General features: G+C 58.4%; 50 protein-coding genes (2 of these 50 running past the window's edge). 24 read left to right on the forward strand and 26 right to left on the reverse strand.

What is annotated here, in order from left to right; all coding sequences use genetic code 11:
• The 5 genes from IEN85_RS15470 to IEN85_RS15490 all read right to left on the reverse strand — a co-directional run.
• Positions 1 to 686, reverse strand: partial view of a TRAP transporter TatT component family protein gene (locus IEN85_RS15470; RefSeq protein WP_191618005.1) — the 5' portion only. The gene continues 190 nt to the left of window position 1, outside the view; the window shows 686 of its 876 coding nt (coding positions 1-686); its start codon is at positions 684 to 686; its stop codon lies beyond the left edge, outside the window.
• A gap of 150 nt (positions 687 to 836) precedes the next feature.
• On the reverse strand, positions 837 to 2138 hold the full coding sequence (locus IEN85_RS15475) for an ammonium transporter (protein ID WP_191618006.1): 1302 nt from the start codon (positions 2136 to 2138) through the stop codon (positions 837 to 839).
• A gap of 131 nt (positions 2139 to 2269) precedes the next feature.
• Positions 2270 to 3115: an anti-sigma factor domain-containing protein gene (locus IEN85_RS15480; protein ID WP_191618007.1), complete on the reverse strand. Its 846-nt coding sequence runs from the start codon at positions 3113 to 3115 to the stop codon at positions 2270 to 2272.
• Positions 3108 to 3698 carry an RNA polymerase sigma factor gene (locus IEN85_RS15485; RefSeq protein WP_191618008.1) on the reverse strand — a complete coding sequence of 197 codons (591 nt, stop codon included), beginning with the start codon at positions 3696 to 3698 and terminating at the stop codon, positions 3108 to 3110. The genes IEN85_RS15480 and IEN85_RS15485 overlap by 8 nt, the downstream gene beginning before the upstream one ends.
• Before the next feature lie 16 nt (positions 3699 to 3714).
• Positions 3715 to 4281, reverse strand: coding sequence for a hypothetical protein (locus IEN85_RS15490; RefSeq protein WP_191618009.1), 567 nt, complete (start codon positions 4279 to 4281; stop codon positions 3715 to 3717).
• A 196-nt stretch (positions 4282 to 4477) separates the two neighbouring features.
• Between IEN85_RS15490 and metX the strand changes: the two genes are divergently transcribed.
• Positions 4478 to 5617: a homoserine O-acetyltransferase MetX gene (metX, locus tag IEN85_RS15495; protein ID WP_191618010.1), complete on the forward strand. Its 1140-nt coding sequence runs from the start codon at positions 4478 to 4480 to the stop codon at positions 5615 to 5617.
• Positions 5618 to 5646: 29 nt separating this feature from the next.
• On the opposite strand, the gene IEN85_RS15500 is transcribed toward metX, so the two are convergent.
• From IEN85_RS15500 to IEN85_RS15510, 3 genes are all read right to left on the reverse strand, one after another.
• A complete protein-coding gene (locus IEN85_RS15500) occupies positions 5647 to 6159 on the reverse strand; it encodes a hypothetical protein (protein WP_191618011.1) in 513 nt (170 codons plus the stop codon).
• A gap of 138 nt (positions 6160 to 6297) precedes the next feature.
• On the reverse strand, positions 6298 to 6900 hold the full coding sequence (locus IEN85_RS15505; protein ID WP_224772666.1) for a methionine biosynthesis protein MetW: 603 nt from the start codon (positions 6898 to 6900) through the stop codon (positions 6298 to 6300).
• 86 nt (positions 6901 to 6986) lie between these two features.
• Positions 6987 to 7196 carry a hypothetical protein gene (locus tag IEN85_RS15510; protein WP_191618012.1) on the reverse strand — a complete coding sequence of 70 codons (210 nt, stop codon included), beginning with the start codon at positions 7194 to 7196 and terminating at the stop codon, positions 6987 to 6989.
• Positions 7197 to 7315: 119 nt separating this feature from the next.
• Between IEN85_RS15510 and IEN85_RS15515 the strand changes: the two genes are divergently transcribed.
• The 5 genes from IEN85_RS15515 to IEN85_RS15535 all read left to right on the forward strand — a co-directional run bounded on the left by IEN85_RS15515 (position 7316) and on the right by IEN85_RS15535 (position 13246).
• Positions 7316 to 8560, forward strand: a complete 1245-nt coding sequence (locus IEN85_RS15515) for a glycosyltransferase family 4 protein (RefSeq protein WP_191618013.1) — start codon at positions 7316 to 7318, stop codon at positions 8558 to 8560.
• Positions 8557 to 9678 (forward strand): glycosyltransferase family 4 protein, encoded by a 1122-nt coding sequence (locus IEN85_RS15520; RefSeq protein WP_191618014.1) that lies wholly within the window; start codon positions 8557 to 8559, stop codon positions 9676 to 9678. Before IEN85_RS15515 ends, IEN85_RS15520 begins: the two co-directional genes overlap by 4 nt.
• Positions 9679 to 9704: 26 nt before the next feature.
• On the forward strand, positions 9705 to 10532 hold the full coding sequence (locus IEN85_RS15525; RefSeq protein ID WP_191618015.1) for an ABC transporter permease: 828 nt from the start codon (positions 9705 to 9707) through the stop codon (positions 10530 to 10532).
• Positions 10533 to 10620: 88 nt separating this feature from the next.
• A complete protein-coding gene (locus IEN85_RS15530) occupies positions 10621 to 12285 on the forward strand; it encodes an ABC transporter ATP-binding protein (protein WP_191618016.1) in 1665 nt (554 codons plus the stop codon).
• A gap of 82 nt (positions 12286 to 12367) precedes the next feature.
• On the forward strand, positions 12368 to 13246 hold the full coding sequence (locus tag IEN85_RS15535) for a class I SAM-dependent methyltransferase (protein ID WP_191618017.1): 879 nt from the start codon (positions 12368 to 12370) through the stop codon (positions 13244 to 13246).
• An 80-nt stretch (positions 13247 to 13326) separates the two neighbouring features.
• Here IEN85_RS15535 and IEN85_RS15540 read toward each other — a convergent pair whose 3' ends face one another.
• The gene (locus IEN85_RS15540) at positions 13327 to 16776 is read right to left on the reverse strand and encodes a hypothetical protein (protein ID WP_191618018.1); all 3450 of its coding nucleotides are present in this window, start codon (positions 16774 to 16776) and stop codon (positions 13327 to 13329) included.
• A 184-nt stretch (positions 16777 to 16960) separates the two neighbouring features.
• On the opposite strand from IEN85_RS15540, the gene IEN85_RS15545 reads away from it, so the two are divergent.
• The 3 genes from IEN85_RS15545 to IEN85_RS15555 are packed head-to-tail and all read left to right on the forward strand — an operon-like array spanning position 16961 to position 19422.
• Positions 16961 to 18001, forward strand: coding sequence for a LacI family DNA-binding transcriptional regulator (locus IEN85_RS15545; protein ID WP_191618019.1), 1041 nt, complete (start codon positions 16961 to 16963; stop codon positions 17999 to 18001).
• Positions 18002 to 18029: 28 nt separating this feature from the next.
• Positions 18030 to 18299, forward strand: a complete 270-nt coding sequence (locus IEN85_RS15550; protein ID WP_191618020.1) for a MoaD/ThiS family protein — start codon at positions 18030 to 18032, stop codon at positions 18297 to 18299.
• A 7-nt stretch (positions 18300 to 18306) separates the two neighbouring features.
• The gene (locus IEN85_RS15555) at positions 18307 to 19422 is read left to right on the forward strand and encodes a WD40/YVTN/BNR-like repeat-containing protein (protein WP_191618021.1); all 1116 of its coding nucleotides are present in this window, start codon (positions 18307 to 18309) and stop codon (positions 19420 to 19422) included.
• 38 nt (positions 19423 to 19460) lie between these two features.
• On the opposite strand, the gene IEN85_RS15560 is transcribed toward IEN85_RS15555, so the two are convergent.
• The 4 genes from IEN85_RS15560 to IEN85_RS15575 all read right to left on the reverse strand — a co-directional run bounded on the left by IEN85_RS15560 (position 19461) and on the right by IEN85_RS15575 (position 22224).
• Positions 19461 to 20780, reverse strand: coding sequence for a TAXI family TRAP transporter solute-binding subunit (locus tag IEN85_RS15560; protein WP_191618022.1), 1320 nt, complete (start codon positions 20778 to 20780; stop codon positions 19461 to 19463).
• An 87-nt stretch (positions 20781 to 20867) separates the two neighbouring features.
• Positions 20868 to 21233, reverse strand: coding sequence for a hypothetical protein (locus IEN85_RS15565; RefSeq protein WP_191618023.1), 366 nt, complete (start codon positions 21231 to 21233; stop codon positions 20868 to 20870).
• The gene (locus IEN85_RS15570; RefSeq protein WP_191618024.1) at positions 21230 to 21637 is read right to left on the reverse strand and encodes a hypothetical protein; all 408 of its coding nucleotides are present in this window, start codon (positions 21635 to 21637) and stop codon (positions 21230 to 21232) included. Before IEN85_RS15570 ends, IEN85_RS15565 begins: the two co-directional genes overlap by 4 nt.
• The gene (locus IEN85_RS15575) at positions 21634 to 22224 is read right to left on the reverse strand and encodes an RNA polymerase sigma factor (RefSeq protein WP_191618025.1); all 591 of its coding nucleotides are present in this window, start codon (positions 22222 to 22224) and stop codon (positions 21634 to 21636) included. The genes IEN85_RS15570 and IEN85_RS15575 overlap by 4 nt, the downstream gene beginning before the upstream one ends.
• 276 nt (positions 22225 to 22500) lie before the next feature.
• Between IEN85_RS15575 and IEN85_RS15580 the strand changes: the two genes are divergently transcribed.
• The 6 genes from IEN85_RS15580 to IEN85_RS15605 all read left to right on the forward strand — a co-directional run bounded on the left by IEN85_RS15580 (position 22501) and on the right by IEN85_RS15605 (position 32770).
• A complete protein-coding gene (locus IEN85_RS15580; protein ID WP_191618026.1) occupies positions 22501 to 23874 on the forward strand; it encodes a TolC family protein in 1374 nt (457 codons plus the stop codon).
• Between the two features lie 21 nt (positions 23875 to 23895).
• Positions 23896 to 25212 (forward strand): efflux RND transporter periplasmic adaptor subunit, encoded by a 1317-nt coding sequence (locus IEN85_RS15585; RefSeq protein WP_191618027.1) that lies wholly within the window; start codon positions 23896 to 23898, stop codon positions 25210 to 25212.
• A gap of 13 nt (positions 25213 to 25225) precedes the next feature.
• The gene (locus IEN85_RS15590) at positions 25226 to 25966 is read left to right on the forward strand and encodes an ABC transporter ATP-binding protein (protein WP_191618028.1); all 741 of its coding nucleotides are present in this window, start codon (positions 25226 to 25228) and stop codon (positions 25964 to 25966) included.
• Between the two features lie 24 nt (positions 25967 to 25990).
• Complete coding sequence (locus IEN85_RS15595) at positions 25991 to 27211, forward strand: ABC transporter permease (protein ID WP_191618029.1); 1221 nt, start codon at positions 25991 to 25993, stop codon at positions 27209 to 27211.
• A gap of 707 nt (positions 27212 to 27918) precedes the next feature.
• Positions 27919 to 31524, forward strand: a complete 3606-nt coding sequence (locus tag IEN85_RS15600; protein ID WP_191618030.1) for a TonB-dependent receptor plug domain-containing protein — start codon at positions 27919 to 27921, stop codon at positions 31522 to 31524.
• Between the two features lie 211 nt (positions 31525 to 31735).
• Positions 31736 to 32770 (forward strand): LacI family DNA-binding transcriptional regulator, encoded by a 1035-nt coding sequence (locus IEN85_RS15605; RefSeq protein ID WP_191618031.1) that lies wholly within the window; start codon positions 31736 to 31738, stop codon positions 32768 to 32770.
• 18 nt (positions 32771 to 32788) lie between these two features.
• Here IEN85_RS15605 and IEN85_RS15610 read toward each other — a convergent pair whose 3' ends face one another.
• A complete protein-coding gene (locus IEN85_RS15610; protein WP_191618032.1) occupies positions 32789 to 34384 on the reverse strand; it encodes a pectate lyase in 1596 nt (531 codons plus the stop codon).
• A 342-nt stretch (positions 34385 to 34726) separates the two neighbouring features.
• Here IEN85_RS15610 and IEN85_RS15615 point away from each other — a divergent pair, with 342 nt between their 5' ends.
• Genes IEN85_RS15615 through IEN85_RS15630 form a run of 4 tightly spaced genes read left to right on the forward strand, consistent with a single transcriptional unit; the run spans position 34727 to position 40160 of the window.
• Positions 34727 to 36115: an MFS transporter gene (locus tag IEN85_RS15615; protein WP_191618033.1), complete on the forward strand. Its 1389-nt coding sequence runs from the start codon at positions 34727 to 34729 to the stop codon at positions 36113 to 36115.
• A gap of 10 nt (positions 36116 to 36125) precedes the next feature.
• Complete coding sequence (locus IEN85_RS15620; protein WP_191618034.1) at positions 36126 to 36992, forward strand: alpha/beta hydrolase; 867 nt, start codon at positions 36126 to 36128, stop codon at positions 36990 to 36992.
• 27 nt (positions 36993 to 37019) lie between these two features.
• The gene (locus tag IEN85_RS15625) at positions 37020 to 38582 is read left to right on the forward strand and encodes a glycoside hydrolase family 43 protein (RefSeq protein ID WP_191618035.1); all 1563 of its coding nucleotides are present in this window, start codon (positions 37020 to 37022) and stop codon (positions 38580 to 38582) included.
• Between the two features lie 6 nt (positions 38583 to 38588).
• On the forward strand, positions 38589 to 40160 hold the full coding sequence (locus IEN85_RS15630; protein ID WP_191618036.1) for a glycoside hydrolase family 28 protein: 1572 nt from the start codon (positions 38589 to 38591) through the stop codon (positions 40158 to 40160).
• A gap of 101 nt (positions 40161 to 40261) precedes the next feature.
• Here the strand turns inward: IEN85_RS15630 and IEN85_RS15635 are convergent, their stop codons facing one another.
• From IEN85_RS15635 to IEN85_RS15675, 9 genes are all read right to left on the reverse strand, one after another.
• Entirely contained in the window at positions 40262 to 41491 is a 1230-nt protein-coding gene (locus IEN85_RS15635; protein ID WP_191618037.1) for an argininosuccinate synthase, read from the reverse strand.
• Between the two features lie 123 nt (positions 41492 to 41614).
• Positions 41615 to 42559, reverse strand: a complete 945-nt coding sequence (argF, locus tag IEN85_RS15640; RefSeq protein ID WP_191618038.1) for an ornithine carbamoyltransferase — start codon at positions 42557 to 42559, stop codon at positions 41615 to 41617.
• A 34-nt stretch (positions 42560 to 42593) separates the two neighbouring features.
• On the reverse strand, positions 42594 to 43820 hold the full coding sequence (locus IEN85_RS15645; protein ID WP_191618039.1) for an aspartate aminotransferase family protein: 1227 nt from the start codon (positions 43818 to 43820) through the stop codon (positions 42594 to 42596).
• A gap of 131 nt (positions 43821 to 43951) precedes the next feature.
• A complete protein-coding gene (argB, locus tag IEN85_RS15650) occupies positions 43952 to 44830 on the reverse strand; it encodes an acetylglutamate kinase (protein WP_191618040.1) in 879 nt (292 codons plus the stop codon).
• Positions 44831 to 44958: 128 nt separating this feature from the next.
• Positions 44959 to 46179 carry a bifunctional glutamate N-acetyltransferase/amino-acid acetyltransferase ArgJ gene (gene argJ, locus IEN85_RS15655; protein WP_191618041.1) on the reverse strand — a complete coding sequence of 407 codons (1221 nt, stop codon included), beginning with the start codon at positions 46177 to 46179 and terminating at the stop codon, positions 44959 to 44961.
• Between the two features lie 20 nt (positions 46180 to 46199).
• Positions 46200 to 47225 (reverse strand): N-acetyl-gamma-glutamyl-phosphate reductase, encoded by a 1026-nt coding sequence (gene argC, locus IEN85_RS15660; protein ID WP_191618042.1) that lies wholly within the window; start codon positions 47223 to 47225, stop codon positions 46200 to 46202.
• Positions 47226 to 47389: 164 nt separating this feature from the next.
• Positions 47390 to 47788, reverse strand: coding sequence for a 30S ribosomal protein S9 (gene rpsI / locus IEN85_RS15665; protein ID WP_191618043.1), 399 nt, complete (start codon positions 47786 to 47788; stop codon positions 47390 to 47392).
• Positions 47789 to 47802: 14 nt separating this feature from the next.
• A complete protein-coding gene (rplM, locus tag IEN85_RS15670) occupies positions 47803 to 48231 on the reverse strand; it encodes a 50S ribosomal protein L13 (protein WP_191618044.1) in 429 nt (142 codons plus the stop codon).
• A gap of 87 nt (positions 48232 to 48318) precedes the next feature.
• On the reverse strand, positions 48319 to 48993 hold the full coding sequence (locus IEN85_RS15675) for a TorF family putative porin (protein WP_191618045.1): 675 nt from the start codon (positions 48991 to 48993) through the stop codon (positions 48319 to 48321).
• Positions 48994 to 49060: 67 nt separating this feature from the next.
• Here IEN85_RS15675 and IEN85_RS15680 point away from each other — a divergent pair, with 67 nt between their 5' ends.
• Both IEN85_RS15680 and IEN85_RS15685 read left to right on the forward strand, forming a co-directional pair.
• Positions 49061 to 49429: a DUF423 domain-containing protein gene (locus IEN85_RS15680; protein WP_191618046.1), complete on the forward strand. Its 369-nt coding sequence runs from the start codon at positions 49061 to 49063 to the stop codon at positions 49427 to 49429.
• Between the two features lie 86 nt (positions 49430 to 49515).
• Positions 49516 to 50943 (forward strand): CCA tRNA nucleotidyltransferase, encoded by a 1428-nt coding sequence (locus tag IEN85_RS15685; RefSeq protein WP_191618047.1) that lies wholly within the window; start codon positions 49516 to 49518, stop codon positions 50941 to 50943.
• Here IEN85_RS15685 and IEN85_RS15690 read toward each other — a convergent pair.
• Positions 50933 to 52204, reverse strand: coding sequence for a RidA family protein (locus IEN85_RS15690; protein WP_191618048.1), 1272 nt, complete (start codon positions 52202 to 52204; stop codon positions 50933 to 50935). The two genes, IEN85_RS15685 and IEN85_RS15690, sit on opposite strands and share 11 nt — an antisense overlap.
• Positions 52205 to 52307: 103 nt before the next feature.
• Between IEN85_RS15690 and IEN85_RS15695 the strand changes: the two genes are divergently transcribed.
• Positions 52308 to 53516: an FAD-dependent oxidoreductase gene (locus IEN85_RS15695; RefSeq protein ID WP_191618049.1), complete on the forward strand. Its 1209-nt coding sequence runs from the start codon at positions 52308 to 52310 to the stop codon at positions 53514 to 53516.
• 163 nt (positions 53517 to 53679) lie between these two features.
• On the opposite strand, the gene IEN85_RS15700 is transcribed toward IEN85_RS15695, so the two are convergent.
• Positions 53680 to 54570, reverse strand: a complete 891-nt coding sequence (locus tag IEN85_RS15700; RefSeq protein WP_191618050.1) for a DMT family transporter — start codon at positions 54568 to 54570, stop codon at positions 53680 to 53682.
• Entirely contained in the window at positions 54557 to 55396 is an 840-nt protein-coding gene (locus tag IEN85_RS15705; RefSeq protein WP_191618051.1) for a methylated-DNA--[protein]-cysteine S-methyltransferase, read from the reverse strand. Before IEN85_RS15705 ends, IEN85_RS15700 begins: the two co-directional genes overlap by 14 nt.
• A gap of 243 nt (positions 55397 to 55639) precedes the next feature.
• On the opposite strand from IEN85_RS15705, the gene IEN85_RS15710 reads away from it, so the two are divergent.
• Both IEN85_RS15710 and IEN85_RS15715 read left to right on the forward strand, forming a co-directional pair.
• Positions 55640 to 57352 carry a polyamine aminopropyltransferase gene (locus IEN85_RS15710; protein ID WP_191618052.1) on the forward strand — a complete coding sequence of 571 codons (1713 nt, stop codon included), beginning with the start codon at positions 55640 to 55642 and terminating at the stop codon, positions 57350 to 57352.
• 52 nt (positions 57353 to 57404) lie between these two features.
• Positions 57405 to 57671, forward strand: partial view of a hypothetical protein gene (locus tag IEN85_RS15715; RefSeq protein ID WP_191618053.1) — the 5' end (the start) only. 597 nt of this gene lie beyond the right edge of the window; only the first 267 of its 864 coding nucleotides appear in the window; its start codon is at positions 57405 to 57407; its stop codon lies beyond the right edge, outside the window.

Consider the following 57671-nt stretch of genomic DNA (forward strand, 5'->3'; position numbering starts at 1 on the left):
AGCTTGCCTTCCGACAGCTCCACCGCTCGCTTGAAGAAACGAGTGGCGTTCTCCACTGGATCGCCCTCCCCGTTCATGCGACTCATCTCGTAGGTGATGAAGAAGCTCTGGATGGAGCCCATCTCCCAATCGGGATCGAGCTCCAAGCAACGCGTCATCATGGCCTCCACGTAGGCGAGGTCGCCCACGAGGTCCATATTGTCCAAGGAGAGCGAAATGGCGCCTGCCCAAGAAAGGGCGGACCAGTAAAGCGTTTCCACGTCCTCCGCCTCGACGCGAGCAAGGGCGGACTTGCCGTCCTTTTTCAATGCTTCGCCAAATCCCGGATACTTGACCTCCAATGCTCGCATGCCGTAGCGGTTGGCCCGCTGGTAGAGCTTGATCGCCCGCTCCCGCAGCTCCTCCGCCCGGTCGTAGTCTTCGTCCTCGATTTCGTCGGCATCGAGCTGAACCCAGCCGTAGGCGTATTGAGTGAAGCCGGAGCAGAGCGAGGTGAGCAGTCCCTCGTGGTTGGGCGTTTCCGCCAGGACGCTCTCCATCAACTTCAAGCTGAACGGAAGCGCATCACCGACCAATTCCGGATCCTCGTCCGAGGAAAACACGTCGCCGCCGCCCGACAAAGCGTCTCCCAACTGGTTCATGGCGAGCTTCTTGACCGAGCAGCCGCTCAGCAAAAGGCTCGTCAAAGCTAGTGAGGTGCAAAGAAATCGGCCGGATATCATAGTCGACGCACCCTAGGCCGCCGCCCGGCTTTTTCAAGTCCGCACCCAGCAACAAAAAGCCCGGGCGCGCAATTGGCGCCCGGGCTGGAAAAGAGACCTGTACCTTTGACGAAACTAGAGCTCGTAAGCCTGCTCGTCGTGGTCGCTCAAGTCGAGACCGCGCAGCTCGTCGTCGGACTCGACGCGGAGGCCCATCAACTTGTTGATGAGGAAGAAAAGGATGAAGGAGACAACACCGCTCCAAACAATGGTGATTACTACGCTCACGAATTGGCCCCAAACCTGGGCTCCCATGCCGATGCCTTCGCCATAGCCAGTTCCGCCGAGCGACTCGGAAGCTACCACGCCGGTGAGGATCGCTCCTACGATACCACCGACACCATGGACGCCGAAGACGTCGAGCGAGTCATCGACCTTGAGCATGAACTTCAGCTTAACCGCTACGAAGTAACAGCAGATCGCCGAGCAGAATCCGATAAGGATCGCCCCCATCGGACCGGCGTTTCCGGAGGCGGGAGTGATCGCAACCAAACCAGCCACCGCGCCGGTGGCAACGCCCAGGGCAGACGCTTTGCCGTGCACGAAGAACTCGATCAGCATCCAAGTCACCGCGCAGGTGGCGCAAGCGATTTGGGTGACCAGCATTGCCATGCCCGCAGTGCCGTCCGCTGCGACCGCGCTCCCGGCGTTGAAGCCAAACCAGCCCACCCAGAGCATGGAGGCGCCGACTACTGTGAGTGGCAAGTTGTGCGGCTTAATGGGCTCTTCGAAGGCCTTCTTGCGCTTGCCCACCATCAAACAGCCTACGAGGCCAGCCATGGCAGCGTTGATGTGGACGACCGTGCCGCCCGCGAAATCCATAACGCTCCAGTTGTGGAAGAAGCCATTCGCGGACCACGCCATGTGCCAAACCGGAATGTAGGAGAGGACGAACCATAAGATGGAAAAGACGAGGACGGCGGAGAATTTCACCCGCTCCGCAAAGGCGCCGATGATCAGGGCCGGCGTGATGATGGCGAAAGTCATCTGGAAGGTGACGAAGACCGACTCAGGAATGGCACCCGCACCAGAGACCGTATCAGAAGTCATGTGCTTCAGGAACGCATAATCAAATCCACCGATAAAAGGGTTGGAACCCGTGTAAGCTAGGCTGTAGCCGAAAATAACCCACAGCACCGACATCACGGCGCAAATGGAGAAACACTGCATCAGGATGGAGAGCACGTTCTTGGCTCGCACCAAGCCGCCGTAGAACAGGGCGAGTCCAGGCAGCGTCATAAACAAAACGAGGGCCGTGGCCACAATCATCCAGGCGGTGTCACCCGAATCGGCAGTAGGAGTTCCTTCCTGCGCGTAGGCGAGGGTCGGAAGCGTTAAGAGGAGGGATGCGGGGAGGAAGCGGAGTAAACGTTTCATTTCAGGTATCGAAGGAAGATGACGCGAGGGACGTCACTCGATAGAGAAAAAAAAGCCGCCCCTCGGGCGGCAACGCTAAAATGTAAGCGAAACGTAAAGGCGCCCTGCGCCAAAGGTGTTGCTGGGCAGCCCTATACGTCGCTCAACACCACCATCTGGCTGGGTGAAACCGGATTCTCGCTCTCCTCTTCCGTCACGAAGAAGCTGAGGGTATCGAGGGAGGTTCCCGCAGGCAGGCTGGAGAGGTCGAAGAAGAACAAGCCGCGCGACTCGTCTCCGATCGGCAAGGTCCCCGCCCGCACTGGCGAAGCTGCCGGATCCGTCTTGGCCCAAACGTGGTAGCTCTTGTTGGGAGCTTCGCGAGGCAGGTTTTCCACTGCGATGAAGCCGATGTTGTAGCGGCGATCGTAAATGGTGAAACCTCCCGACAGCTCAGCCACTTCCGTATTGCCTTGGCCGTCGAGAATCTGGCCCTCCGGAATGCCTTCGCGCGAGAACCAGTAAGCTTCAGCCAGTCCGGCTAGCTCCAGCATGCGGTCTTCCACGGCAAAGTCCTCGGAAGGAGTCTGTACCGCCACGATGCGCGGATTCGCCAAGTTGTTGAGCACGATGTCCGAATGGGCAACCGCATCGCCCTTGCCTCCAAAAAGGCTCACTCCCAGAGCAACTGCCGCGCAAGCAGCCGCGGCCCACCCTCCCCAAGCCACGAACGATACGAGTTTGGAAGCGGAACCATTCACCTGCTGCGCCGCCGCGCTCGGGCCATCGATCTCTTCCATGATACGAGAGTACGCCTGAAAGGACGGAGCGGAGGTGACCGGCGTGGCGGAGAGCTCCCCGAGGCGCTGGTACTCGTGCACGAGGGACTGGAGTTCCCGATCCTCGCGGACCTGATTTTCGAATTCCTCCCTTTCGGACTCGGGCAAGATGCCGAGGGCGTAGAGTTGGGCTTTTTCTTCTATGAGTTCGTTATTCATAGCTTGCTGCCATCATGGTTTTGAGTCGTTGCATGCCGCGGCGCATGGCGGTCTTCACCGTGCCGAGCGGCATGTTTAGCTGATCTGAAATTTCTTGTTGGGTGAGTCCCTGACGCATGGCCAGCTGGAGGCTAAGCCTCTGAGACTCGGGAAGCCGTTCTACCATGTCTTCCAAGAGACTGAGCTGGTCGTCGGTCTCGACACGTTCAGAGGGATCCTTCTCGCTTTGCCGCTGCTCGTCGACCGGCTGCAAAGCCATCGGGTCGTCCGTCACGGTAACAGGTTTCATCGCTCGCATGCGGTCGATGCAAAGGCGCTTGGTGATAAGCACGCACCAACTGAACGGGCGGGAAAGGCTGCGATCGTACCTGGGAGCCGAACGCCAAATCTTAACGAAAGCATCCTGTAGCACCTCCTCGGCAAGGCCGCGATCGCGGAGAAACTTGGCGATGTAGGAGAAGAGCGGACGCGAGTAGCGGGCATACAATTCGTCGAAGGCATCGCGTTCCTGTCGGGCAATCCGCCGAATCAGTTCTGCCTCGATGCTAGCATCGTCCATGGACTGAGCTTTGTCTTCTCCCATACGAATCGAAGACTCTCTACTCGCTTTCTGAGACGTCATCTTCGCCTTCCGCTTCGACCTCTTTTTCCTCCTCGAGCAGACCGACGGACAGTCGCGTGTTAAGTTCCACCACCATCTCCGCAATGGCTTCTTCCATGACCTCGTTATGGGCGCGAATCACTCGGTCGTACCCTCCGAAGACGGAAGGCGAGCGGGTGAAGAAGATGCCCAGCTTGTTGCGGTTGTAGTCGCGCTTGATACTGGCGCTGAAACGGGCTTCCACTTCGCTCAACCCGTTGTCTCCCCACTTGAAAATGGTCAGGTCCAAACGCGGCTGGTTAGGAGGCGTCTGCTGGGCTCCGAAGCGCTCGATCTTGTAAGCGAGCGGGAAGTTGATGTCTTCAAACACGTCTTCCAAAGTCTTCTCGATACGATGGAAGCGGTCGGTTTCACCCATGGAGCTGTTCATGTACACGCTGTCCATCACTTGGATGTAGAGCGTGTCGGTCGGCCGCAAATAGATGTAGGGAACGTCCTTCTTGGGCTTGGCGGCGCAGAGGCAGGCCAGAGCGAGGAAGGACGATAGAAATGAGACGATTTTCATGGGTTCACACAACAGGAGGACGTGCGACGCTCGCAGTCCCTCGTCAGTGGGTTCGTCGAGGAGAGAAGGGTGGATTCAAATTCTGGACAATCTTGGCTTGATTCAAAGAAAAATCCCCTGCCACTCGCGCCCTCGAGCCCACAACTCGCATTCTTCGCTCTCGACACCTGCCCACGGCCCCACAAAAACTCCCTCAATGAACGCAAGCGAAGAGGATCACGGGCTGGAAGAGGCCGGCGAGGTTGGACTCGTCGAGCCGATCGACTTCCACTACCCGCACCCCTACCAATTCGAGAGCGGTCAAAGCATTCCGGAGTTCACCCTGCGCTACGAGACCTACGGCCGCCTCAACGCGGAAGGCACCAACGCCATCCTCGTAGCCCACGCCCTCACCGGCGACCACCATTGCGCCGGCATCCACAGCCTGCGCGACCGCAAGCCCGGCTGGTGGAATAACATGATCGGCCCCGGCAAGCCAATCGACACCAACCGCTTCTTCGTCCTTTGCTCCAACTGTATCGGCGGCTGCCAAGGCTCTACCGGCCCCAAGTCCATCAACCCCGAAACCGGAGCTCCCTACAACCTCACTTTTCCCTTCGTCAACATCGTGGACATGGTGAGGACCCAGAAGATCTTGCTCGACAGCCTCGGAGTGAAAAAGCTCTACGCCGCAGTCGGCGGCTCCATGGGCGGCATGCAGGTGCTGCAGTGGGCGATCGAGTATCCCGACTTCGTGGAACGCATTCTGCCCATGGCCACCACCTGGCGGCAAAAGTCCCAGGCAATCGCCTTCGACGAGGTCGGCCGCCAAGCCATCATGCAGGACCCGGAATGGCGCGAAGGGAACTATGATCCGGACAAAGGGCCCAACGTGGGCCTCGCCATCGCCCGCATGATGGCCCACATCACCTACCTTTCCGATACCAGCATGGACCGCAAGTTCGGCCGACGCCGCCAGGCTGGGTACGACAGCAAGTACAGCTTCGACATCGAATTCGAAGTCGAGAGCTACCTCAGGTACCAAGGCGAGAGCTTCACCAACCGCTTCGACGCCAACACCTATCTCTACTTCACGCGCGCCCTCGGCTACTTCGATCTAGCGGGCGACTACGGCAGCCTCGACAAAGCCGTGGCCAACATGAGGTGCCGCGCCTTGGTGGTCGGATTCACCTCCGACTGGCTCTTCCCGCCCGCCCAAAATCGGGAGGTGGTGCTGGCAATGCTGCGCCAAGGCAAGGAGGCCTCCTACATGCAGATCGACATGGACCTCGGCCACGACTCCTTCCTCGTCGACTCCGAGGAACTCTTCGACCTCACCCGCGCCTTCCTGGCCTAGGTGGCTCAAGGGAGGAGCGTCCGCGGCCCCTACCCCACCGCCATGCAGTTGAAGGTAATCATCACCTGCGTTGCCCGCTTGGGCTGGCGAATATAACGTAGCTGCAAGCCAAACGCCTCGCAGAGGGCTCGAGCCATCCCCTCCAAAAAGGAGCAGCAGCGGCGAGCTCCGCGGCAAGCGACCTTCACCCGATCGGCGTCCACCACCGCAACCTCCACGCAAAAGTCGCCGAGCCCCGGCAAGGGCGCGTCGCAGTCGTCTCCGAAACGTGAAATCAAGTCTCCCAAGGCGTGCCCGGCCCTTCCCGATTCACTCCCTTGCAGCACTTCCTTCAGCAAGCCGGACCGCTTCAACCAGCGCTCTCCCAATTGACGCAGCAGTTCCTCCGTGTCGACCGCCAGCCGCTGGGCCAAGCACCAGAAGGCGAGGTCGAACTCGACCTCGTCGCGGACAGCCGCAAGCCTCGGCAAGAATTCTCGAACGATCTCGTCGCGCGAGGCAGGTGAAATTTCGTAGGTGGCAAGATCGAGTAACGGGGTCATTTCGCTACGGTCAAACTGAGTAATAATCGCAGCAGATCCTAGTTTAAACCGCCTTCCGCGCCACCCGCTCTGGCTCTTTAGCCCAATTTTGAAAACTTGAGGCTCCAAACGCTCCCCGCAGGACGCGACCGCGCAGACTTAGGACTTCGCCGTCAGATCGAAAAGGGCGTAGCCGCTAAGCAAGTTGGGCAAGAACCGCTTTTCCGATTCCCAGTTGCCCCCCAAGCACAGCTTGCGCTCCACCCGGATGTTAGAGTTGCGGCAAAATACCTCGAACTGGCTGACAGACAATGGGTTGCTAGGTCGCGAGGTAGACCAGGGCGAGGGGTAGACCTCGTTGCGAATGGCTCGCCCTTTGAGCAACATGCTCAGGCGATTCCGCCAGTAGCCGTAGTTGACGAAGCCCACCAGCATGTGGTTGGAAACGCGCAAGGCTTCCTTGATCACCTTCGCCGGCTCGTTCAGCTCCTGCAGCGTGCGCGAACAAATCACGTAGTCGAAGTGCTTGTCCGGAAAGGACACCATGAAGTCCATCATGTCGCCTCGATAAACGCTCAATCCGCGCTTCACGCAGGAGCGCCCTTTCTCCGGATCGAGATCCACCCCAACCGCTTCCACCCCCAGCTTTTGCTTGAGGTACTCCAGCAGGACCCCTCGACCGCAGCCCAGGTCGAGCACCCGCGAGCCGGGTTCCACCCACTCGCTCATCACTCGCATGTCAACTGTTCGCTTGTCCTTCATCGATTCGCCCGCACGGCAAGAATCGCCTAGAAAAGCCCCGCCCCCCTCTCCGCACAAGGACGAAAAGCGGTCAAATCAAGATGAATTCAACGCCCCGGGCGTTTGAGGCGCATGAGGACCGCAAGCGCGAAAAAGACGGCTCCCATCAAGCCGAAGGAACCTTGCAGGCTACCGAACACGGAGACCTCGAATACCTCGAGATCCACATCGCTCGGGAGCATTTCCGAGACGATCGAATTCGCCAAAGCGAACGGACCGACTCCTACGAGAAGCAAAAGAGCAAATACGGTTTTCATGGGACAAGGGAAAAGGCGGCGTCCAAGGTTCCAAACCCCGAACAATCCGCATGCGTAGCGTGGCAATTATACGGATCAAGCTAAATATAAAAAAAATGTAATAAAACTGGCAAAGGAAAATGTTCCCCCGCGAGCAAATGGCTCGCCTTGCGGCGATTCGCCTGCAGCAAGGAGGGGAGATGACTGCCTCCTCCCGACCGCTCCAAGTCGCCTACGACATCGCCCGCCTTTCCGCGGGCGGAGCCAACGGCGGCATCAAGGTGCATCACTACGAGTTCCTCAGGCGCTTCGTGGAGAAGCACTCCCACGAAATCCGCCTCTTCGTATTCTGCCGCGAGGAGATCGTGCCAGAGCTCGGTTTCCTGGCGGCAGCCGGCCACCATCAAGTCCACGTGCTCGGCCCTCGCGAGGGCTACGATCCCCGCCGCAGCGAGGGTTCCCTCCCCCTCCTGCGATACTGGCCGGAGGTTCCAGAGGACCTGCTGAGCTTGCTCGGAATCGACGTTCTCTACGCAGGATTCGGCTTTTCCCAGCTCTACACTCCCAACGTCCCCCAAGTCAGCCTCATCGTGGACGTGCTGCACCGCAGCTATCCCAAATCCCTGCCGCCGGCCGAGGTCGATTTCCGCGACCGCTGGTACGCCGAGGCCATCGAAAAGTCCGCCCTCGTGCAGACCAACTCCGCGTTCTGCAAAGAGCAGCTGGTAGACGAATTCGGAGCCGACCCGCAAAAGACCTTCGTCATCTCCCTGCCCCTGCACGGACGATTCGACACGGTGAAAACGGGAAGCCTGCCCGCTGAAATCGCGACTCTCTCCCGCCCCTACTTTCTCTACCCCGCCAACTACTGGCCCCACAAGAACCACGAAATCCTTCTGGTGGCTTTCGCTCATTTCATCGCGAAAAACCGAGGCCAACCTTGGCAGCTCGTCCTCACCGGAACGCGAAACGAACGGACGCCCGAGCTCGAGGCACTGGCCCGTACTCTAGGAATCGATCAGCTCACAAGCTTCCTCGACCACCTCGAGTTGGGCGATTTCAAGCTGCTCTGGGAAAAGGCGCACGCCCTCGTCTTTCCCAGCTTGTACGAGGGATTCGGCCTACCGGTGTTGGAGGCGATGCACTTCAACAAACCGATAGCGTGCGGAGACTACTGTTCCTTCAAGACAGTCGACTCTCCTTTCTTGCTTCGATTCGACGCTAGGATACCAACCGAGGTTTCTCGCGCGATGGAGCAACTCGCCCACTTGCCATCCATCGTCGATTGGAGTGATCACCTCGGGACCTTCGATATCGATATCGAGTGCCGTGCCCTGCTGCGAACCCTCTCCTTTCAACAAACTCCTCCAGTCATCACCCCATGAAAGTCGCTATCGACGTAGCTCAAACCTGCAGGAACCGGGCAGGAGGCGGCTGGCACGCCGACTCGCTGGCAAGAGCCTTAGCCGAGGAACTCGGGAAAGAGAGCGTCATCCTCTATCACCACTTCGGAGATTGGCTGAACCCAGACACGCGGCCCGGAACCGAAATCGAGGGAGTCGCAGAGCCTTTCAGGGCGCAAACGCGAGAAGAGGCTCGCGAAGTTTGGCGAGAAATAGCAAATGGTTCCCCCCCTCCTCTGGCTCCCGACATCGTACACTCCAACTCGTTCATGGCCCCCTCCGTTCCGACAGCAAAGCTGGTCTACACGGTTCACGATTTGTGCTTCTGGACACACCCGCAATTCACATCCGAGACGAACCGGAGCGTTTGCCAAAAGCACCTGCTTCTCGCCCTGCAGCGAGCCTGCGCCTTCCACTTCATTTCCGAAACGACACGAAACGATTTCGAGAACCTCCTTCCGGGTTTTTTGGAACGGTCAAAGAAACCTCATGTGGTTGCCCAGTCGGGATGTAGGCTCGAGCCCCCTCCACCCACAGCCAGCGCCAATCCCCAGAAGTCTCCTCAGTCGCCATGGCTGTTCGTGGGTACCATCGAGCCACGAAAGAATGTGGAGGCGCTTCTGGACGCTTACGTCGAGTACGCAAAGCGTCAGGATCAGCCTCGCCCCTTGCACATCATCGGGGGACAGGGCTGGGAATCCCAAGCAACTCACAATCGCATTTCCAGCCTGTCACGAAACAACGACATACGCTACCACGGTTACGTAGCAGATGAGCGGCTCAAGGAACACTACCGCAGCGCCTACGCCCTGCTCTGCCCCAGCCATTACGAGGGATTCGGGCTTCCCGTGATCGAGGCGATGTCCTATGGGCTTCCCTGCATCGCCAACTCTATCCCTTCCATCCGGGAATTCGCAGAAGGCTCAATCGAGCTTGTAGACTTTTCAGACATTCGATCGGTGTGTAGCGCGATGCTTCAACTCGAGAGCGAACCCGAGCGTTACTCCGAACGAAGATGGCAAGGGCTGAAAACCTCCTCGCACTTCACCTGGCAGCGAACAGCATCCACCCTCATCGACTTCTACCACCAGCTGATCTAGGCCTCCGAGAACCAAAACTTGTCGCTATGGATTTTATCCGCCTAACACTCAACGCCCTCGGACTGAGAGCTGCCCTCGAAAACCAACAATTGCTGAAGCAATTGACGCGGAGGCGAATTTCGCAGCAGCACAAGAACACCTGGCTGGGAAAAGTCTGGGTCGTGATAAATCCACTGGCGATGCTCGCCCTCTACGTTTTCGTTTTCGGCTACATTTTTGGAGGGAAATTCAGAGAGACCGAGTCCGATTCCCCGGCAACCTACGCGTTCGGCGTTTTTCTCGGGCTAACCATCATTCATTTCGTCACCGAAGTTCTCGCTTTCGCTCCTCGCTCGATGGCCGACAACGAGGGACTGGTCAAACGGACCAAGATTCCCTTGGAGCTCATTCCCACCTCCATAACGATTGCTGCCGCTTTTCACTTCTCAATCGGTTTTCTCCTTTGCGTCTTAGGCCTTCTGGCAATCGGCCACCCAGTCGGCGTGCAAGCCCTCTGGGCTATCCCCGTTTGCCTATGCCTGGCAGTCATCGCTCAAGGAGTCTCGTACCTGATGGCTGTGCTCGGCACCTTCGTGAAAGACGTGAGCCAAATCGTACCTGTGCTCAGCCTCGGCATCCTGTTCTCGAGCGCCGTCTTTTATCCGGTCGAGAAGATCCCAGCCCAGGCTTGGGCCTTCTTGAAGTTCAATCCGATTCTCCACGTCGTCGATACCATGCGCGAGACCGTTCTGTGGGGACACCCTCCAAGGCTCGGTTTCTCCCTTCTGGCCCTGCCCATCGCCTCCCTCGCTATTTACTTCGGCAGCTACTTCCTATTCAAAAGCGTTCAGAGCAAACTCGCTGACCACATCTAAATCCCTTGCGATCCTCCGCTTTTGTGGAACAACCAGCGAGCAACGATTGCAGCAAAGCAACGGGCCAACAACCGAGCGAGCTCCATCCATGCTTTTCAAAAACAAGAAAAAGGATTCAGAAACCACTTCGCCTGACCACGAACTACCCCCGGGGCTCGCCCTCAAAGTCGAAAACGTCAGCAAGCGATTCAAGAACTTCGAAGCCTTGCGAAAGGTATCCTTCGAAGTCCCGCGGGGCCAGTGCCTCGGTATCGTCGGTTTTAACGGAGCCGGCAAGTCCACCTTGCTGCAGATCATAGCCGACACCTTGCAAGCCAGCGAGGGCCGCGTCCTCACGCGCGGCCGAGTGGTCGCGATGCTCGACCTGGGCGCCGGCTTCAATCCTGAGTACACCGGCTTGGAAAACCTTTACATGAACGCCGCCATTTTCGGCGTCCCTCAAACTGTGGTCGACGAGAGGCTGGACGAGATAGAAGCATTCGCAGAGATCGGAAACTTCCTCAGAAAACCAGTAAAAACCTATTCTTCCGGCATGAGGGTGCGCTTGGCCTTCTCCCTCCTCACCCAGATCGATCCGGATATCATGATCATCGACGAGGCTCTGGCAGTAGGCGATGCGTACTTCGCCCACAAATGTACCCACCTCATCAAGAAATACAGGGAGGAAGGTAAGACCTTTTTGTTCGTTTCACACTCTCCGACGATGGTCACCAGCCTCTGCGATCGCGCCATCCTCTTGGACCATGGCTCCGTTCTGCGCGACGGGACTCCCGCAAACATTCTCGAGTACTACGGGGCAATGATCGCGCAGCTCGAACGCGAGGCCGAAATCAAGCAGATCCAGAAGGAAAACGGCCGTACCGTCACGCGCTCTGGAAACGGAAAAGCCAAAATCGTTCGCTTCGAACTTACCGACGAGAAGGACCAGCCTAGGAGAAACTTCAAAATCAACGAAACCATCAAGGTTTCCTGCGTGATAGAAGCGGCAGAGACCCTGCAGGATCCCACCATCGGCTTCATGATAAGAGATCGCTTCGGGAACGATGTCTACGGAACCAACACCCTCAACCTGAAGAAAGCGACGGGTACGCTTTCGGAAAGCGAACAACTCGAAGCTCGTTTCCAAACGCAGCTTAACCTCGGCCTCGGAGAATACTCGCTTACCTTGGCTGTGCACAAAGGCTCCAACCATCTGGAAGGCTCCTACGATTGGTTCGACAGGTTGATCGTGTTTCAAGTTCTGCCCAACCACGAACCTGCGTTCAGCGGAGTCGCTTACCTTCCCACTACCGCTATCGTCACCAGAGAAATACAAGCGCTCAACAGGACCTACGAAATCGGTTCCACCATAGACTTTTCCGATTCCGGAAACTCCCACCGTTACCGATCCGCCGGCTGGCAGCTTCCCGAGTCTTACCAAACCTGGACCAACGGCAATCTCTCCGTGCTCGAGCTCACATCCGAGAGCTTCCCCAGCCAAGCAACCTTGGAGCTACACCTGACTCCTTTCGTTTGCGAAGCGCTTCCTTCACAAAATGTCGAGATTCGGGTGAACGGAACGACCAAAGCAAAGTTTCAAATTAGCGAAACGAAGCGATTGAGCATACCGCTCGAGGGCCTTCCGAAACAAGGTTCCTTAGTTATCGAATTCGTCACTCCAGACGCCAGCTCGCCGGCTGAGTTCAACCTTAGCTCGGACAAACGGGTAATCGCTCTCGCATTTCACCAAGCAAAACTGCTTCCAGTTTCCTAAAACCTGCACCGTTCAAAGCGTTAGGTATATTGATTATATTGGCATGAGTCTGAGAGATTTCGAAAGTAAGATTCTTACGCTCATGGAAGCGCTATCGAAGCCCCCAAGCCTTTGGACTCGGATCAGCGCAAGAAAAGACAAACAGTACAGGGAGAGCATAATAGCATGCCTGGAAGCGGCACTTGATACAGCCCGCTACTCCCAATCGATAGAGGAAAAAACAGCCGCTGAGATCCAATCGCTGCGAAACGAGTTGCTCGAGATTTACGGCAGAAAAAAAAGCGAATCTCCAGACAACGATCGTTTCTATCTAGAATTCGAGAATCGATATAGAGGTACGGCTGATGAAATTCGGAAAAAGCAAGAACCCTACCTCAACTATATAAAAGAGCTTTTCTCCGCTTCCTCCAACCCGACTATATTGGATTGCGGATGCGGTAGAGGCGAATGGCTGAAACTATTGCGAGACGATGGATTCACCCATTCAAACGGGGTCGATTGCAACGCCGCTATGGTATCACAATGCCAAGCAAACGGCTTGAACGTAGAGCGTTGCGACATCCTCTCCTATCTAGACAATACCGAGCCCGATGCCTTGGAAGTTATTACCGCGTTTCACCTCGTTGAGCACTTTCCATTTCAAGACCTGTTGCGATTCCTGACTGGATGCTACAGGTCTCTCCGGTCAAACGGTATCGCAATCTTGGAGACCCCCAATCCTCGAAATATCATCGTCGGCGCTACCACCTTTCACTTCGATCCCACCCATCAGAAACCTCTCCCCTCCGAGCTGCTCAGCTTCGCTTGCGAACACGTCGGCTTCCGCGTCCGAGACATATTGCAACTCAACGCTCATCCCGATCTCGAGGCTGCCGCCCGATTCCTTCCACAGGAATCAACGCTACTAAAGGTAGGGCTGGAATCAGGACTGGACTACGGAATCGTAATTCAGAAACCCTAGGAGAAGGCACCAAAAAGGAGGCCCAGCCGAAGCCGGACCTCCCCACAGAGTTCCCACGAACTCTCTCTTTTGATCCCCGATCAAAAATCGAAGGAGGTGGTAAGCGTATAGGTGCGTGGTTCGAAGGTTGCCCAAACGAGCTCGCGCCCCGAGGTGCTCACATCCGTCACATACAGGTCCGAGTTGTCGAACAGGTTGCGCACGTTTAGCTGGATACGGTAACGGAGCCTGTCGTAGTTGAAGCTGCCGCTGTAGGAAACCATTCCGTCCACGAAGACTTCGGAGTCGTTGTAGTACGGGTTGCTGATGTCGAGCACGTCGATCTCGTTGCCGCTGGCTTCGTCCACGAACTTGGTGCGCCCGTAGCCGACCACGCCCTTGTCGCGATAGCGAACCGAGCCGCCCACGCGGAAGTTCTTGAAACGGCCGTCCTGGAACTGGTAGCTGGTGCTGTAGTTGACGCGCCACTTGCGCACGTTGGGATTCGGACGCCCGTTGAGCTGCGAAATGCGGCCTTTCACGTCCACCAGGAATTCGCGGTCGAAGTACTCCTTCACGGTTTCGGGATTGCCGGAGTTCTCGTCGCGAGCGACATTCTCCCAGCCGGAGATCGGGGAATCTCCCGCGGAACCGAGCTTGGTCCAATAGGCCACCGGGTCTCCCGTGTCTGGATTGAGCTCGATCTCGCCCGTAGCTGGATCGATACGAGTGAATCCAGCGTCCACGCGAAGCTCGTAGGGCGTCTTGTATCCAAGACTTGGATCCGAGGGATCGCGAAGCTCGAGAATGTCGTTTCTCGGGTCATCGTTGTTCCACCAATCCACTACCGGCATCATGTCGCCATTGGGATCTTCGGCCATCCAGGAAATATCACGCCAAAGCGGAGTACGCTCGTCGCCCCATTTGATATAGCTGGTGGCAATATTATCGAGAACCGACGAAGTCTTGGCAGCGGTCAGGCGCATGTTCCAACCGCGCTTGGGCTGGTAGGACAAGGTGTACTCCGTGCCCTTGGCCGACTTGTCAGCGACCGGCAGAAAGAGGTCGGTCTGACCGAATATATCGAAGCCGTTGGTGGTGTATCCAGCTGGGTCCGTTTCTTCCAGACGTTCTTCCAAGGTGCGGAAAACGCCTCTCACGTCACCGTCTACACTGTCTCCACCCGTCTCCACGTTTTGGGAGTCAGTCTCGTACCAGTTCACTTTGAACTGCAGCTTGTTATTCAAAGTGTCGATACGGAAACCATAGTCTGTCCCCTCGCCCGTGATGGGGGCGTTGCGGCCACCGTAAGCGTCGTAACGGATGGTCCCGGCGCTGTTGTTGCTGCCTTCGTTGTGGAAGAAGCTGAGCCACTCGGCTACGCCCACGGGACGAAATACGGCACCTTTGGTTTCGTTGGAATTGATACCGGACTCGCCGTACTCATCCCAGTCTAGCTCGGTCCACCAAGGGAAGTAGCCACCAGGGATAACGTGGTCCGGCACGAGTCCGTTGTTCCAATCCTCTTCGGTGTAGTTGTCAGCGCGGTCGCCGGCTCCGTAGAGGTCGCGTTCCTTCAGCTCGTCCTCGCGCTTGCCGTAGGTAAGGATCAGGCGATCGTTCCAAAAGTAGCCTTGGTAGGTGAACATCTTGGATTCGACATTGCGATCGAAGCTGAAGAGGCGGTTGGAGCCGATCTCGGGATCGAAGAAGCCGGCCTGCAAGTTGCCCGTTCCACCTGGATCGGGGAAGCTTACGAGCTCTTGCCCGGGAGCCATACCTTCCACCACTTGCAGCTGGTAGTTGTTTTCCGGCAGCAAGTATTGTCTCATGGATACACGACGGTCGCCCGTACGCAGCCAATTGTGGTTCGGGTCGTCCACGCGAGTGGCGCCTCCCGTCAGGAACGAGGGCGTGGTGCCATCGTCGTTCTGCTTCCAGATCTGGAAGGAGTTCGCACGGATCTCCATGGAGTCGCGATCCGCGTACATGGCGCCGACATTGTGCTTGCCGAGGAAGCCAACCAGCTTGTCGCTGAGCCGTTGGTTGTCCTTGAAATCGTAGGAGTAGGAGGCCATCACGCGGAATTCCTTTTCCGACTTCGGAGTTTCCCAAGCCCATCCTTCGTCCTGCATGAAGAGCTGTCCAGCCATCGGATTCGGGCTGCCGTCCGGCAAGAACTTCTGAGTGTCGATGAAGACGCCGTAATTGAAGGAACGGTTGTATCCGTACTGGCGGCCGTTGTAGTTCTCGTCGTTGTAACCCACTTCGATGAAGAGATTCTCCAGCGGGTTGAACTCGGCAAAGGCCGTAAGGATCTCCGCTTCCCGAGAACGGCGCATGGTGTCGCCCCAAGGATTCACCGTGGCAAAAGGGAGCCCAAAATCGTCCAAGGTCTCCGGACTGAAGGAAACGCGTCGATCGTCCAAGGACGCGAAGAAATCGTCGTCGTAAAGCGGCGAACTGGTGATGCCATTGACGGAAACGTATTCGATATAGTCAAAGGCCTCGTCGCTGCGGGAACCGAAGGAATTGTTCCATTTGGTGATTCCGACCGTATCCACGTCTACCCTACCATCTGGCGTAATGAGAATCGCTTCACGGCCGCTGGCTCCGTTTTGGTTACGAGGGCGGGCGCCGTCGACCGGATCGTACAAGACGCCGCCTCCGTCGTAGAGCCAGGGGGAGATGTTGTCCTGGAACATGCGATATTGCGTGGGCGACTCGATTTCGTCTATATCCTCGAAATGGATACGGAAGTTCATCTTGTCGTTCACTCGATAGGTAAGGGCTCCGTACAGACGCTGCTGGTCGTCGTAGTTTCCGTCCATGAAGCTGTTGGTCTGGTTGTTCAGAATCGCAACGCGCAGGGCGAGATGATCTTGGATCAGCACCTTGTTGAAGTCCGCGTACCACTCGAAGGAGCCATGCTTGTCGAGCTTCACCGTCAGGCTTCCTGAATCTTCGTTGGTATGGGCCCGGGCTAAAGTGCTGTTGATCGTACCCCCCGCCTGTCCCAAGCCGAAGAGGATGGAGTTCGGACCACTGGAGATCGCTAGGCTCTCCATGTTGTAGTTGTGGGTGCGGAGCTGCGTCTCGAAGTAGTTGCGACCGCGCGTCGCGCCCGTCGTACGGGAATTGCCCAGGCCGCGAGCCGTGGCGGTCGGACCGTCGCGCTCGAAACGAGCCCGAGAGCCGTCTCCATAATCTGGATTCTCGGCTTCGCCTTCGATGTTCAGCGAATAGATAAAGGCTTCGTCCGGAGAGGAGGCGCCTATATCGTCCAAGAACTGGTTGGAAAAGACGTCGATCTGAGCGCCGAGGTCTTTCACGTCCGTTCGGATGCGGGTGCCAGCTGTTGTCGACTTCGAGAGGTAGCCGTCCTGGTCGTCCGCGCTGACCGAGAAGGGCGAAAGCTCGAAGATCGGCTCTTCCTCCTCCTGGGCGCTCAGGGAAGCGAGAGGGACGAGCAGCGCCAAGGGCGCGAGTTTGAAACAAGGCCAGGCGCTTCGAGACAGCATGGCCCTGCGACATAGGGGGGTGTCGTTCATATTTTTCGGGGGTCGGGGGTTAAGCAAGCGCGACGAGTCGGGGGCTCTCGTCAGCGAACCTTACAATAATGAAAGTGTGCCTCACTTGAGTTTGATTAACGAAACTAAATTAAGCTATTATTTCATGTTTAATCGACATCGAAGCTCCGTTAATCGTAACATTGAAGAAAAATCCCCCGTCTCCATGTCAGATTCGCCTAGCATGAAATCCATCGCCGCCCTCGCTGGCGTTTCTGTCATGACGGTCAGCCGGGCCCTGCGCAAGCACCCGGAGGTCAAAGCGGCCACTCGAGAGCGGATCCAAAAAATCGCGACGGAGCTGGGCTACCGGAAGAATCCCTTCATCTCAGCGCTGATGGAGCACCGCCGCAGCGGCAAGCCCATCGACATTCCGCCCGTCATCGCCCACGTGCACTGCTTCCCCCATGGCACGGTCGTTCGCCGCAATCTGATCAACATCAGAGAGGGCATCCTGCGACAAGCCCAGCAGCAGGGCTTCACGGTCGACGAATTTTTCCTCAACGAGCCCGGCATGACGCCCCACAGGCTGGTCGACATCTTGCGCAGCCGCAACATTCGCGGGGCCATCTTCGAGCACTTCTTCGATCACGACGTCACCCTCGACATCGACCTCTCGGGAATCGCCGCCGTCGCCCTCGCCCACACCTTGAAGCGCCCTGCCCTCAACCGCGTCGTGATCGGCGAGTACCTTTCCGTGGAAATCGCGGTCGCCGAACTGCGCAGCCGCGGCTATCGGCGGATCGGACTCGCCATCTACGGGAGGCAGGACGAGGATGCCCGCATTCGCCGCGAGTCCGCTTGGCTTCTCTATCAAACGAGCCTGCCCGACGACGAAAAAATTCCCCTCCTCAAGTCAGGCCGCTACAATCTGGAGGAGTACTTTCCCAGTTGGTACGAGAGCCACCGCCCAGAAGTTATCCTCTCCACCTACGGGCGCGTCCCCAAGCTTTTGGAAGGCATAAAAGAAGGCCTGAGCAAGAAAGTCGGCTACGTGCGGCTCGGTTGGAACGACGAGGACCGCGCTCACGGCATCGCCGGCATCGACCCCGATTGGCGGCAAGTCGGCGTATCCGCTGCCAACAACGTGATCGAGCAAATCTACCGCGGCGAGTTCGGCGTTCCCGAAAAGCCCATCGTCACTATGATCGAAGGGAGATGGGTGGACGGGAAAACCGTGCGTCCCGCTCTTCCGCATTGCCAATAGGGGCCCGGGTCTTCTAACTCGTGGCCCTGTGCCCAAGGTATCCTTCACCGCGAATCTGCGCCGCCACGTCGATTGCCCCGAGCAAGTCGTGACCGCCTCCACCGTTGCCGAAGCACTGGAAATCGTCTTCGCAGACCACCCCCGGCTCAAGACCTACGTGCTCGACGAGCAAGGCACCCTCCACCGCCACATGGCCATCCTCGTTAACGGCCAAGCCATCCGGGAACGCCAGCACTTCGCCCTGCCCGTAGCTGAGGATGACGAGATATTTATCATGCAAGCCCTATCCGGAGGATAATCCAACCATGCAGCAAAACCTACTCGTAAGCACCCGCAAAGGCCTTTTCACCTTCGACCAATCCGCACCCAACGAATGGACCGTGCGAAATACCGCCTTCCTCGGCGATGCCGTAACCCTCGCCATGGTCGATCCCCGCAGCGGACACAGCTTCGCCGCCCTCAACCACGGGCACTTCGGCGTAAAGCTCCATCGCAAAACCAAAGGCTTGGACGAGTGGAGCGAGATCACCTCCCCTGCGTATCCAGATTTTCCTGACGGACGCGAGCCGGACCGCTGCCCCATGCGCGACATCGAAATTCCCTGGAAGCTCGAACTGATTTGGGCGCTGGCGCCCGGAGGCGACGACCAACCCGGCCGCATCTGGTGCGGCACCCTGCCCGGAGGCCTCTTCAAGTCCGACGACCACGGCGACAGCTGGACCTTCATTCGCTCGCTCTGGGACGTCCCCGAACGCGCCCGCTGGATGGGCGGCGGATACGACTATCCCGGCATCCACTCCGTCTGCGTCGATCCGCGAGACTCGAACCACGTCACCGTCGCCATCTCCTGCGGAGGCATCTGGGAAACGTACGACGACGGCGACACTTGGTCACAGATCGGCCAAGGCCTCCGCAACGACTACCTGCCTCCCGACCAAGCCTTCGACCCGGTCGCCCAAGACCCCCATATCATGGTGCAATGCCCAAGCTCGCCCGACCACCTCTGGGTGCAGCACCACAACGGAATCTTCAAGTCTACCGACGGCGGAAAAACGTTCTCCGAAATCAAAGAAGCCGGACCTAGCGTCTTCGGCTTCGCCTCCGCCGTTCATCCCCAAAAACCGGATACAGCATGGTTCGTTCCGGCTATAAAAGACGAGCAACGCATTCCGGTAGACGGCAAGCTCGTCGTCACCCGCACCCGAGACGGCGGTGCAAGCTTCGAAACGCTCAAGGAAGGCCTTCCCCAAGCGCACGCCTACGACCTCGTGTACCGACACGCCTTGGCCATCGACAGCAGCGGATACCAACTCGCCCTCGGCAGCACCACCGGCAACCTATGGACCACGAAAAACCAAGGCGACTCCTGGACCCTGGCGTCCAGTACCCTTCCTCCCATCGCCAGCGTCTGCTTCTTCTAGATCATTTGTGGGAGCGACCTTGGTCGCGATCGTTTCGCTCATTCCTCCGCCTTCGGCCGCGCTGACTCGATCGCATTCAGACGTCGGGACACATACTCCACGTGCTGGCGAAGGTGATACAGCTCGTCCGAGTAGGAAAGCGGAACCTCCACCGAAGCGAGCTCGTCCTCCAGCTTTTCCAAGCGCTCCCGTTCCGCGTCCAAATCTTCCTGTATGGTGCCGCCCACGATCTTCTGGTCGGTCTCCCGCAAAAACTTGTACCACTTATAAATCCGATAGCGTATCCGCCACCTGTATACCGGACCGGCCAACTTCGCCATGGGGATCAAGATCACCAGCAGCGGAATGACCAAGATAACGAGCCGGTCCACCAGCGAAGCCGCCCAAAAAGGCATGAAGCGCAATAAGAACGGCGGCCCGTATTCAAAATAATGATCCGCCTCCTTGGTCAAAGGATAGCCCACGTTTTCGCCGGAGGGAAATTCGTCCCGCTGTTCCAATACGCCTCCCTCTGAAACGACGCGACGCATGGCCTCCAGAACGATGGGGGTGAGCGAGGGATGAAAGCTATCGTTCACTACCAAGGTCGCCACCGCAGCCAAAACCACCCGGTCTTCAGGCGGCAGGTTCTCCTTCAAGTCCAACAAACCCTCGGTGATCGCTACGCTGGAAAGCGAACGGTAGCGGGCTCGATAGGCCTCGTGCCTCCGCATGCTGAGAAAGTCGAAGCCCTCAATGCCGATCAAACGACGAATCATGTCGCTCTCCGCCGAAACCATGAAGAAGCCGGCGTCGATTTCACCCGACTCGAGAAGCGACGCCGCGGCCTCTCCTCCCACCTCTACCAGCTCCGCTTTTCCATCCCCCGATAGCAGGCCGTTCTCGTTCAGCAAAAATTCGGCGACCGCCTTGGTGCCGCTCCCCCGCTCGCCCACCGCAACCCTGCGATTTCGCAAATCCGACACGAATTCCACTTCCAAGGACTTGCGGTAGATCAACCAAATCGGTTCGTAGTACAAACTGGTCAAGCCATGCAACTGAGCCTCACCTGCCTCGAAAATCTCCTCCATGCCGCTTTGCACGAAGGCGATAGACACCGGGCGATCCGCCGCGGTGAGCAGCTCCAAGTTTTCTTGGGAGCCCGCCGTCTTGACGATGTTCAGCTCCACCCCTTCTTGCCGCAGCTCCTCCTTCAGGCGCTGGGCCAGCTCGTAGTAACGACCCGTTTCGCTCCCGCTCGCGATCGAGATCCGCTTCGGCGGGGCAGGATCCACAAACTGGAACAGGACAAACACCAGCACCGCCACCGCCGCGAAAACCCAAAGGTTCGCCTTGAGAAAAGTCTTTGAGAGAGTCACCCTCGGAAGCTGACAGATCCCCCTTTCCTGAGGAAGTCAAAACAAGCCCCCAAAACTGTATCCACAATTCGGAGTGCCTCGCTCTCTTTACCGCCGCTGCTGGTGGCGCTCACGGCGTTCTTGCAAGCGAGCCTGCTGCTCTTCGTCGAGTAGCGGACCCAACTGTTTCGCCATGGCTTCCATGCGGCGGCCGATCTCTTCCTTGTTGGCCTTGATGGAGGCAGAAACCTCGCTGGCCACCACCGTTACCACCTCCCGCACCGCTTGCTCCTGCTCGGGACTCGTCGGCTCGATGGTGCGGATATAGCTCTCAACAAACCCTTCCGGAGTGGAGAGGCGATGCATGCGCTTGACCCGCTTGTCGAAGAAGCGGGCGTGCACCAAGGCGCCGAGCAGCATCCCCACAAGCAGGGTCGTGCTGAGAATCAAAAGGGAACGTGACCGTGGCTTCATAGTTGGCTGACGATAGCGGTTTCAATCGTTTCGGAAGGCAACCCGAAGAGCGCTTCCCAGAGGTCACCCGACAGCGCGTCGAACTGCCACACGTTGAGCGCTCCCAATACCAATACCGCCGCCACGGCTCCTCCCATGAAAACGGGGAACAGCTTTCCGAGGCCAGCCTCGACCATCTGCGACTCCCGGTCTCGGTCCAGCTCAGAGAAGAGGCGTTCCCGCGCTTCCACCTCCGCGACCGGCGGCTCCATTTGAGCCCAGGCGTTCATCGCGCGAAAGGCTTGCAAGCGCTTCGCGAGCTTCGGGTTCTTCTCAATCTCAGCCTCCAGCTCGGCCCGCTCCCGCTCGCTAAGGTCAGGGGCAGCCAAGCGTTCGAATTGTTTCCAGGCTTGTTCGTCGTTCATTGGGATCGCGATAGTTGGTTTAGATCTTTCAGCAGCGGGGCCAGTTTGTCGAGCGCTCGAGACAAGCGAGACATCACCGTACCCTGAGGAATCCCCAGCACCCGGGCGCATTCCTCGGTCGAATATTCGTTTAAAAACCTCAGCACCACCACGCTGCGAAACTCGGGCTTGAGCTGCTGCACGGCGGCTCGGATTTGGCGGGCCCGTTCCTCGTCTTCCAATTGTCCGATGCGGGCCTCCTCGCTCCCCTCCGCCACCCCATGCTCCGGATCGTCGCTGCTCAGGAACCGCCGATACCAACGCTGGCGCTGCCGCAGTAGTTTCAAGGCTTGGTTCATGACGATGCGGGTAAGGTAGGTCCCCAGAGCGGAACGCCCCTCGAACTTCTCCAGGTTCCGATAAAAGCGCAGCAGCCCATCCTGCACCACCGCTTCCGCGTCCATGCCCGGCCCCAGCATCCCCGTCGCAGTGGCAAGCAAACGCCCATGATAACGTTCCACGACGCTGCGAAAAGCCCGCTCATCGCCCCGTCGGCAACGCGCGAGCAGGTCTTCGTCGCTTGGCAAAAGCGATTCGCTTTCAGACATGAGGCATTCGCATCTTCGTACTTCAATCTGTCCTTAGACCCCGCCTGCGCCAATCGCATTCCCAGATTTCCAAAAATTCCGATCTGCCGCACCCAGGTGGCGCGGCTTCTCCGAAGACGCAATTCGCCGTGGAGCACAAACGCGCGGTCGCCTTGTGCACAAGCCGCCCCCCGATAGCTGGATAAAAATACATTTCCAAAACTTTTTGGGAATGGAGCGCCCCAGAGCCGGTATCCAAGCAAGCAGACAAAGATGCGTCACCTCACACTTCCGAAATTGAAAAAGCCATCCCGCCCACGATTCGCAGCCTGCGCCGTCACCGCCTTGATGGCCCTGGCCAGCGCCGTCGCCGACGAGACCAGCCCACTAGCCCTCACGCTGCCGCAAGCTATCACCATCGCTCTCGACAGCAACATCGCCCTGCAGCGCTCAGGACTCGCCGTGGAGACCCGCAACGCCGGCGTCGAGCAGGCTCAAGCCGACTACTCCCCCGACCTCAACCTGCGCCTTTCCGAAAACGTCGGCCTCAGTTCAAGCACCGAAGGCGGCATCTTCGAGGGCGAAGGACGTTGGAGCGACTCGGCTTCCGCTTCCCTCAGCTCCTCGCTATCGCTCTACGACGGCGGAACCCGCAAGGCCTCCCTCGAACTCGCCAAAGCGGAACTGGAAGCAGCCTCCCTTGACTTCGATCGCGATCGCCAAGCACTCCTTTTCAACACCGTTTCCCAATACTTCCAGTCCGTGCTGCGCAGCAAGGAGATCGCCATCCAGGAAGAGGAGCTCGCCACCCGCATCGAGGAACTGGAGCGTATCCAGATCGACGTCGAGAACGGCATCCGCACCCAGTCCGAATACCTGCGCCAGCAAGCCCAAGTCTCCAACAGCGAACGCCTGTTGGCCCAAGCTCGCAACACCTACGCCAACAGCCTCTACGCCCTCAAGAACACCCTGCGCATTCCCGCCCCCCAAGCCATCGTCTGCGAAGATCCCTACCAAGGTATCGAGAATCCAGATACTCTGGCCGAGCCAAACCTCTCCACCTCGCTCGCTGCCCTGCAAACCAGAGCCGACCTGTCCGCCCAACGCGCCCGCCTCTACTCCGCGGAACAAGACCTGGAGATCGCTCGCTCCGGCAAGCGCCCGAGCGTCTCCGCCTCCGCCTCCCTCGGCACCGGCTACTCCAGCAACGCCGCCGGATCCTTTTCCGACCAAGCCTTGCGCGACAAGCCGCGAGCCAGCGCCGGCATCTCCGTGAGCATTCCCATCTTCGACAAGCGTCGCACCGAGCTTGCCACCGTACGGTCCCGCATCGCCCTCCAGCAAGAGGAGCTCTTCTTGGACAGCCTGCGGCTGGCCGCCGAAACCGCCCTCTACCAAGCCGAGCAAAACTATCAGACCGCCAAGCTGCAGCTGGCCGCCTCCCAAAACCAATTGGCCGCCACCGAGTCCGCTCTCGAAGCCGAACTCTCCCGCTACGAAGCCGGAGCCGCCACCCTGCTGGAAGTGAACAGCCTGCGCTCCTCCCGTCTCGACGCCGCCGTAGCGGTAGAAGAAGCCCGCTTCGCCCTCTTCACCAGCCGTCTCGGGATTTCCTACGAGGACGGCACTATCGAAACTTTCCTGCGCGACACCCTGCAACTTGCCAACTAATCACTTTCGCTACTCACATCCATGAAACGATTTGTCACCATCATCCTGATACTCGCCCTTGGCGGCGGAGCCTATTACTACTTCAACAAGAAGTCCGCAGCGGACAAGGACAGCCAAGAACCCAAATACCAGTTCGCCAAGATCGAGCGCCGCACCATTCAAAATCTGGTATCGGCCACCGGCACCCTCGCCGCTCGAGACGTAGTTGAAATCTCTACACAGGTTTCCGGAATCCTCGACGAGGTCCGAGCCGACTTCAACGACGAGGTCCAAGCCAACCAGCTCATCGCCGTGATCGACCCTTCCGTGCTCGACGCCCAGGTTTCCATCGCCAAAGCCGACCTGATGCGCACCCAGGCCCAGCTCCTCCAGGCCAAAAACAACTACGAGCGCTTCAAGCCCGTGCACGAAAAAGGCTTCCTCTCCGACAACGATTTCCAGCCCTATCAGATCGCCCTGCAAACCGCCGAAGCGAATCTGCTCAGCTCCCAAGCCAACCTCTCGCGGGCCGAGAAAAACCGCGGATACGCCGAAATCCGGTCCCCCATCTCCGGCATCGTCATCGACCGTACCGTCGAACCCGGCCAAACAGTGGCCGCCAGCCTCAGCGCACCTAAGCTCTTCACCATTGCCGCCGACTTGTCCGACATGGAAATCCTCGCCCAAGTCGACGAAAGCGACATCGGGCAAATCAAGGTCGGCCAGCCGGTCCGATTCACCGTGGCCGCTTACATCGACCGTACCTTCGACGGCGTCGTCGAGGAGATCCGCCTCCTTCCTTCCGTGGTGCAGAACGTGGTCAACTACACCGTGGTGGTCGGCGCTCCTAACAAGCGGGGACAGCTGATGCCCGGCATGACCGCCAGCTTGGACTTCGTGGTGGCCGAGGTGGACAACGTGCTTTCCGTACCCACTGCAGCCCTGAGCCTACGGGCCAACGACGAGATGCGAGCCGTACAGGAAGCGCGCCGCGCCCAAATGATGGAACGCCGCGCCCAAGGCGGTTTCGGCGGCGGACAAGGCGGCGGAGGCGAACGCGCGGAACGCCCCAACCGCGAAGGCGGAGGCTTTGGTGGCGGAGCAGGCGGCCCTGGAGGCGAAGGCGGGCAACGTCGTCGCAACATGCAGATGCTCTGGTATTTCCAAGACGGCGAGCTGACCATGTTGCCCGTGCGGGCCGGCGTGACGGACGGCGCCTTCACCGAAGTGCTCACGCTGCGCGACCAAGAGATTCCCGAAGACCTGGAATTCATCTCACGCGTCAACAATCCTTCGAACGCTCCCTCTTCTTCCTCCAGCAACGAACGTCCCACCGGACTCCGTCGCCTTGGATTCTAGCACAGCTGAGAAAATGCAACCGGTCATCCAAACTTCCAAGCTGCGCAAAACCTACCACCTAGCGGAACCCGTACACGCCCTGCGCAGCGTCGACATCACCATCGAGCCGGGCGAGTTCGTATCCATCATGGGCGCTTCCGGCTCCGGCAAGTCGACTCTCATGAATATCATAGGCTGCCTCGATCGACCCACCGAAGGCACCTACAAGCTGGACGGGATCGAGGTCAGCGGCATGGGACGCGACCAGCGGGCCGACATCCGCAACCAAAAGATCGGCTTCGTCTTCCAGGGCTTCAACCTGCTCGCCCGCACCACCGCCGTGGCCAACGTGGAGCTTCCTCTCGTCTACCACCGCGGCAAAGCCTTTCGCAATAGCACTGAGCGTGCCCGCAAGTGTCTCGAACGGGTCGGCCTTGCCGAACGCATGGACCACCACCCGTCCCAACTTTCCGGAGGCCAACAGCAGCGCGTCGCCATCGCCCGAGCCCTCGTAAACGAACCTACCCTCATCCTCGCCGACGAGCCGACAGGAAATTTGGATACACGCACCTCCCTCGACATTATGGGTCTCTTCCAAGAGCTCAACGAAGAGGGCGCCACCATCCTTATCGTCACCCACGAGCCCGAAATTGCCACCTACACCAAACGCTGCATCGAAATGCGAGACGGGCTAGTCGTGGCCGACAACCAAGTCGAAAAGCGCCGCAACGCCAAGACCGACCTCGCCAACTTCACCTCCGTCACCGGCATCTAATCCGTATCCATAAATAAAGCACAGATGAAAATTTGGAAACTCTTAGAAGCCGCCCGCCAGAGCCTGCTAAAAAACAAGACCCGCAGCGCTTTGACCATGTTCGGCATTATCATCGGCGTCGCAGCAGTCATCGTCATGATGGCCATGGGCACCGGTGCCCAGAAGAACATCGAAGAACGTATTTCTTCAATGGGTACAAACCTGCTCATGATCCGCAACGGCACAAACTCCCGAGGCGGCGTCAGTCGCGGCGCCGGATCCTCCCGCAGCCTCACCATGGAAGATGCCGACGCGATTCGCCGTGAAGCCACCCTCATCGAAGCCGTGTCGCCCACCGTATCCGTCAGCGGTCAGGTCATCGGCGGAGGAAAGAACTGGTACACCCAAGCCCAAGGCGTGCACATGGACTACTTGTTCAACCGCAGTTGGGATCTGACAGAAGGCTCCATGTTCACCGACGCCGAACTGCGCTCCCGAGCCAAAGTCGCCGTGCTCGGCTCCACCGTGGCGGAGAACCTCTTTCCCGACCAAAGCCCTATCGGCCAAAGTATCCGCATCCGCAACGTGCCCTTCAAAGTCATCGGGCAACTGGAAAAGAAAGGGCAAAATTCCTTCGGCCGCGACCAGGACGACCTCATCCTCATTCCCGTCACCACCGCTCTCTTCCGCCTCGTCGGCGATCGCCAATGGGTGAGCGATATCTACGCAAGCGCCCGCAACATCGAGGACACCGAAGCTGCGTCCCAACAGATCACCGAGATCCTCCGCCGCAACCACAAGCTGGTGGACGGACAGGAGGACGACTTCAACATCCGTACCCAAACGGAACTTACAGAAATGTTCACCTCCACCACCGCCGCCCTCACCCAGCTGCTCATGTGGATCGCCTTCGTCTCCCTCATCGTGGGCGGGGTGGGCGTCATGAACATAATGCTGGTCTCGGTGACCGAACGCACCCGCGAAATCGGGGTACGCGTTTCGGTTGGAGCCCGCGGATCGGATATCCTCTATCAATTCCTCATCGAGGCCATCGCCCTCAGTCTTACCGGAGGCATCGTGGGCGTATTGCTCTCATGGGGAGTCGCCTATTTCATGGAAAGCCAACAAGGCATGACCATGATAATCGAAACCTGGGTAGTAGCCGCCGCCCTCGGCGTATCTGTATCCATAGGATTGATATTCGGACTTTTCCCCGCCTACAAAGCCGCCCAGCTCGATCCCATTGACGCCCTCCGGCACGAGTAAAAATCATGGCGCACTTTCCTTTTGAACAGTAGCGCTTTCGCTCAACCATCTTTTGCGGGAAGCGGCCTTGTGCCGCGATTGGTCAGGATCGATCGTGCCACAAGGGCACTTCCCACCGAAGAATCACTATCCCCGCAATAGGGTGATGAACCTTTTTTTGATACATCACCTCACGCATTGAATACCCATCGGCCTGATGGTGGAACGACTTCTCCGTACCGAGGAGCGGATGCGACGACACATCTACGAGCGAAGCGAGAAAAACAGGCGTCTAAGTCCCGTGGATCAGTCTAAAACAGTCGTCTTCGGAGAAGCCGGCCCACCTTAGAGCGCATCTACATGATATCGTATCAAGTGGCATCCACTGCATTTGATGATGAACCTTTTTTGGGGCCTAGATCCCAGGGCAAACCTAACCAACCTTGTATTCAGGTTCCACATACCCAGGATATTTCCCTAGGTGGGTGACGATGGCAAAACGCCCTAAAACCGGCGTTATTTAGGTTAGTCAACGATGTGACTTGCGAACGATTTGTTCGGAGAACGACCTCGAATATATTTTGAGGACCTAATCCTGATGTTACCCCAGCCAGCCTCCGCTACTACCCCCAAATAGAGTCGTAAGGGCGCCGCCCCCAGCCGTCGTTTGTCCTGCCCTACCTCCGTCTCCCCAGTCTCTTTGTACCCAAATATAACGAAGTATAACCATGCCACTATCACACTGCAAATACCCCGCGCAATCGCGCTCTGCGAGGCAACTTGTCGCCTCTACGCCAGCTCTGGCGCTGCTGTTCCTTCCGCTGTTCTCTGAAGCCCAAGAATTGGGCGGCAGCGACGAGGAAGTCTTCGAGCTATCGCCCTTCGAGGTCGTTGCCGAGGCAACAGGCTACTTCCAATCGAACTCGATGTCGGGCACCCGCTTGAACTCGAAAGTCGAGGACTTGGCTCAATCGATCACGGTGATGACCACCGAGCAAATGCAAGACTTCGCCATGGTCGACATCAACGACGTGTTCGACCACATGGCCGGCACCGAAGGCACAAGCTCCTACTCGCTCTTCGAGACGGACCGTACCGGGGCCGTCGTCGACCAAGTCAGCCTCGACCCCAACAACGCCAACCGCGTCCGCGGCATCGGCAACGCCAACATCGCCTTCAACAATATCGGCATGACCGGCTACGTGCCCGTGGATCCGCTATGGCTGGACTCCCTCGAGCTCAGCCGCGGGCCCAACGCCAACATTTTCGGCTTGGGCAACGCCGCCGGCACCGTCAACCAAGTGCCCGCTACCGCTAACCTGAACCACGAATTCACCAAGGTCGACCTGCGAGTGGACAGCTACGACGGTCACCGCGCCTCGATCGACGTGAACCGCATGCTCTCCGACGAGCTCGCCGTTCGCTTCAGCGTGGCCAAGCAGCACACCGGCTTCGTCCGCAAGCCTTCCGGCGAGGACGCCCGCCGCCTCAGCCTGCAGGTCAAGGCCCGTCCCTGGGAAAACACCACCCTGGCCGCTTCCTGGTACAAGTACGACAACGAGTCGGTACGGCCCAACTACACCACCCCTCGCGACTACTACTCCAGCTGGGTCGCGGACGGAAAGCCCATGTGGAACACCGTCACCGGCCTCGTCACCATGGGCAACGGAGACGTATACGGTCGAGGCAACGTGCTCGGCTCCACCACTCCCTATACCAGCCGCCCCTCCTATTTCGACGGGGAAGAGAGCCGCTCGCCCTTCAAGATCTCTCCCAACCTCGATCCCTATTGGACCATGGGACGGCTCACCCGCGCAGATCGGCCCTTCTACAATACCGACCCATACGCAGCGGCCACTACCGGCGTCGGCATGCTGAGGACAAAGTCCACCCTCCAGTACAGCGCCAGCCAGCAGCCGCTCTACAACTCATTGGTTCCGCCCGTCTCGGACAAGTCGATTTACGACTGGGAAGAAGTTAACTTGATGGGTAACAGCAAGGCCTGGGACGACACCAACATCTATATGGCCCAGATCGACCAGCTCTTCCTCAACTCCACCAAGCACACCCTCGCGTTCCAAGGCACCTTCATGAGGGAGGACGTGGTCCGCAACGAGAACCAGCCCATGGGCCGCGCCAGCGTCAACAGCAACGTTGGCCAAATCCAGGTCGACGTGAACCAGGTAAACCTGGACGGCAGCCCAAATCCCTACGCCGGACTTCCCTACCTCAGAGCCGAGGCCCCCTACCGCCGCGACTACACCAAGCTCTGGGACACCACCCGAGCCCAAGGCGTCTATCGCGTCAACTTCGCCGACGACGACGGCTGGACCAAGTGGCTCGGCACCCAGCAAGTCTTGGGCTACTACGAGTACAAGGATCGCCAAAACCGCATCTACACCTACCGCAACTCCCCGCTGAACCAGAATGTGGATTGGATCAAGAAGTACTACGACCTCAACATTCCGTTGGCCAACCGTACCACTTCTAACGTAGACCCAATCTACGGAGACGCTCCGAGCAACTACCATATGCTCAACGAGTTCTACTACGTGGGAGACACTCCCGGCGGCGGCATCGAATACGCTCCCTCCTACTTTCCCACCGGAGTCAGCGCCGCCTATGTTTGGGGCCACGATCCCAACAACTTGCGCTACGACGTTTCCTCCATCGGCTTCACGCCGAGCCCCGACGGCACCGCAGGGCAACACAATGTACAAAACGTCATCAAGACCGACGGATTCGTGCTCCAGAGCACCCTCTTCGACGGCAAGCTGGTGGGAACTTTCGGCAAACGTAGCGATACCGTCTACGACCGCAACGCCCCCTTCGCGACCCTGACCCCCGACCTGCTCGAGTACGACTTCGCCCTGACCAACCGTTGGAACGAAGGCTGGCGCGAGGCCAGCGGCAAGAGCGAAAACCTCTCCATCGTAGCTCGCCCCTTCCGCGACCTCGACTTCCTCAAGTCCAAGGTCGACGGCGGCAGCGGCATCAGCAAGCTCTTCGCCGAAGCCCTCAGCGGCCTCAGCCTCACCTACAACGAGGCGGATAACTTCATCGCCCAAGGCCCCGCCTGGGACCTCGACCTCAACCCCTTGCCCAACCAAACCGGCACTACCACCGACAAGGGCTTTTGGATGAGCATGATGGAAGGCCGCCTCTCGCTCCGCTACGTGCACTACGAAACCAAGCAAAGCGACCTCCGCCAAGGCGACATCAGCACCATGGCCCAGCGCATCATGCGCATGGACGGATTCGTCTCCAACGACAGCCAAGCCCTCAACCGCTTGGTCAGAAACCTGCAAGGACGCGAAGGCGGCGACACCGCTGGCGACGATCCCGCCGTCATGGCCCCCATCATGGGACTGGATGTAGATTACTACACTCGCTTGCAACAAATCGCCGACGACAACACTTACGCCGCCGTCAACGATATGGTTTCCCGCGGCGACGAGTTGGAGATCAACTTCAACCCCAACAAGTTCTGGACCGTCAGCGCCTCCGTCACCAAGAACGAGGCCATCAACACCGCCGCAGGTCAAACCGTCGACGACTACATCGCCAACCGCATGCCTGTCTGGACGAGCTTCGAGGATCCCCGCTTCTACCACGACACCGTCACCATCGACGGCGTCGAGCAGCTCCGCACCTTCTGGAAACCCGTCGACCGCCTCTTGACCACCGACGTGGACGAAAGCGCCGTGGACCCAATCATGCTCGAAGGCGACTACTCCCACATCCCCGAAGGTCCGGGCGGCAACCTGCTCTGGTGGTACATCGCTGGCGACGAGTTCAACGACGGCCTCGGTCCCTACCACAACGACCAAACTCCGGAAGCTCGCTTCATCTCGAACGTAGATTCCCCGCTGTCGGTATTCCGCGCCCTCGTCGGTCGCCCCCGCCCCCAAATCCGCAAGTACTCGGCCAAGTTCAACACGAAGTACAACCTCGCCGGCATCAGCGAAGGCAGCTTCCTGAAGCATACCAGCGTCGGCGCCTCGGTTCGCTGGATCGACAAGGCTAACATCGGCTTCTACGGCATGGGATACGATCCCAACAAGGACCTCACCCTGCCGGAAAACAAGATCACCACGCTCGACACGAACCGTCCGATCTACTCCCCAGCCGAAACCTTCGTCGACCTCTTCGTGACCTACAAGACCAAGCTATTCGACGACAAGGTAGCCGCCACCTTCCAGCTCAACGTCAAGAACGCGTTCGAAAACGGCGGCGGCCTGCAAGCCACCCAAGCCTACCTCGACGGAACCGTGGCCACCTACCGCATCATCGATCCGCGCCAATTCATTTTGTCCGCATCATTCGACATGTAAGGACCAAAAAATCATAGGTAACCAAGCCGTCGCCCGAGAGGGTGACGGCTTTTTCGCCCAGAAACGCGACGGCTATACGCAATCGAAGCAGGCGCGGCCCGGACCGTTGACTTACCGCTAGACGAGTCCTATAAATTCGGCCAAAGCGAGTCCTGCTCCTGCGCGACATCCGCGCCCAGTACTCCCAGATCCAACCAGCCTTCGTACAAAAGTGGAACACAAAGTGACTCTGAACGATATCGCGGAGCAAGCAGGCGTGCATCGATCCACCGTATCGCTCGCCTTGCGCAACCACCCGCGCATTTCCAAACCCGTCCGCGACCGTATCCAAAAATTGGCGTCAGACTTGGACTATCGCGTCAATCCGCTGGTCGCAGCCCTCATGCAGGAGCGCCGTACCGGGAGACCCGCCTTCGACAGTACCATCGCCTTCGTAACCAACTACCCTGAGCGCTTCGGTTGGCGGCCCACCCACCACTCCCGGCCCGACTTCTATCCGGGCGCCGTCGAGCGAGCCAAGCAGCTCGGCTACAACCTAGAACACTTCTGGCTCGCCGAGCCCGGCATGACCGCGCAGCGCTTCTGCGATATCCTCGCAACCCGAAGCATCCACGGACTTATCATCGGACGCCTCCCCCCTGGCCAATGCGAGCTGCAGCTGCCATTGGGCAACTTTTCCTGCGTCGCCCTCGGCATGACGCTACGCAACCCTGTCCTCCACCACGTCACCGAAAACCACTTCCAGACCGTTTGGAGAAGCATGCGCCAATGCGTGGAACGCGGCTACAAACGGATCGGCTTCGTCTTCTCCGGCGACAACGACAGCCCACGCGTGGGCGACCGCTGGATATCAGCTTTTCTCGGCTACCAAGCCTCCTTGCCCGAGGCGGACCGCGTCCCCTTCTGTCACCAGATTCCACCTACAGAAAGAGAGTTCGCGGAATGGTTCGAAACGAATCGCCCCGATGCAATCCTAGCCACCCACTCCGAGGTCGTGCTCGATTGGCTCTCCCACCTGAAAGTCAAGGTTCCCGACGAAGTCGGCATCGTGGCCTTGGAGGCGGAACTCAAGACGAAGTGCGCTGGCATCTACTACGAGCCGAAGAAAATTGGCGAACTCGCCGTCGAAATGCTGGTAGGCCTCATGCACCGCAACGAACGCGGAGTGCCCAGCGACCAACACGAGATCCTCCTTTCCGGCGAGTGGCACGAAGGCTGGAGCCTGCCCGACCGCAAGAAGCGATAGTCCTACGTCACTTTACCATCATTCCTGCTTCGGACCAAAGCGGTAGAAGCGGAGGGATTGCACAGCCTCGAGGGGAACCGCGACCTGCCCCTGAGTGCCCGAATCCTGCTCAAAAATCCAAGCCTCCGCGTCGCTGCTGGAAAAAAGCGACGCATCGTTCAACAGGTTTTCCCAATCGATAACGAGAGCAGCCTCGGTCCGACGCATCTCCACACGCGGATTGGGGTAAAGGTGCGAAACCAATCCGTTTAGATAGATTTCCAAGGCCGTGTATCCAGTTTTCGTATCCACAGTATTTCGATCGCTCGAGTCTGCAGGGTCGAGGTCGTGCGCCAGTTCCCATTCATCAGGCATGCCATCGCCATCGGTGTCCAGCGGAGCCTCGTCGGAGGAGAGGACAGGATAGCCTCCGACTTCCTCTTGAGAGTCGACAATGCCATTGTCGCCATAGGTCGTTGCCCCGGATCTGACCTCCTCAACAATTCGCGTATCCACGCTGTCCCTACTAGGGAACGAAGCCCCACCCCAGTTCAGAACTGCGTCGAAGGCAGCATGGGCATCTTGAGAAGTCAGCGGAGCCATGAGAAATGGTTTTCCAGCTCGGGCCGCAGCTTCTTGGCCCGAAGGGATGTTGTCGACACCGAGCCAATTGTCTTCGATCGCAGCCTCCTCACCCCAGACATAGTTACCACCCACGAAGAAGCGACTCACCTTACCGTCGAGCGGCGTAACCTCGATGATGCGGTCGCGCTTGCTGCCAGAGGTAGCCGGCCCTGATTTATAAAAGTTGTTCACGATATTGTAATTCGCCTGAAAGCCGCTCGCATTGGGCTCGCCGCCATAGCAGCTGTTGCCACCCCAGTTGTAGACCACGTTGTCGCGATGGTCCACTTGGCGATCCCAAGTTGCCGGGTCGTCATAACGCGCACCATTGAAGCGGGGGGTGCGACTCGTATGGTGGGCTAGCAGATTGTGATGGAACGTGACGTTGGTTCCGCCCCAGATTCCTCCGTATCCATGCGCTCCCTTCGAGTGGAAGGAGTTGCGCAAGCTCTCCGTCACCATACACCACTGCATAGTGAAATTCGTATTGTTGTAGGCGGTTGCGCACTCGTCGATAGACCAAGAGGAGGTGCAGTGATCGATGATGACGTTGTCCGTATACCGACACTCGAATGCATCTGACTCGAAGCTTTGCAGGCCGTTTTCTCGAGGGTAGAGATCGCCAAGCCGTACGCGTATGAAGCGAATCACTACGTTGTCGGCATTCACCTGCAAACCACGCTTGGCAATGCAGATCCCATCGCCCGGGGCGCTTTGCCCTGCGATCGTCAAATCGCCATTGTTCACCTTGAGGTCTGACTCCAGGTAGATCGTGCCTGACACCCGAAAAACGACAGTGCGGGGACCTTTAGCCTCCACCGCCTCGCGCAGGCTTCCAGGCCCGGAGTCGCCAAGGTGCGTCACTTCGTAAACGGTTCCTCCGCGCCCACCGCTGGCAAATCGACCGTATCCCTCCGCGTGAGGAAACGCCAACGGCTCAGCGCCGAGTGAAGCTGCAAACGCGATCGCCGCGAGAATCGAGAAGACAACGCTGAAACGCTTCAAGCGCATCCTAGCGAGTGGGGTCGCGATGCGCGGCGCTGAGTGAAAGCAAACGAGCGCCAGCAGCAAGAGCTCGCAAATCGAAAAACATCCTTAATTTCATGGGGCAAGAGGGATTTGCTCGTAGCCAAACGCTCGCTTGCGTCGGCCGTCGACTGAGTATTCCAACAAGCAAGCAGAAGCCCTCGTCCCGCACCATATTACATTTAGTCAACATGTTGCGCAGGGGGCGAATTGATACTCGATCAGCGTCACCTAATCTCCGCTCTCTCGTCGAGATCCGCGCTCGGCGACACCCGCCCAACCCCAAAGTCTGATTACCCTCCAGACTACCTTTTCAATGGTCTTCCTATGCCCGAAACGAACACTCCAAAAACTCTAAACAAACCCGACGGAAACCTCCGCTGGGTCATTTGCAGCCTCCTTTTCTTTTCGGTTGCGATCAACTACCTCGATCGGCTCACCATCAGCGTGCTCAAGACGCCGCTCAGCGAGCAGTTCGGCTGGTCGAATAGTGACTATGGATACATCACAGGCGCCTTCTCCTTCGCCTACGCGTTCGGCTACCTCTTCGGCGGGCGACTCAGCGACCGCTGGGGCGTCAAGAAAGCGCTTCCCTATTTCGTGGGAGCTTGGAGTCTGTTCGCTGGGCTGCACGGCCTCTGCGCCTTCCTGGACCTCGATGAAACCATCACCGCCATCGCCCCGGAGATTCGCACCGCCTTCCCCTACCTCGTAATTTCATTCGTCACGGTGCCCATGACGGCCGCCGGCTTCATCTACGGCCGCATCGCCCTCGGCCTTTGCCAAGGCGGCAACTTTCCCGCAGCCATCAAAACCGTCGCCGAATGGTTCCCCGTCCGGGAGCGAGCGACCGCAACTGGCTGGTTCAACGCTGGCTCCAACGTCGGCGCCGTCGCCTGCCCCTTCATCGTCAGCTACCTGTACGCCGCAGTGGGATTTCAGCTTACCTTCTACATCACGGGCGCCGTAGGCCTCGTTTGGGTCATCGCTTGGAAAGCGCTCTACCGACCCCCTGAAGAGCATCCCAAGCTTTCGCCAAGCGAGCTCGCCTACATCCGCGACGGCCAGCCGGAGTCCGAGGAGAAACCTCCCCAAGTTCCCTGGATCAGCCTGCTCGGCTACCGAGCCGCTTGGGCCTACCTCATCGCCAGCATTCTCGCCGGCCCCGCCTGGGGCTTCTATCAGTTCTTCGTGCCGGACTTCCTGCAGCAGGTATTTTCCCTCGACCAAGGAGACACCGCAAAAGCCACGGCAAGTTTCTTCCTTGTCGCCACCGCTGGAGGCGTATTGGGCGGCTGGTTCGCAGGCAAACTCCTAGCTAAGGGCTGGTCCCTCAACAAGGCCCGCAAAACCGCCCTCCTGGTCTGCGCCCTCTGTGTCGTACCCATCTACTTCGCCCCCTTCGTTCCCTCGGTCTGGATGGCCATCGCCATCGTCGGCATCGCCGGTTCCGCCCACCAAGGCTGGTCCGCCAACCTCTTCAGCGTTGTCGGCGATACCATGCCACGCGAAGCGATCAGCTCCGTCGTCGGCATGGGAGGCTTCGCCGCCTACATGACCGGCGGCTTCGTCAACATCATCACCGGAGCCATTCTCGACAAGACCGGCAGCTACATATCCGTTTTCGCCTACTTCTCCGGCATGTACATCCTCTCGCTCATCGCGATCCAAATCCTCGTCCCGGTCATCGGACGCAAGAGCAAGGCTACCAACTAATATGGCCGCCATGCAACGCCACCTCCTCGCTCCAGCGCTCGCCATCGCTTTCGCCTGCTCCTCGGTCGCCAGCGAATTCATAGCAGATATCGAATACGGAGTAGCCGATGGTGAAAGCCTCCGCCTCGACGTTTCCGTCCCGGACGGCGAAGGTCCTTTCCCCGTCGCTTTTCTCGTCCATGGCGGAGGCTGGGGAAGCGGAGACAAGAGCGGTGCGGAAAAGCCAAACAGCGGCGCTGACATCTCCCCTTGGTTCCAACCCCTCACCGACGCGAATTTCGTTTGGGTATCCATAAACTACCGACTGGCGCCCCAGTACCGTTGGCCTGCATGCAAGGACGACACCTTGACCGCACTCGCTTGGGTCAACGAAAACATTGCCGCTTACAAGGGCGCCCCTGATCGCGTGGCCGTTTTCGGACACTCAGCGGGAGGCCAGCTCGCCATGTTCACCGCCCACGCGAACGAAGACATCCGTCCCGAGGTCATCGTGGGGTGCGCCGCAGTCACCAGTCTTGTGCAGGATCTCGAAATTCGCGGCGGACTAAGCATCTCCCTGCAAAACCTGTTCGACCGCCCAAAAGAGGTGACCCCAGTATCACTTGCGCTCCTCGAGGCGAACTCCCCCATCAATCTGCTAAAAGCAGGAGGTCCCGATTATTTGCTGATTCACGGGGACGCAGACCGCACCGTTCCCATCGAGCAGTCTATCGACTTTCAAAATCGTCTCCACGAGCTGAATACGAGATGCGACCTGCTCATCTTACCCGGAGCCGGCCACCGCCTCACCGAATGGTCGAACCACGACCCTCATTGGCAGGAAAAGATGGTCTCTTGGGTAAGGGACAGCCTCAACAAGGCTGCCGCCGAACAATAAGCAACCGCGGCCCGGATCTCCTTCCAGATGCTCAATCCCAGTACTCCTTCCCTTCCCCAACTAGAAAACGAGAGAACGGCTCGCTATCGCAATCCCATCCTCTTCGCCGACTACTCAGATCCAGATGCGATCCGAGTAGGCAACGAATTTTGGATGACATCTTCCAGCTTTTGCAATGTACCCGGATTGCCAATACTTCACTCGAAAGACTTGATTAACTGGGAGCTGGTCAACCATGCCCTACCTCATTTAGTGCCAGAACACCACTACAGCGAGCACCGAGCCGGTTGCGGCGTCTGGGCGCCTGCCATCCGCTTTCACAATGGAACATTTTGGATCTTCTATCCCGACCCCGACTTCGGCATATACGTCACCTACACCGACGACCCGCGTGGCCAGTGGAGCGCCCCTTACCTCATCAAAGCGGGGGAAGGCTTGATCGACCCCTGCCCCCTCTGGGATGGAGACAAAGCCTACTTGATTCACGGTTGGGCTAAGAGCCGTTCCGGTATCTGTAACATACTTACGCTTCACGAAATGTCTCTCGATGCCACCCGCCTCCTTGACGACGGCCAAGTAGTCATCGACGGAGATCGCGACACCGAGTGGAACACGATAGAGGGCCCCAAGCTTTACAAGCGGGATGGTTGGTATTGGATCTTCGCCCCAGCCGATGGCGTCGCAACGGGCTGTCAAACCGTGTTTCGATCCAAAAACATATTCGGTCCCTACGAAGGTCGCAAGGTCCTGGAGCAAGGCTCCACCCCAATCAACGGCCCACACCAAGGGGCCTGGGTCGATACGCCCGAAGGCGAACATTGGTTTCTCCACTTTCAAGAAAATCAACCCTACGGTCGCGTCGTGCATCTGCAACCGATGCAGTGGCGGGAAGATGGGTGGCCCGTCATGGGGCTAGATCCACAAAACACGGGAATCGGCGAACCCGTAATAGATCATGAAGCTCCAAACTTGTCACAAGATTCCAACTACCGCGTTCCCCAGTCCGACGCTTTCTCTAAACCTGAGCTCGGACGGCAATGGCAGTGGCAAGCGAACGCCTGCTCAGATTGGTCAACCATCGATCCCGAACGAGGGACCCTTCGCCTAAACTGCATGCCTCGCAGTCCTAAAGAGTCGTTCTGGAAAACGGGACCTCTGCTTTTGCAAAAAGTGACAGGTCCTCAGATCGATTGCGCGGTCGATTTACAGTTCTGCCCACAAAGCGAGGGAGACGTCGCGGGCTTCATCGTTTTTGGCTACAACTATTTCTGGATCGGACTCGAATCGACGGGTACTCAAGTGAAGCTCGTGATGAAGCAGTGTCTCGACGCGAACAAAAAAGGCATCGAAACCGTACTCTCCGAATCGCAGTACCCTAGTTCACAATTGCGCCTCCACTTCGAAATGCTGCCGGGAAATGCCTGCCAGTTCAGCTACCTCCTTAATGACGGCTCAGTCCAACCATTTGGTCCAGAGTTCCAAGCGAAGCAAAGCAAATGGGTTGGTGCAAAATTCGGTCTCTTTGCCTCCTGTACTTCAGATGATCCATCAAATGGATACGCCACTTTTAAAAATCTAATCGTAAAATAACGTCCCATGAAAGCGACACTTCGAATCACCACGTTCGCATCTGTTCTATTCGCTGGCTTCCTCAGCGAAGCGTTTGCCACACCTCAATTCACCTCTGACGGACGGCTTTGGGGCGGCGACGAGATTCAGCCCGTCAATGCTCCTTTTGGCATGCCGCAACTTGCTCGCCCCAGTTTCAAGGCCGACGTTTTCAATATCCTCGACTTCGCGGCGGTCGAGGGGGGAAAAGTCAAGAACACCGAAGCTTTCGCAAACGCTATCGCCGCTTGCGCGGATAACGGCGGCGGTCGCGTGCTGGTTCCCGCAGGCAAATGGTTCACAGGCCCCATCCACCTCAAGAGCAATGTCGAACTCCACCTCGCCGAAGGATCCGAAGTCATCTTCAGCGATACCTTGGAAGACTACCTGCCTGTCGTACGCGTTCGGGCCGGCAGTATCGAAATCTACAATTACTCCCCTCTCATCTACGCTAGAGATTGCGAAAACATCGGAATCACCGGTCCAGGCAGGCTCAACGGAAATGCCGAAAAATGGTGGGACTGGAAACACAAGGAAACCCGCGACTATTTCACCGCAGAAAAGCGAGGCATCCCCGTCGAGGAACGGATTTACGGAAAACCCGAGGACGCCATCCGCCCCAGCTTCGTGCAGCTGTTCAACTGCCGCAACATTCTGCTGGAAGGCTTCACCATCGGAAGCGGACCCAACTGGACCATTCACCCAGTGTTTTGCGAAAACATAATAATCCGCCGCGTGCACGTTCTCACAGACGGCCCCAACAACGACGGCATCGACCCCGACTCTTCTCGCAACCTCCTAGTGGAGCACTGCGTTTTCGATACCGGCGACGATTGCATGGTATTGAAATCCGGATACAACGAAGACGGGTGGCGAGCGGCAGCCCCGACCGAGAATGTGGTCATGCGCTGGTGCACCTCCAAACGCGGCCACGGCGGACTCGTGATCGGGAGCGAAATGTCGGGCGACGTACGCAACGTTTATATGTACGAATGCGAATTCGAAGGCACGGACCGTGCCCTGCGCATCAAATCCCGTCGCGGCCGAGGCGGTATCGTGGAAAACGTTTGGGCCGAGAACCTTGTCGTCAAAGACATGCAACGCGAAGTAGTCATACTCAACATGGACTACGGAGCAGACAAAAACGCTCTCACCAACCAACGCGCCCCCCTCTTCCGCAATATCCACGTTAGCGACGTCTACGGCGAAGGAGCTCCCATGGCCATCCGCATCGTCGGTCTCCCCGATTCGCTTATCGAAAACGTCACCTTCGAAAACATCCGAGTCAAATCCACCGAAGGCGTCTATTGCCAAAACGCGACTGGACTCAGTTTTAAGAATATCGACGTGTCTCCCGAAGAGGGCCCCGTCTTCACCTTCGACAACGTAAACGATGTCGACATCACCGCGGCAAGTTCCGCCAGCGGAGCCTCCACCTTCGTAAAGGTGCTCGGGAAAAACTCCCATGGTATCGTAATCAAGAAGAGCAATCTCAGCACATTAAAGTCTGTGACCGAGTTGGGAGACGAGGTCGCTGCAGAGGCCGTCACTATAAAATAGGAATAGGATCAAAGCAGAGCCCTTGCATGTTCTTGGACAAAAAAAGCGGAACCTAAATGGTTCCGCTTTTGCAAAAAGGTTGGGTTGTACCCAGCCTACAACTACTTCTCGATGAACTGGCTTTGCGTCGCGGCGCGAGCGCGCAGGCGCAAGCCTTGCAGGCGGATGAAGCCGGTGGCGTCGTCAGGGTTGTAGGAAGACTGAACGCCTTCCATGGACGCCACGTTTTCGTCGTAGAGCGAGTATGGAGACTTGCGGCCAACCGTGGTGACGTTGCCCTTGTAGAGCTTGAGACGAACGGTGCCGGTAACGCTCTTCTGGCTATTGTCGATGAAGGCCTGCAGTGCCTCGCGCTCGGGAGCGAACCAGAAGCCGTTGTACACGAGCTCGGCGTACTTGGGGATCAAGCTGTCGCGCAAGTGCTCGAGGTCGCGGTCCATGGTGAGCGACTCGACTTGCTTGTGGCCCATCATAATGATGGTGCCGCCTGGCGTCTCGTACACGCCACGGCTCTTCATGCCGACGAAGCGGTTTTCCACGATATCCACGCGGCCGATGCCATGCTTGCCGGCAATCTTGTTGAGCTTGTAGATCGCTTCCGCTGGCGTAACCTTCTCGCCGTCGATGGCGGTACAGTCGCCCTTTTCGAAATCGAGCTCGAGGTACTGGGCTTCGTCCGGCGCGTCCTCGGGATCGACGGTGAGCTTGTACATCTTCTTGTTTTCCGGTGTGGTCGGGTCAAACCAAGGATCTTCCAAGATGCCGGCTTCGTAGGAGATGTGCAGGGAGTTGCGGTCCATCGAGTACGGCTTGGAGGCGGAGGCTTCCACGTTGATGTTGTTGTCCGCGCAGTACTTGATCATCTCCGTGCGGCCAGGGAAGGCCTTGCGGAAAACTTCCATTCTCCAAGGAGAAATGATTTGCAGGTCGGGAGCGAGGGCCGCGTAACCGAGCTCGAAGCGAACCTGGTCGTTGCCCTTGCCGGTGGCGCCGTGAGCGACCGCATCGGCGCCCACCTTGCGAGCGAGCTCGATGTGAGCCTTGGCGATGAGCGGACGGGCGATGGAAGTGCCGAGGTAGTACTGGCCTTCGTAGATGGTGTTCGCACGCAACATCGGGAAGATGTAGTCCTTGGCGAACTCGTCCTTGAGATCGAGAGTGTAGTGGGCGGAAGCGCCAGTGGCCTTCGCCTTTTCCTCGAGACCGTCGAGCTCCTCTTCCTGGCCGACGTCAGCCGCGAAAGTGATGATCTCCGCGTTGTAGTGATCCTTGAGCCAGCGAACGAGGACTGAAGTGTCCAAGCCGCCCGAGTATGCGAGTACGATTTTCATAATGGATAAAGTGGAAATTGTGTGAGTAGTTCTAAACCACAGATTTCACAGATGTACACAGATCATATTCAGAAAATTATCTGAGTAAATCTGTGCTATCTGCGGTCAAAAAAAACATTCAACCTAACGCCGCTTGGCTTCGGCAAGGATAGACATGATGGCCTTCTGGGTGTGGAGACGGTTTTCCGCCTCGTCGAAGATGACGGATTGCGGGCCGTAGAGCACGTCGGCCTGGGCTTCCATGTCCTTGTAGGCCGGAAGGTCGTGCATGAAGAGGGCGTCGGACTTGCCGCGCTTCATGAGGTCCGAGGTCACGGAGTACGGCTTCATCACGCGGATGCGGTCGACCGACTCTTCCTCTTGGCCCATGCTAACCCAAGTGTCGGTGTAGAGCACGTCCGCGTCCTTAGCGGCTTCTTCGGGATCCTTGGTAAAACTCCAGGTCGGCGCGAAACCGCTGTCCGCCAGCGTCTTCTGGATGTCTTCGCCCGGCTCGTAGCCTTCCGGACCGGCCAACACGAGCTCCATGCCGAACATGGCCGCGCCGAGGATCCAGGAGTTGGCGATGTTGTTGGCCGTGTCGCCGAAGTAAGCGAGCTTCTTGCCCTTGAGCGACTCGAGAAAGTTAGTCCCGTCCGCCCAACGCTCCGCCATGGTGAAGGCGTCGGTGAAGATCTGGCAGGGATGCAGGTAGTCGGTCAGGGCGTTGATCACCGGCACGCTGCCGAGCTCCGCCAGCTGCTCGATTTCGGACTGCTCGTAGGTGCGCACGATGAGGCCGTGCACGAAACGCGAAAGCACGTTGGCCGTGTCGTAGATCGATTCGCCGCGACCGAGCTGGATGTCGTTTTTGTTGAGGAAGATCGGATGGCCGCCCAACTCATGGATGCCCACGTCGAAGGAAACTCGCGTACGGGTACTGGACTTGGAGAATATCATGGCCCAAGTCTGGCCCTTGAGGGTCGGAGGCGTGTGGCGACCGCGCCCCTGCTTGAGGGCGTGGGCCAGCGTGAAGACCTCGGCGGCCTGACTGAGAGTAAAATCAGTTTCCTTGAGAAAATGCTGCATGAATAAGTGTTGGTTTTCGGGTATCGGGTAAGGGTTAGACGGCAGCTGCGAATTCAACTGCCCGGGCGGCGACGACTTCCTTGACGATCGCCAGTGCGGCATCGATATCGGCCTTGGTCGCAATGAGCGGCGGCAAGAAACGGATCACGTTTCCACCTGCCGGCGGAACGACCAGTCCAGCGGCCCGGATCTTGGTAACCATCTCGAAAGGCAGTTCCGCGATCTGGATACCGAGCATGTAGCCCTGCCCCCGTACGTCCAAAACGTAGTCGGGAAACTCTGCCTGCAGCGCTTCTAGCTGCTCCAGGAAGTAAGCGCCGTTTTCCGTCACCTTTTGCAGCAGCTTCTCGTCCTCCAAAACAGAGATCGTTTCCAAGGCCGCCGCGCAAATGAGCGGAGTGCCGCCAAAGGTAGTGCCATGGGAACCGGGCCCGAAGAGGGCCGCATGTTTGTCATCCATCCAAACGGCGCCGATAGGTACGCCACCGCCGAGGCCCTTGGCCATGCCGATCGCATCCGGCCGGATGCCTGCCTTCTCGAAAGCGAAGAATGTGCCAGACCGTCCAGCCCCACACTGCACCTCGTCGATGAGCAAGAGGATGCCCTTCTCGTCGCATAGCTTGCGCAAGCCTTGCAGGAACTCCACGGAGCACGGATTGATACCGCCCTCGCCCTGGATCGTTTCCACGAAGATGGCGGAGGTGGAGTCGTCTACTTTGTCGGCAAAAGCCTGCAAGTCGTTGAGCGGAGCTGACTCGAAGCCGGGTACCAAAGGACGGAAGCCGCCTTGGATCTTCTCCTGGGGGGTCGCGCTCATGCCACCAAAGGTCCGTCCATGGAAGGCCCTTTCCGCCACGATCACCTTGAACTGCTTGCCCTCTTCTCCTGACTTCGCCTTGCCGTAGAGACGCGACAGCTTGATCAGCGCTTCATTCGCTTCCGCGCCGCTGTTGCAGAAGAAGACCTTGCCTCCCCCGCCCGCGAGCTGGTTCAGCTTCGCGGCGAGCTGAGCTTGCTTCTCGTTCCGGTAAAGGTTGCTGATATGGATCAGGCTTTCGGCCTGTGATTGGATCGCGGATACAAGTCGTGGGTGACTGTGACCCAAAGTGAGCACTGCGATCCCAGAGCAGAAGTCGATGTACTCCCTATCCGTATCATCCCACACGCGCACACCGCGGCCACGGGTAAACGTGATAGGCGGCAACCCATAGTTGCCGAGTACATTATCCTTATAAAGCTGCTCGGTGTTTTGTGTAGTCATGATGATATATTTAACGTTGGAAAATTATTAAACCACAGATGGCTCAGATTATGGGGGATCCAGTGAAGAGACCTATTAGATTCGATCTGAGAAAATCTGTGTTATCTGTGGTTCGAACTAATCTGCTCAAATCAATGGCAGATTTCGGTGCCGATACCCTTGTCGGTAAAGATTTCGAGGAGGAGACTGTGCGGCAGACGGCCGTCGATGAAGTGCACGCGGTGTACTCCGGCGTCGAGGGCTTTGACCGCGCTCTCAACCTTGGGAAGCATGCCGGCGCTGATGGTTCCGTTTTTCTTGAGCTTATCGACTTGGTTCACCTTCAAAGTAGAAATAAGCGTATCCAAATTCTTGGGATCGGAAAGAAGACCTGGAACGTCGCTCATGTAAACGAGGCGGCGTGCCCGCAAAGCGCTGGCCACGCAAGCTGCCGCAACGTCGGCGTTCACGTTGTAGAGCTGCCCATTGTCATCGATCGCGACTGGCGAGATCACCGGCGTGTAACCGTCCTTGATGGCCTTCTTAATAATCTTAGCCTTCACGGTTGTGATGTTTCCCACGAAGCCAAGATCAACGGGATCGCCATGCACATCCGTGTCCAACTTTTCACATTGCAGCACGTTCTCACCAGGAATGCCGAGCGGGTGATCCTTGCGAACCTGCAACATCTCGCAGACTTCACTATTGACCTGTCCGCTCAAAACATCGCGCACGACCTTGACCGACTCCCCGTCCGTGTAGCGTAGACCGTTTACGAACTTCGTTTCGATACCTTGATCTGCGAGCGCCCGACTGATGGCCTTGCCGCCACCATGAACCACCACCGCATGAATTCCCACTGCGGAGAGAAAAGCGATGTCACCAGCGACTCGGGCCCGGATTTCCGGATCCGGATCGTCCATGAAACTGCCGCCGTATTTAACAACGAAGGTAGAGCCACGGAAGTTCTGCACGTAAGGCAGAGCTTCAACCAATACAGCCGCTTTGGAAATGATTTCCTGCATGTTCATAGATTTAGGATAAAAGGATGATCGGGTTTTGCATTCGATGCCCACGAAGGGCACTAAGTATCACTAAGATACTCTTTTGGTAATATACTAATATTCGTGTCTCTTCGTGAACTTAGCGGGCAAAAAGACTACTCGCTCTTGTTGAAGTCGACGTAGCCTTCCGTTAGGTCGCTGGCACGGAGGCGATAGTTCGCTTCTCCGGCGTGCATGTTGATATGGATGGTGAAGCGTTTGGCGCTCACTACCTCTTTCCACTTAGGTTTGTTTTCAGGTATCGGGGTTCCGGATACGAGGGCTGGCACTTCGCCATAGGAAATGTCGATCCTTTCTGGATCGAACTCGGAATCCGCGTAACCGAGAGCATCCATGAGACGCCCCCAGTTCGGATCGTTTCCAAACCACGAGGTCTTGACCAACAAAGAGTTACCTATGCAGCGAGCAATGCTTTCCGCACCCGCTTCCGTGTCCGCTCCGCTGATGAGAAGCTCCACCACCTTGGTGATACGTTCCCCGTCAGCTACAATCTTGTCAGCCAAGTTATCGCAGATGAGGAAAAGGGCTTCCTTGAAAGCTTCGCGCGTTTCGTCGCAAAGAGCGACGCCGGATTCGCCGTTGGCAAGAACCAACACCGTGTCGTTCGTGCTCATGTCCCCGTCGACTGTGATGGCGTTAAAGGTGTGCTTCACAGCTTCGGAAAGCAGAGTCTTCAACTCCGCGCTCTCGGCAGCAATATCGGTGGTGATGAAGGCCAACATGGTTGCCATGTTGGGCTGAATCATGCCCGCGCCCTTGGCAGAGCCTGCGAGGGTGACGGTCTTGCCGTCTACTTCGAAAGTGGCGGTACAGGTTTTCTTACGCGTATCCGAGGTAAGGATACAGTTCGAAAAACTTTCGCCATCAGTGTCGCCTGCAACGATTCCAGCGCCCGACTTGGCGATGGCTGGAGAAATGCGATCCATCGGCAGCAAATCCCCGATCCGCCCCGTCGAGCAAACGAGGAAACTGTTCGCTGCGACTTCGCAAGCGGTAGCCGCTTGATCCGCCATGGCCTTGGCGTCGATCTTACCTTGTTCGCCGGTACAGGCGTTGGCATTGCCACTGTTGGCTATGATTCCATGGATTGCCTTACTGGAGCTCAACACGCTTTCGCAGAGCAGCACCGGAGCAGCCTTGACCCGGTTTTTGGTGAAGACACCGGCTGCGGCACAGGGAGTCTTTGAAAAAACAATTCCTGTATCCAACCGGTCATTACCTTTTCGTCGTATGTCAGCTGAAACTCCATTGGCAAAGAACCCTTTGGGGTCCGTTACTCCTGCGGTGTTAGGCGTGAAGTTAATTTCGTGTGACATAAAAAGTATTCGCTTGGATTCTAGATAAGTCCGGTCGTTTCGTCCCAGCCTTGCCAGAGGTTGAGAATCTGGATGGCTTGGCCGCTGGCGCCCTTGACGAGGTTGTCTTCTGCCGAAGTTATGACGAAGTTGCCAGTCCGATCGTCTTTGACCGCTGAAATATCTACCCGATTGGTACCTACCACATACTTGGTTTCGGGCCGCGTATCAGCTGGAAGGATACAGACGAAGGGCTTGTCCGCATAGGCCTTCTTCCACTCGGCATAAAGCTGCTCGATGGTGGAGCCGTTCGAGGGTACGGTAATGGTGGTGGCGATGCCCCGATTCATGGGCGCGAGGTGCGGGTTGAACTGGATGATCACCTTGTCGCCTGCCGCAGCGCTGAGTTGCTCCTCAATTTCCGAAAGGTGCCGGTGCTTGGGCACTCCGTAAGCCTTGGAGCTTTCATTCACTTCGCAGAAAGAGAAGGCTTCCTTGCTCTGCTTGCCCGCGCCGCTGGTTCCGCTGTAGGAGTTGGCCACGATGTGCTCTTGGCTAACGATGCCCGCTTTCACGAGCGGAAGCAGCGGGATCAAGATGCTGGTCGGATAACAACCTGGGCAGGCGAAAAGGTCTTTTTCTTTCCACGACGCATCGGAAAGTTCAGGCATCACGTATTGGGACCGGCTGAGCAGCTCCACATCCGGGTGGGCCGCGCCATAAAATTCTTCGTAAGTCGCGGGATCGGCGATGCGGAAGTCGGCGCTGAGGTCGATGACCTTCTTGCCCGCGTCTACCAAGTGCCGCGCATACTCGGCGGCGGCTCCGTGCGGAAGGGCGAGGAAGGCGACGTCGATGTCTTCCCGAGCCGCCAATTCAGCGGGATCGGAGTTTTCGAAGAGCATGTCGTCGAGCACTCCCCGCATAGCAGGGATGACGGAGCTGACCGGTTGGCCGGCTTTGCTCCGCGAGGTGACGGCCTTGAGCGTCACCTTCGGGTGAGCTGCGAGGAGTTTGACTAGGATTTCTCCTCCGTATCCGGAGGCGCCTACGATGGCTGCGTTCATTGATAGAAAAAGTTGGATACAGGAAGGCCGTCTAGCGGTAGCGGTCGCTTCCTACGGGAAAATGAATTGTGAGAGAAAAGGCAAAAGTGCCTGAGTTGAGAATAGAAGAAGCCCTCATGGCGCGAACCAGTGAGGGCTTCCGAAAAATTCTGCTGATAAGCGGATTAACGCTTGGAGAACTGGAACTTCTTACGTGCCCCTGGCTGACCGGCCTTCTTACGTTCCTTCATGCGTGGGTCGCGAGTGAGCAAACCAGCTTGCTTGAGTGGGGAACGGAGCTCGCCGTCGAGCTTGAGGAGGGCGCGAGCGATACCGAGGGAGATTGCGCCAGCTTGTCCGCTGTCGCCGCCACCTTGTACCTTAGCGATGATGTCGACCTTGTCCTTGAGCTCAGCAGTTGCGAGCGGGGAGAGGGCGATGCGCTTGAAGTTGTCGTGCGAGAAAAAGGCTTCGCTTTCCTTGCCGTTCACTACGATCTTGCCGGTTCCTTCTTGGAGACGAACGCGAGCAACAGCAGTTTTACGACGGCCAGTGCCTAGAAATACGTTTGATTCAACGGACATGTGTTAAGAGCGGTTTAGAGGGAAATTGCCTCTGGGTTTTGTGCTTCGTGTGGGTGCGACTCGCCAGCGTATACCTTGAGCTTGGTGAGCATCTTGCGAGCGAGGCGGTTCTTTGGGAGCATACCCTTGACTGCGTGCTTGACGACGAAGTCTGGCTGACGCTCTTGCATCTGCGCGACGCTGAGGCGCTTTTCTCCACCGACGTAACCACTGTAGAACATGTATTGCTTCTGCTCTTCCTTCTTACCAGTGAGGGCGATCTTGTCGGCGTTGATCACGACAACGAAGTCACCTGTGTCCACGTGAGGAGTGTAGGTCGGCTTGTTGCGGCCACGTAGAATGTTTGCGATCTTCACAGACAGACGTCCGAGTACCTGATCCTTGGCGTCGATCACGTACCAGTTGCGTTGTACTGTTTCCTGTTTGGCTAGAAATGTTTTCATCGGATTTCGAGAAAAAGAGCAAAACACCTAGCCTGCGCCGGAGCCTTGTCAATGGTTTACTGAATTAATTTTGCTCCCTTCCGCAGGCTAAAATCGGAGCTGAAAGGAGGCGCTTCCGTATAAGTTGCTGTCAGGGACGCCCAAGCCGAAGTCGTTGTCGTCGTAGTGCAGCCCCAAGGAAAGCGACGAGGACCGACTCAGCTCGACTGGGTAGACAAGGTCCACCCCAAAATAACGGTAGTCCCGATTTGCGTCCGAATAGCCAAGCCTTCCCGTGGCCTCGAAGGGAAAACCTTCCAAGGGCACCGCCACCGTAGCCGCGGCCTCCACGAACAGCTCCCGCGTATCGAAGTCCTTGTATATATATATTGAGGGAGAGACCGTTCCCAATTCCCCGAAGAGCCCTAGATAGACTTCGTCTGTACCGGCCCTGCCGGAATGCTCATGGCGGATTCCTCCGAAATCGAGCCCCCATTTGTCTGCTACCGGCCAGCCATAACCCGCGTACAAGTCAACTTCGTCGCCGTAGAAGTTAGGGCTGCCTTTCTTTTCCAAAGGCAAGGCCGCCCAAGCCCCCACATAAAAACCGCCTTCCGCGTACTCGATGGAGGGAAACCAAGTCAGGTCCGCCGCCTTGATGCCTCGATCCAGGTAAGCGCTCTGCACCTTCACTTCCGTGGAAAATTCTCCCCCGAAGGCTCCCGCGCAAACGAAGGGCAGCATGGTTAGGCAGAGACGGGAAAGGAGGCGATCGGCTTTCATTCGGAGAAAATAGGTTTGGGCTACGGGTCCTAAGGAATCAATGTCGCCCGGAACAGCAAGTATTCGCATGTCCCAGCCCGCCAAATTCCGTCTCAACCTTTCCGCACTCATCGCCGCCGCCGGCATCGGCCTCGGAGCCTTCGGCGCCCACGGCCTCAAGTCCCAGCTCGCCGCCAACGACAGCGTCAGCGCCTGGGAAACCGCCGTGCTCTACCACCTGGTCCACGCCGTCGCCCTCTTCGCCCTCGCCCTGCACGCCGACAAGCTGGCCGGCAAATGGGCCTACCGCCTCTGGGCCGTAGGTATCCTGCTCTTCTCCGGATCCCTCTACGCCCTCGCCCTCACCAAATGGAGCCTGCTCGGCCCCATCACCCCCCTAGGCGGCGTCGCCTTCATCGCCGGCTGGATCACGCTCATCTTCGAGAGCCGCAAGTAATTTCCCGTGGGAAGCGGCCTTGTGCCGCGATTTCCATTTACTGAATCCCTTCGCGGCACAAGGCCGCTTCCTACCTTCTCCCACCCATGCAACCTGTCCGCCAGCCCCTCGCCCTCGAGCTCCCCGCTCCGCTCAAGCAAGCCCTGCTCGCCCTCGAAGCCGCCGGCGGGACCTGCCGCATCGTGGGCGGATCCGTGCGCGACGCCCTCCTCGGAATCGCCCCTAAGGACTTCGACGTGGAAGTCTACGGCCTCGACCTGGAAACCATCGCCAGCGCCCTCGCGAAGCTGGGCCGCACCGACCTCGTGGGCAAAGCCTTCGCGGTGGTCAAGCTCTGGACCCATGGCGAGGAATACGACTTCGCCATTCCCCGCCGCGAATCCAAATCCGGTTCCGGCCACCGCGGTTTCGTCATCGAAGCCGACGCCCATCTCAGCGAGGAGGAAGCCCTCAAGCGCCGCGACTTCACCATCAACGCCCTCCTCTACGACCACACGAGCGGCGAAGTCATCGACTACTTTGGCGGCCTAGCCGACCTGCAATCCCGCACCCTTCGCCACGTCAGCCCGGCCTTCAAGGAAGACCCGCTGCGCGTGCTGCGCGGCATGCAGTTCGCCGGCCGCTTCCAGATGGAGCTGCACGAGGAAACCGCGACCCTCTGCCAAGAGATCGGCCACGAGTTCTGGACCCTTGCCAAAGAGCGCATCTGGACCGAGTGGGAAAAATGGGCCCGCCGCTCCACCTCCCTCTCCCACGGCATGCGCGCCCTCGAAAAAAGCGGCTGGATCCGCTACTTCCCCCAGCTCAACGCCCTGCGCAACCTTCCCCAGGACCCCGAATGGCACCCGGAGGGCGACACCTGGACCCACACCCTCCACTGCCTCGACGCCCTCCAACGCGAAACCGACTGGAACAGCCTCCCCGAAAGCGAACGCGGTCCCCTCGCCTTCGGCACCCTCTGCCACGACCTCGGCAAGGCCCGCTGCACCCGCTGGGCCGAAAAACGAGGAGACATGCACTGGATCAGTCCCGGCCACGAAACCCAAAGCATCTGGCTGGCCGAGCAATTCTTCAACGCCATGCGAGCCCCCCACGAAATCCGCGACAAGGTCATGGGACTCGTCGGAAACCACCACTTTTTGAATACCGCCCCGGAAGGCGGACACAGCGACGCCTCCCTGCGCCGTCTTGCAAAACGCCTCACTCCCGCCACCACCCACGAGCTGGTCTACGTCATGGTAGCCGACCACCGAGGCCGTCCGCCCCTCATCTCCGAGGCCCAAGACTTGCGTATCGCTGAATTCAAGAAACGTATCCAAGAACTGGATCTCGAAAGCCACGCGCCCTTGCCCCTATTGCTCGGCCGCCACCTCATCGATCGCGGTCTCAAGCCCAGCCCGGACTTCAAGAGGATTCTCGACCGAGCCTACGAAGCCCAACTCGACGGAGCCTTCACTGACGAATCAACCGCCCTTGCCTGGCTCGTCGAAAACTGGTCAGCTCTCAATAGCTAACCCCTAAGGCTTCGATCTCGATCAAAGCTCCCGCCGGCAACTCCTCGATCGGAAAAGCCGTGCGCACTGGCTTGTCAGGATTCAACTTGGAGTGATCGAAAAAGCGGCGATACGCCTTGTTCCACTCGCCAAACTCCGCGCGAAAACTGTCCTGAATATTCAAATACGCCCGCAGCTGCATCACGTCCGGATAATCCAAGCCCACCTCGCCTAGTCGCGACTCCAAAGTCAGCAGCGACTGCATGGCTTGCTTGTAAATATCCGTCTCATTGCGATCGATCACGCCCGCAAACCAAGTCAGTTTCGCATCCCGGGCCACCGCTACGGAGCGGCTGAGAAAGGAGCTCTCCGAACCCTCGCGCCAAGCCGGTCCCCTCGCCGCATCCTCCGCGCCCGGATCCTCAGGAACGAAGGGCCCCATGGCATCGGGAAAGGCTGCGTAAAACTCAACCTCCACGATCCTTCCTGTGGAGGAAAAACCGGGAGCCGAGAAAACGCTCAAAGGCGGCGCCTCAGACGAAGCCGTTTCCCAAAACGATGCCCAGCCTTCGTCGAAGCCGGCAAAATCTGTGGCCATGCCCCCTTCTTCAACTTCCTCCGGACTCAGCATAGCCCGCACGAAAACCAAGTCCGACCGGCCCAAGCCCCAACTACGCAGCACTGCGTCCAGCTTGGAAAGCACCGAGCTCGTCTGTTGCTCCATGGAACCAAAGCCTGCGCTTTCGCCCTGCAACGAGTCCGCCAAAACGCCCGAGGTGATGAGCAAGCTCGAGTACGGCCGCACCGCTCGCAACGCTCCAGCCGATTCCCCCGAGAAATAGATCCGCCCGTTCGCCCACGACTCGTCCAACGCTGCCACCGCTTCCGGCGCCGCAGCTACCACCGCATCGAGAGCCAGCAAGGCCTCGTCCGGCAAGTCCGTCACGCCGATGGTCGTACGCGTCGGAGCATGCTCGTTCGCCGCAAAGGCCTCGCTGAAAGCGCCCGACCACAGCCCCGTCGCGTCCCCCATTTCTTCGCCTTTTTCAGATCGCAAGTAACCCCGCACGTTCACCACCGATTCCATGGAAAGCCCGGCTGCCGCCAAGTCATCCGCCAAGTCTGCGAAAGCGTCCGCAGCAGCTTTGCCCAAATCATCGCCACCACTCGTGTATGATTTCGTGAATACAAGCGTCGCCAGCGGATCCACCGTCGCCGCGGAACTGTAGGCCGCCCCTTCGAGCGGTGTAATCTTGAACACTTCCTTCGATAAAAGCGTCATCGAAGGCACGAAAAGGCAGGCTGCAAGGAGCAATTTACGCATAGCGCCGCCCCAGCAATTAGGGTGCCACCAATGGCGCAGCCTCTGCTCAGGCGCGCTCAAGATGTCTAGTAACTTTAAACGCAGGGAATTCCTGCGCCTCGCCGGCTTGGGTCTTGGCCTCGGCATGACCCGAACTCTCGCCCACGCAGCGGACGAAACCGAAGTCCACAGCCTTCCCCGTCCGCATACCAGCTACCCGCAATTTGGGCGGCTGCCCTTGGTCCGCGCTTCCCAGGATCGCATCGTCAAGGAGACCGTCGGCCTACGTCCCTTCCGCGAGAGCGGACCCAATCTCAGCCACGAAAAAATCGGCGACAAAAGCGTCTTCCACAACTACGGCCACGGCGGTTCCGGCTGGTCGCTTTCCTGGGGAACCAGCTCCCAAGTCACCACCGAAGCCCTCTCGACCGGGGCCGCGAACTTCGCCGTCGTCGGCTGCGGCGCGGTGGGACTCACTTCCGCCATCCTGCTGCAACGGGCGGGCAAGGAAGTCACCATCTACTGCAAGGAACGCCACCCGAACATCACCTCCAGCGTGGCCACCGGAGTCTGGTCGCCCGACTCCCGCATTTGCCTCAAGGACCACGCCACCGAAAGCTTCGCGGACTGGTGGAACACCACTTGCCGCACCTCCTTCAAGTTCTACCAAAGCTTCCTCGGCCTGCCCGGCTCGCCCATCGAGTGGGTCGATTCCTACGCCGTCTCCAACACACCCTGGGATGCCGAACGCCCCAAAGATCCCAACGACACCCAGCCCGAGTACGGCCACTTCCGCGACTACGTGAAGGACCTCACGCCTCGCTTTGTAGACCTCGATAGAAGCGAGAATCCCTTCCGCGAGCCTTACGCCCGCAAAGGCTCCCGCATGATTTTCAACATCTCAGCCTACCACCAAACCCTCCTGCGGGAGTTCACCAGCCTCGGCGGACGTATCGTCACCCGCGACTTCCAAAGCCCTTCCCAGTTCCAAGAGCTGCCCGAGCCCGTCATCGTCAACGCCACCGGCCTCGGCTCCCAGAAGCTTTTTGGCGACAAGCAAATGCACCCCGTGCGCGGCCAGCTCACCGTACTCATCCCGCAACCCGAACTCAACTACAGCTTTTCCAACAACGACGCCTACGTCATCCCGCGCCGCGACGGCGTGGTCATCGGCTCAAGCAAAAACGGCATCATCGACTCCACAAATCTGAGCGTCGACCCCCGGCAAAGCTTCGACGCCGTAGCCGCCATCGCCCGCTCCATGACCCAATCCAAAATCGCCAAAGGCTGAAAGGTGGCGCGGCTTCTCCGAAGACGCCTTACCGGAAATTGGAAGTGTGATGTGTTAGCCACAAAAAGGCACAAAAACTCCTCCACTGCTTCCTGCCTTATAAGGCAGGTTTTCAGAACCCGATTCTTTGCGCCTTTTTGTGGCCAAAAAACCCACTTCGCCCTCAAGCCACCTTCACGCGCCGCCGCCCAAACCTTGGCACGATACCCAGGGTGAAGGCCGTGCCCGCCAAGGTCACCAACATGCCCGCCACCACCCGTGGCGACAGCGTTTCACCCAAAAACAGCGCTCCCCAGAGAATGGCGAAGCCCGGCACCATGAAGGTCACCGTCGAGGCGTTGGTCGCCCCCGTGCGAGCAATCACGTCGAAAAAGATCACGTAAGCCAGCGCCGTGCAAAAGACGCCCAAAGCCACCCCGCACCCCCACTCCAGCCAGCTCGGGTTCACCTCCGGCCACAGAGCTAAGCCCAAGGGCAGCAACACCAAAGTCCCGCTCACCATGCTGCCAGCCGAAGTCACCAGAGCCGGAACATCCGTCAAGAAGCGACGCGAGTAGTGTACCGAAATCCCGTAGGACAGGGTCGCCAGCAATCCCGCCGCGATCGCCCAGCCCGCGCCGCCCGCCGTGAAGCTCAACTTACCCCACACCAGTATCAAAACTCCCAATACGCCGATAAAAAGTCCCAGCACCTGAATCCGCTTGAGCGGAATCTTCAGCCAAACCGCTCCCACGCTCGCCGCAAACAAGGGAGTCGTCGCGTTGATCAGCGAGGTGAACCCCGCCTCCAAGCTCAAGGTCGCGAAGGCGATCAAACTGAACGGCACCGCCGTGCTGAGCAAGCCCACCACCGCCAAGTGCTTGGCATGCTCGCGCAGCCCCGCCCTCACGCTCGCCCTCATAAAAAACGGGGCAAAACAAAGCAGAGCCGTGCCCACCCGAATCAACATCAGGGGGATCGGCCCAAACGCAGGAGCCGCCACCCGCATAAACAGGAAAGACGCGCCCCAGACCGCCGACAGCCCAAACAGCTTCGCTAGGTCAGCAACTTGCATGACTCCTCTCTCTCATCCCATTTTCCCAAGCAATAATCGCGCGTTTTCGGTCCCGTCCCCAACGATAGTTTCCGATCACTCCTGTCTCCCGGATCACCCGGTGGCAAGGAATCAAAAATGCCAGCTCGTTGCGTCCCACCGCCGTGCCCACCGCCCGACTCGCTTCCGGCTTGCCAATCGCTGCCGCCAGCTGACCGTAGCTCACCAGCGAACCCGCCGGAACCTGTATCAAAGCCTGCCATACACGCACCTGAAAGTCCGTACCCCGCACCAAAGCCCGCAAGCCCTTGCCCGGCTCCCCCGAAAAAACGCCCGCCAACAATTCCGCCGCCCTCTCGTCATCCTTCGCCAGCGCGGCAGCCGGCCATTCCCCTCGGATCTTCTCCCAAGCCACTTCACGATCGCCACCTTCCAAGAAAGACAAATGGCAAATCCCCCGCGGACTCTCCGCCACACAGGCCTCGCCAAAAGGCGTATCCGCGAAGCCAACGCGGATTTCCCACTCCGCGCCACCCGACTTGATTTCACCCGGCGTCGCTCCCTCCAACTTCACGCAAAGATCGTGCAATCGCCCCGGCCCCGAAAGCCCCACCTCCAGCGACGTATCCAAAACGCTCCTACCTTCCCGCAAAAGCTCCCGCGCCTTAGCCGCCGTCAGGCACTGCAAGAAATCCTTGGGCGTAATGGAGGCCCAACTGGAAAACAGGCGATGCAAGTGATGCGGACTCATCCCCATGAACGACGCCAAGTCCTGCAGGCTCGGCTGCTCCCCTTGAAACTGGTCAAGGTAGCGGATCATTTTGGCGATACGTTCGTAGTCGGACATAGGCGGAACCATAGCGCTCTACGAAGCAACCGCCCACCCGATTCTTGCGGAAAATCTGTAGGAGCGAGCTTGCTCGCGATTCAACCCCATCTATCGCGAGCAAGCTCGCTCCTACAAGAGCCCCCCCCCTCAAATATCCTGTAACCCCACCCCCGCCTCGCGGGAACCCAAGCCCACAAATACTCGACAAAACCGCGACGCTCGCGTGAAAAGACTGGGTCTCCCTCCTCGGCCCACTCATCGATGAAACCCGCTTCGAACTCCTCCGCCAACCCATCGCCCGCCCACTCCGGCACCGTACCCACGCTCGTGATCGGACTCGTCATGTTCATCATGGGCGGCTGCGGCATGGCCTACGAGTACACCCTCAGCAAGCTGGCCTCCGACATTCTCGGCAACTCCGTGCAGCAATGGGCCATCGTCATCGCCGTCATGCTCTTCTGCATGGGACTCGGGGCCGAAATCCAACGTTACATCTCCGACCGCAAGGTGGTCGACGTGCTCGCCTACAGCCAAATCGCTCTCGCGGTGCTAGGCGGCTTCGGACCGCTGGCCATGCTGCACGTCTTCAGCGCCTTCCCCTCCCACTTCATCCTCACCCAATACGCTCTCGTCAGCGCCATCGGCATCCTCGTCGGCTTCGAGATCCCCCTGCTCACCCGCATCAACGAGCAATTCTCCGCCGACGTGCGCAGCAATCTCGCCCGCATCCTCAAGATGGACTACATCGGCGCCCTCATCGGCGCCCTGGTCTGGGTTTTCTTCCTCTTCCGCTACTTCTCCATGGTGCAAACCAGCCTCCTGCTGGCCCTCACCACCCTCGCCTCCGCCCTGCTCTTCATCGTCACCTTCAAGAAACGCTCCCGCAACAGCGGACGTGTCATCGCCGCCGCCTGCGTGACGATGGTTCTCGTCAGCCTCGGATTCGCTTTCGAGCGCGACTGGACCGAGTCCGCCGAGCAACGCCTCTACCGCGACCGTATCATCTTTTCGGAGACGAGCAAATACCAGCACGTGGTGCTCACCGAGAGCCGCGACGGCTCCGTTTCCTGCTACATCAACGGCCACCTCCAGTTCGACGGGCGCGACGAGCACATCTACCACGAGATGCTGGTACACCCCGCCATGAGCATCGCCCCGCGACGCGAACGCGTGCTCATCCTCGGCGGCGGCGACGGACTGGCCCTGCGGGAAGTGCTCAAGTACGACGAGGTCGAAACCGTCACCCTCGTCGACCTCGATCCCGTCATGACCGAGCTCGCCCAAAACAACGAGCACTTCATCCGCCTCAACAACGACAGCCTGCGCGACGCCCGCGTACAGTCGCTGGAGAACTTCGCCATCGAGCCCACCTCAGAACACCTGCAAATCAACGTGACCGGTCGCGGCGCCCTCAGCCAATCCGTCGACCAAGAGCTGCCTCTCGTCACCGTGCTCAATGTCGACGCCGCCGCTTTCGTCGCCCAAGCCCCCGGTCGCTACGACGTCATCATCGTCGACTTCCCCGACCCCAACTCCGTGGAGCTAGCGAAGCTCTACAGCCAGCACTTCTACGGCTTCCTGCGCCAAAAGCTCAGCGCCGACGGGATCTTCGTGCAGCAGTCCACCTCTCCTTACCATGCCAAGGAAGCCTTCCTCTGTATTGGCCGAACGATTACATCCGCTGGCTTCGCTGCCGTGCCCTACCACGAAAACGTCCCTTCCTTCGGCGAATGGGGATGGTGGATCGGCGGCAGCGAGACCCTCTACAGCGAAGCCAAGCTACGCAACACCCTCGCAAACATACCCGACTTGACTGCAGAGACTCGCTATCTTACACCCGAAATGGTCCGATCCTCCCTCCAGTTCGGCAAATCCCAACTCGAAACCAACCAAACCGAGATCAGCACGATCACTCACCCGCGCATCTACAACTACTATCTAGAAGCTTGGAAACACACCCGCGGCATCCTCTAGAAGCGCCCGCTTCTCCGACGCCCCACGGCCACCATAACCCCTCTCTTTTCCTATGAACTCACTGTTACAAATCGGAGTCGGAGCCTTTATCCTGCTCGTCCTCTTCTCCTCCATGAGGAGCTGTTCCTCCTCTTCCCGCTACGGCGACACCTACAACGTGTCCGTGCAACAGATCGCCGGAGCCGACGCCGCCAGCGGACTCGACCTGCAAGCCGTAGGCTCCCTCGTCAAGCAGGCTAAAACCGGCGAGGAATTCGAGCGACTCCTCAATACTCCCAGCGTCGGCGTCAACAACCTCGACCTCGACGAGGACGGCGCC

The organism is Pelagicoccus enzymogenes, from assembly GCF_014803405.1.
Lineage (GTDB): Bacteria > Verrucomicrobiota > Verrucomicrobiia > Opitutales > Opitutaceae > Pelagicoccus > Pelagicoccus enzymogenes.

What these genes read in the sequence shown, in the direction of transcription:
- IEN85_RS15485 (WP_191618008.1), bottom strand. Translation starts at nt 3,698, where the DNA reads ATGGGAGAAGACAAAGCTCAGTCCATGGACGATGCTAGCATCGAGGCA.
- IEN85_RS15625 (WP_191618035.1), top strand. Translation starts at nt 37,020, where the DNA reads ATGCTCAATCCCAGTACTCCTTCCCTTCCCCAACTAGAAAACGAGAGA.
- IEN85_RS15565 (WP_191618023.1), bottom strand. Translation starts at nt 21,233, where the DNA reads ATGAAGCCACGGTCACGTTCCCTTTTGATTCTCAGCACGACCCTGCTT.
- IEN85_RS15645 (WP_191618039.1), bottom strand. Translation starts at nt 43,820, where the DNA reads ATGACTACACAAAACACCGAGCAGCTTTATAAGGATAATGTACTCGGC.
- IEN85_RS15685 (WP_191618047.1), top strand. Translation starts at nt 49,516, where the DNA reads ATGCAACCTGTCCGCCAGCCCCTCGCCCTCGAGCTCCCCGCTCCGCTC.
- IEN85_RS15535 (WP_191618017.1), top strand. Translation starts at nt 12,368, where the DNA reads ATGGAAGCGCTATCGAAGCCCCCAAGCCTTTGGACTCGGATCAGCGCA.
- IEN85_RS15570 (WP_191618024.1), bottom strand. Translation starts at nt 21,637, where the DNA reads ATGAACGACGAACAAGCCTGGAAACAATTCGAACGCTTGGCTGCCCCT.
- IEN85_RS15500 (WP_191618011.1), bottom strand. Translation starts at nt 6,159, where the DNA reads ATGACCCCGTTACTCGATCTTGCCACCTACGAAATTTCACCTGCCTCG.
- rplM (WP_191618044.1), bottom strand. Translation starts at nt 48,231, where the DNA reads ATGAAAACATTTCTAGCCAAACAGGAAACAGTACAACGCAACTGGTAC.
- argC (WP_191618042.1), bottom strand. Translation starts at nt 47,225, where the DNA reads ATGAACGCAGCCATCGTAGGCGCCTCCGGATACGGAGGAGAAATCCTA.
- argF (WP_191618038.1), bottom strand. Translation starts at nt 42,559, where the DNA reads ATGCAGCATTTTCTCAAGGAAACTGATTTTACTCTCAGTCAGGCCGCC.
- argJ (WP_191618041.1), bottom strand. Translation starts at nt 46,179, where the DNA reads ATGTCACACGAAATTAACTTCACGCCTAACACCGCAGGAGTAACGGAC.
- IEN85_RS15675 (WP_191618045.1), bottom strand. Translation starts at nt 48,993, where the DNA reads ATGAAAGCCGATCGCCTCCTTTCCCGTCTCTGCCTAACCATGCTGCCC.
- IEN85_RS15555 (WP_191618021.1), top strand. Translation starts at nt 18,307, where the DNA reads ATGCAGCAAAACCTACTCGTAAGCACCCGCAAAGGCCTTTTCACCTTC.
- IEN85_RS15695 (WP_191618049.1), top strand. Translation starts at nt 52,308, where the DNA reads ATGTCTAGTAACTTTAAACGCAGGGAATTCCTGCGCCTCGCCGGCTTG.
- IEN85_RS15575 (WP_191618025.1), bottom strand. Translation starts at nt 22,224, where the DNA reads ATGTCTGAAAGCGAATCGCTTTTGCCAAGCGACGAAGACCTGCTCGCG.
- IEN85_RS15545 (WP_191618019.1), top strand. Translation starts at nt 16,961, where the DNA reads ATGTCAGATTCGCCTAGCATGAAATCCATCGCCGCCCTCGCTGGCGTT.
- IEN85_RS15475 (WP_191618006.1), bottom strand. Translation starts at nt 2,138, where the DNA reads ATGAAACGTTTACTCCGCTTCCTCCCCGCATCCCTCCTCTTAACGCTT.
- IEN85_RS15620 (WP_191618034.1), top strand. Translation starts at nt 36,126, where the DNA reads ATGCAACGCCACCTCCTCGCTCCAGCGCTCGCCATCGCTTTCGCCTGC.
- IEN85_RS15490 (WP_191618009.1), bottom strand. Translation starts at nt 4,281, where the DNA reads ATGAAAATCGTCTCATTTCTATCGTCCTTCCTCGCTCTGGCCTGCCTC.
- IEN85_RS15635 (WP_191618037.1), bottom strand. Translation starts at nt 41,491, where the DNA reads ATGAAAATCGTACTCGCATACTCGGGCGGCTTGGACACTTCAGTCCTC.
- IEN85_RS15705 (WP_191618051.1), bottom strand. Translation starts at nt 55,396, where the DNA reads ATGTCCGACTACGAACGTATCGCCAAAATGATCCGCTACCTTGACCAG.
- IEN85_RS15630 (WP_191618036.1), top strand. Translation starts at nt 38,589, where the DNA reads ATGAAAGCGACACTTCGAATCACCACGTTCGCATCTGTTCTATTCGCT.
- IEN85_RS15680 (WP_191618046.1), top strand. Translation starts at nt 49,061, where the DNA reads ATGTCCCAGCCCGCCAAATTCCGTCTCAACCTTTCCGCACTCATCGCC.
- IEN85_RS15510 (WP_191618012.1), bottom strand. Translation starts at nt 7,196, where the DNA reads ATGAAAACCGTATTTGCTCTTTTGCTTCTCGTAGGAGTCGGTCCGTTC.
- IEN85_RS15615 (WP_191618033.1), top strand. Translation starts at nt 34,727, where the DNA reads ATGCCCGAAACGAACACTCCAAAAACTCTAAACAAACCCGACGGAAAC.
- IEN85_RS15540 (WP_191618018.1), bottom strand. Translation starts at nt 16,776, where the DNA reads ATGAACGACACCCCCCTATGTCGCAGGGCCATGCTGTCTCGAAGCGCC.
- IEN85_RS15590 (WP_191618028.1), top strand. Translation starts at nt 25,226, where the DNA reads ATGCAACCGGTCATCCAAACTTCCAAGCTGCGCAAAACCTACCACCTA.
- IEN85_RS15515 (WP_191618013.1), top strand. Translation starts at nt 7,316, where the DNA reads ATGTTCCCCCGCGAGCAAATGGCTCGCCTTGCGGCGATTCGCCTGCAG.
- argB (WP_191618040.1), bottom strand. Translation starts at nt 44,830, where the DNA reads ATGAACATGCAGGAAATCATTTCCAAAGCGGCTGTATTGGTTGAAGCT.
- IEN85_RS15525 (WP_191618015.1), top strand. Translation starts at nt 9,705, where the DNA reads ATGGATTTTATCCGCCTAACACTCAACGCCCTCGGACTGAGAGCTGCC.
- IEN85_RS15520 (WP_191618014.1), top strand. Translation starts at nt 8,557, where the DNA reads ATGAAAGTCGCTATCGACGTAGCTCAAACCTGCAGGAACCGGGCAGGA.
- rpsI (WP_191618043.1), bottom strand. Translation starts at nt 47,788, where the DNA reads ATGTCCGTTGAATCAAACGTATTTCTAGGCACTGGCCGTCGTAAAACT.
- metX (WP_191618010.1), top strand. Translation starts at nt 4,478, where the DNA reads ATGAACGCAAGCGAAGAGGATCACGGGCTGGAAGAGGCCGGCGAGGTT.
- IEN85_RS15595 (WP_191618029.1), top strand. Translation starts at nt 25,991, where the DNA reads ATGAAAATTTGGAAACTCTTAGAAGCCGCCCGCCAGAGCCTGCTAAAA.
- IEN85_RS15700 (WP_191618050.1), bottom strand. Translation starts at nt 54,570, where the DNA reads ATGCAAGTTGCTGACCTAGCGAAGCTGTTTGGGCTGTCGGCGGTCTGG.
- IEN85_RS15505 (WP_224772666.1), bottom strand. Translation starts at nt 6,900, where the DNA reads ATGAAGGACAAGCGAACAGTTGACATGCGAGTGATGAGCGAGTGGGTG.
- IEN85_RS15610 (WP_191618032.1), bottom strand. Translation starts at nt 34,384, where the DNA reads ATGCGCTTGAAGCGTTTCAGCGTTGTCTTCTCGATTCTCGCGGCGATC.
- IEN85_RS15585 (WP_191618027.1), top strand. Translation starts at nt 23,896, where the DNA reads ATGAAACGATTTGTCACCATCATCCTGATACTCGCCCTTGGCGGCGGA.
- IEN85_RS15480 (WP_191618007.1), bottom strand. Translation starts at nt 3,115, where the DNA reads ATGAATAACGAACTCATAGAAGAAAAAGCCCAACTCTACGCCCTCGGC.
- IEN85_RS15600 (WP_191618030.1), top strand. Translation starts at nt 27,919, where the DNA reads ATGCCACTATCACACTGCAAATACCCCGCGCAATCGCGCTCTGCGAGG.
- IEN85_RS15710 (WP_191618052.1), top strand. Translation starts at nt 55,640, where the DNA reads ATGAAACCCGCTTCGAACTCCTCCGCCAACCCATCGCCCGCCCACTCC.
- IEN85_RS15530 (WP_191618016.1), top strand. Translation starts at nt 10,621, where the DNA reads ATGCTTTTCAAAAACAAGAAAAAGGATTCAGAAACCACTTCGCCTGAC.
- IEN85_RS15690 (WP_191618048.1), bottom strand. Translation starts at nt 52,204, where the DNA reads ATGACGCTTTTATCGAAGGAAGTGTTCAAGATTACACCGCTCGAAGGG.